The sequence below is a fragment of the Mariprofundus micogutta genome, from assembly GCF_001895085.1.
Classification (GTDB): Bacteria; Pseudomonadota; Zetaproteobacteria; order Mariprofundales; family Mariprofundaceae; genus Mariprofundus; species Mariprofundus micogutta.
In genome coordinates this window covers 1-57,671 of sequence record NZ_BDFD01000009.1, presented here as the reverse complement: position 1 = coordinate 57,671, position 57,671 = coordinate 1, and the positions used below count along the sequence as shown (strand labels likewise).

Here is a 57,671-nt window from a genome sequence, read left to right as displayed (position 1 = left end):
AAGTCCAAAGACAAGCATGCTGCACTGGAGGCATTTACTACGGGTCAGTGCACAATCCTTGTATCCACGACCGTTGTAGAGGTGGGAGTGAATGTTCCTGAAGCACGCCTGATCGTAATTGAGGCCGCACAAGCTTACGGACTGGCACAACTGCATCAGCTCAGAGGCCGCGTAGGGCGCTCATCGGATCAGGGATATTGCATGCTGGTTGCCGGACCTGAAACATCTGAAGGCTCGATGGCACGTCTGAAGCAGATGGTAAATACTCATGATGGTCTTGAACTGGCTGAAGCAGATCTGGCCATGCGTGGTGGCGGTGATGCTGTCGGCACACGTCAGCATGGCGATGCGGGCTTCAGGTTATTGAATATGTCTGAGGATGCCGGTTTGATTCGCCAGTGGTTCGAAAACCTGCCTGAGTTCACGCCATCCGAAGATATGCAGCGCTTCTGGCGCCCGTTCGCAGAATCCACAGATTAGCGCATGTTTTCTTTTACTCTTTATCAATAATGAGAGGCCCGTCACATTAAATGTTGGCAGTATTTTGTATACTGAGGGCAAGGTATTTACCCTCGATGCAGGAGGTCTGATATGCAAAATGAACGTCGCAATGGTGATCGATACTGTTTTCATCTGGATCTGCAGCCGAAGGGGGAGTTAACTCTGTTTGTTGATGGACGAATACTTTCTGTGTGGAAGCTGGTGGATATCTCACCCTTTGGCACAGGACTTTCCATACATGAATCCCTGGATGCTGGCAGCAATGTTAGTTTGCAGTATCTGGATGATAATGGAGAAATTCAGGTGTCTGGCACAGTAGCCTGGAGTGATTTGGAGAACAGCCAGGAAGAAGGTGAAGGATACAGGGTTGGCATCCAGTTTTCCCGTAAAACAATGAGTCTGAACGTGGCGATTTTCAAAGCCGTAACAGATTTTCCTACTGACTATCATCGCTGTGCCGCATGAACAGCAGGACTACCAGGATAGTCTTAATGCTCTGATATAGAGAGTCTTTGTTCTGTCTTCAGCAAATGCAGCTTTCTATTTGTAATGAAATAAAGCCCCGTTCGACTTATGATCCGATTCGAGAGCAGAACGGGAGAATGACTGCATGCATGCAACACTGCCATTATTAAAAGAGTCCAATTTTCCAGCGATTAATCGTGGGCGGTTGGATACTTTGCAGGTCAATCTGGGTTATCTGTGTAATCAGACCTGTCTGCACTGCCATGTGAATGCAGGACCTCGCCGAAAAGAAATAATGTCTGAGGAGACAGTACAATCTGTCATTGATTTTCTGGCTGCACAAAAGATAAAAACGCTCGACCTTACCGGTGGTGCGCCGGAGATGAATCCATATTTTCGCCATCTGGTTGAACAGGCGAGAGCACTCGGTGTGCGTGTAATTGATCGCTGTAACCTGACTATTCTGGAAGAGGACGCTTATAGTGGTACGGCTGAGTTTCTGGCTGAACATCAGGTTGAGGTAGTTGCCTCATTGCCCTGTTACCTGAGCGACAATGTTGATGCCCAGCGCGGAGAGGGTGTTTTTGATGCGAGCATCAAAGCGCTCAAGCGACTGAATGATATTGGCTACGGTGTTGAGGGTTCGGGGCTGACTCTGACTCTGGTATATAATCCGCAGGGAGCCAGCTTGCCGCCATCCCAATTCGAGCTGGAAGCAGCCTATAAACGCGAGCTGCATATCCGCTATGGTATAGTATTCAATCAGTTGTTTACCATTACGAATATGCCTATTCAAAGATTTGGCAGCACTCTGATTTCTCGTGGTGAATTCGCCAGTTATATGCAGTTGCTTAAAGAAGCTTATAGCGAAGATAATCTTCCCGGTGTGATGTGTCGCAGCCTGATTAGTGTCGACTGGAAGGGCTTTGTGTATGACTGTGATTTCAATCAGATGCTGGATCTTCCAATGCTTGAAAATAGTGGACAACGCATGCATCTCTCCGGATTGATGCAGCAGAATATTACAGGTAGACCGATTGTGGTGATGGATCATTGTTATGGCTGTACAGCCGGACAGGGTTCCAGCTGTGGTGGTGCTCTTGAACAGGAATAAAAGGGGATAATAGATGAGTGTGAAAGCCGATAACGTGCGCCAGCACGTGCGTAAATCTTATGCGGAAGTGGCAGAGGCCAGCAATGATGGTGATTGTTGCGGAGTGGAATCCAGTTGCTGCGGGGTATCTGATGATGCAGCAATCAATACGCTGATCTCCACGCGTCTGGGATACTCTGAAGATGATCTGCAAAAGGTTCCCGAAGGTGCGGATATGGGATTGGGGTGTGGTAACCCGCGCGCCATTGCCAGTCTAAAACCGGGTGAAGTGGTTGTTGATCTCGGAACAGGCGGTGGATTTGATGCGTTTCTGGCTGCCCATGAGGTTACTCAGAGCGGTCACGTTATTGGAATCGACATGACCCCTACGATGTTATCTAAAGCGCGACACAATGCCGAGAAAGGGCAGTTCACCAATGTGGAGTTCCGCCTTGGTGAGATTGAACATTTGCCTGTGGCTGATAATACAGCCGATATCATTATCTCGAATTGCGTGATTAATCTCTCACCACATAAAGAACTGGTCTTTTACGATGCCTTCAGGGTGCTGAAACCCGGGGGTCGTCTGGCTGTTTCCGATGTGGTTGCTACTGCCGTGATGCCTGATGAGATGAAAAATGATCCAATGCTGCATGCCGGATGCATGGCTGGTGCATCCATGATTGATGAGCTGGAAGTGATGATGGCAGAAGCTGGCTTTGAACAGATTCGTATTGTACCAAAAGATGAGTCTCGCGAATTCATTCGTGACTGGGCACCGGGCCGTGGAGTGGAGGACTACGTGGTTTCCGCATATATCGAAGCGGTTAAACCCGGGGGTTGCTGTTCTACAACGACCTGCTGTTGAGTGTTTATGACCTTCGATCCGTTGGCGGTGTAATAATCTGTTTTTTTGAACGACCTACCGGACACTATGACCCAAAAGGGCAAAAGAGGAGATATAGATATGAAGCAGATAAACAGTTTGGCTATTGCGATTCTATTGGCGATGGGCCTGTCAGCCGCACCGGCATTTGCCGGTTCTCATGGGGCGAATCCATGCAATCCATGTGCAATGAAACATAATCCCTGTGCCAAGCACAATCCATGTGACATGAAAAATCATAACCCTTGTGACTCGAAAAGCAAAAATCCGTGTGAAATGAAAAGCCATAACCCATGTAATCCATGCGCGATGAAGAAAGGGCATTGATATATTAACTAACAGATAGTTCTCATTGCAGATAACAAGCCCGGTATGTGAATGCATGCCGGGTTTTTTGCTTTTACTGTAAGAAGTTGTCGATATGCACGACATAAACACATCAGTTCAGATATGGCTGTGTTGAATGACTGGAGGAGAAATATGAATAAACCAATGACCTTGTTGATAGCCCTGGTTATGAGTGCCGGCATGATGAGCAGTGCATCATTTGCAGGAAGCCATAATCCATGTAACCCGTGTGCTATGAAAAACCCGTGCAGTATGAATCCATGTAGTAAAAATCCATGTGCAATGAAGAAATCGGTAAACCCTTGTGGCATGAATCCATGCGCTATGAAAAAACCTGCGAATCCGTGTGCAAAGAATCCATGTGGTATGACATCCAACCCGTGCGCTATGAATCCATGTGCGGCAAACAAGACCACACCTATTCGTAAACCTGCATTCAAGAGCTTCAAAGAGGCTGTGACGCTGGGTAAAAAGATGTGGAGTGATGAGTCTCTCGGTACTTCGGGAATGGCATGTTTGTCATGCCATTCAGATCATGAGTTGTTGAATCTGGGCAAAAACCAGAACTACCCGCACTTTGTGAAGATGGTCGGAGATGTGGTAACGCTGGATCAAATGATCAATTACTGCATGGTGAATCCGATGAAGGGTAAGCAATTTGAACAGAATTCGAAGGAACTCACTGCGATGGCAGCCTATTTCCGTGCATACCGCATGGAATACTTGCAGGCGCATCGCAAATAAACCGAATCGCTGAATAATGAACAGGGCGGCCCATGGACGGGCCGCCTTTTTTGATAAAGAATGAGATATGGCAGACAGTATATGAAACGGCAGATTTGGATGGCAGTGGGTGTGATTGTGACGGGTATGATGCTAGCCGGTGCATCTGTTGATCCTGGTTTGCCGGTTGGATATTGGGATAACCCGCAGGCAAAAGAAGTAATAATGCCACATGACTGGTCGGAGCTTGAAACTGACCTGCGTCCTGAATCCTGTGCTCAGTGCCATAGTGAACAGTTTGATAGCTGGAAGAAGAGTCTACACGCTAAAGCCTATTCTCCGGGTCTGGTTGGGCAGTTCCCGGGTATGGGACATGAAGAAGCTAACAGTTGTTTACAGTGTCATGCACCTCTGAAGGAACAGCTGTATACAAGTCCCGAGGCGATGCAGAGGTCGGTATCACTTCGATTGAAACATGAAGAAGGGTTTTCAAAAGATGCGGATATGGATGCACCTGCTTTGCCGCTTACTCACTCAGGTGTCAGCTGTGCGGTTTGCCATGTACGTGGCATGCAACGTTTTGGCCCGCCGCCAAAAAACAGTGGTGCAATCGGAAAGGTGAAAGGACCAGTGCATGGTGGATTTACTGCAACGAAGGCTTTTGAGAGCTCACAATTCTGCGCCTCATGTCACCAGTTTCCGCAGTCGATGGCTATTAATGGAAAACCTCTGGAAAACACTGTAACTGAATGGAAAAAAAGTTCTTTTGAAAAGAAAGGTGTTACCTGCCAGCAGTGTCACATGCCAGACCGTAAACATGAGTTTCGAGGTATTCATGATCCTGAAATGGTGGCTAAAGGTTTAAGGTTCAAGCTCGTTCAGGATAAAAAAAGTGCAGCTTTGACGATGACTTCAATATGGATAGGTCACGCGTTTCCAACCTATGTGACTCCCAAAGTCATCGTGTTAGCAGATGCTCTGGATGGTAGAGGTATATCACTGCGACAGTGGCAGTGGGAAATTATACGCGAGATTGAATATGATAACGGTTGGCAGGAGAAGCGGGACACCCGTTTGATGCCGGGTGAAAGTAGAGAGTTCATGGTGTCGAAGATACCATCCCGTACCACTTCAATTCGATATCGCGTGCTGGTGGAGCCGGATCATTTTTACAAGGGCACTTACTCGGATCTGTTAAGTAGGGAAATGACCCCTGAAGCGAGGGCTCATATTCAGAAGGCCGGCAAACTGGCTGCAGCTAACGATTATGTGCTGTTTGAACAATCACTGAGTCGCAGTAGCTCAATGTTTCAGTGATCCTCTATATTTAGACAGCAGGTTAAAGATACTGATCCGCATAGCAAATTAATCAGGTCTATGTAGCCTGCCACCTGTGACTGTCCGAATTGCTGCTATCCGAGTACTTGATCAGGTTTTTTCCTCCCATGTGAAGGCGGGCAGCGCCATGGCTGTAGCCGAATGCGAAGAAAAGGATAGGCGGCTGCTGCATGAACTTGTTTACGGTGTATTGCGTCATTTTTTTGCTCTGGAAGCTGATTTCTCCCGTTTCTGCAAAACCAAACCCGATGCCATAGCGCATTGCGCACTATTACTAGGCACTTACCAGCTTCGTCATATGCGTATTCCAACCCATGCCGCAGTATCTGAAACAGTTGCGGCTATGGGTAGAATGGAACCCAAAGCCAAAGGTTTTGTGAATGCTGTTTTACGTCGCGTTACAGAAAATGAAGCACCAAAAAAACTCAAGCCACATCAAAGGGTTGAGCTTCCCAAATGGATCTATGCGAGTTGGCGTGATGCCTTTGGTGCAGAGATAGTGCAGGGATTTTCTGAAGTATTAAAGCAGCCACCGGCACTTTGTCTGGCAGTGTTTGAAAATCGCTCTGAATGGATAGATCAGGTGCAAAAGATGGGCATTGAAGCAGAGCCGGGAACCCTGTCGCCTTATGCCGTTCTGCTGCCATCAGGGACAGATGTGGCATCACTACCGGGTTTCGCAGAAGGGAACTTTACAGTTATGGATCAAGCCGCTCAGGCTGCGGTGATGGCACTGAATGTAAGCAAACAAGATGCTCTGATCGTTGATATTTGTGCAGCTCCGGGCGGCAAAACCGCTTTGCTGAGTAAACGCTATCCCCAAGCCAGAGTTATAGCAGTGGAGTTGAACGAGAAACGATTGCCGCGCTTGAGTGAAAATCTGGAGCGTATGCGTTGCGACAATGTAAGCGTGATTAGGGCTGATGCCGGCATTCTTCCCTTATTATCAAACAGGGTGGATGCAGTGATGTTGGATGCTCCATGTTCTGCATCGGGCATATTACGTAGACATCCGGATGCAAAGTTTTTGCATGATCGGGATGAGGTGATGAAACTTGCAGCTATTCAACTTGAGTTGTTGAGTGAGGCAAAACGTATTGTTAAAGCTGATGCTGAGTTGGTTTATGCCGTATGTTCCATTCATGAGCAGGAAAATGAAGACGTGCTTAATAACAGCGAAGTCTTATCCAAAACGCGGCTGTTTCCATCATCCAGCCATGACGGTTTTTTCTTTGCCACGGTCAAGGCTGATGATGGGCAGTTCGCTATAGAAAAAGGATCTGTTCAGTGAGCGACAACGAATTTTCCCTTATTGATAAGCATTTCAAGGGCAAGGGAGGGCATAGCCATCCTTTCACCCGTCTGGCCATTGGCGATGATGCTTCAGTTCATGGTTTGAAAGATGGTATGGAATTGGTGGTCAGTACAGACAGCTCAGTAGAGAATGTGCACTGGCCGCATGATATGTCGCTTGATTTGGCAGCAGACCGCTCAGTCTGTGCAGCCCTTTCCGATCTGGCTGCGATGGGCGCTGAAGCTATTGCAGTATGGGTCAACGTGATGGCAAAAGACAAGCATGCCGTGAAAGCCATGGCTAAAGGTGTAAGCCGTTCTCTGAGGCGATATAACGTTGAACTGGTCGGTGGTGATACCTGCAGATCTGCGACCAATGCTCTGAGTGTGACAGTCGCCGGGCAATTGCCTGCAGGAACGGCCATGTGCCGGAACACAGCTCTGGCGGATGATAATGTCTGGCTGGCTGGCAGAGTCGGTTTTCACGCACTCGGTTTAAAACAGTGGATGAGCGGTGATAAACACGGTGAATTTGTTCACCACATCAATGAGATTACGCCGCGACTGGCTGCAGGTGTTCATCTGAGAGAGATGGGGGTTCGATGTTGTCTCGATGTCAGTGACGGGCTGCTTCAGGATGCCAGACATCTGGCTGATGCTTCAGGGGTTGGCATGGATATCGAGGTGACTCAGGTGCCGGAATGGTTGCACCTTTGTCATCAGGTTGCCGGATGTGAGCCTGCATTCGAGGCCGTGGTGCATGGCGGCGAAGATTATGCACTGCTGTTTACAGCCCCGGCGTCCATGGTGATTCCGAATGCGCTGGCTGTGAAGATTGGCACTTGCCGCGCCGGGACCGGCGTGCATCTTTATCGGGACGGTGTGTTATGCAGTGTGAAAAAACAGGGATATCTGCATTTTGAGTAATCGTGGCTGGCATTTCTGGCTGGCTGCAGGCCTTGGCAGTGGCTGGTTACCCAAGGCACCGGGCACGTGGGGCTCATTAGCTGCACTGCTGCCAGCCTGGCTGTTGATTGAACTGGTCGACATAAGCGGGCTGTTCATAGCTTCTTTGCTGCTGCTGGCCTTTGGCTGCTGGATTTGTGCCGTAGTATTGAAACAGATTCAGGATAAAGATCCCGGCTGGATTGTTATTGATGAGTGGGTAGGGTTGTGGATAAACATGGCACTGTTGGCCATTGTTCTCGGTACAGCTCCAATGGTATATCTGTTGGCATTTATATCCTTTCGTCTGTTCGATATTCTCAAACCCTGGCCCATCTCGTTTGTGGAACTATTGGGGCCGCCATGGTGGTCAATCATGGCTGATGATGTGGCAGCCGGAATAATCGGGGCAGGGGTAGTGCTGGCTGCAGCTGCAATGCTTGGTTTTGTCTGATGGTTGGCTTGCAATGGTAAAATCAGCCCAGTGGATTATCTCAGAAGCTGGATTACTTAGCCTGAATGCAGCAGGTATCACAACTGGCTGGTTGAAAGCCTGGTTATTGTCTGCAGGGGCAGAATCTGTCGCTGTCCATTTAATAGAGTCAGGTGGTTGGCAACAAGAAAAAGCAGTATGGCGTCTGTTTTTTGCTGAGGAGTCCGAACTAATTCAGGCCGCTCGCTCGCTTGGCTTGCAGGTAGATAACAGTGAGATGGCTGAGACAGGTCAGTTTGATGCAAGTCACCTGTTATTTGAAAACCCGCATCGCATTTGCTGGACCTATCGGTCTGGTGAGCGTGCGATATTGTTTCTTTCTCCCGGCGATATCGCTTATCAGCGTCACTCCTATCTTTCTCAACTCAATCAGGGCGACTTCCTGCCGTTACATGTTATGGCAGGAACTGATGGTGCTCTCATGCTTGAACCCGGACTAAGTGCCTGGATAGGAAATGAGGCCACGAATTCAGCAACCATATTAAATGATCAAGGTTTGCTGATCGAAGAGCAGGTCATAGAAACAGTGCGACAGCTGGGGATGGGAATCCGCACAGTAGAGTCATGTACGGCTGGTGGCATTGCAGCTCGATTGTGTCGTATGCCCGGCGCATCCGATGTCGTGGATCGCAGTTGGGTGACTTATAGCAATGCAGCCAAAATGGATGAGGTACATGTAAGCCCGGTACTGATTACCGAATATGGTGCAGTCAGCCGGGAAGTCGTTACTGCTATGGCAGAAGGTGGAGGTGATGAAAAAAATATCTGCATTGCAGTTTCCGGCATTGCCGGTCCTGCTGGAGGCAATGCCGACAAACCCGTTGGTACAGTCTGGGTTGCAGTATCGCTACCGGATTCTGACACTGTGACCCGTTGTCTGAACTTGACGGGTGCCCGTCATGAAATTCAGGCGAAAACGGTTGTTTATGCACTGGCCTTATTACTTGAGGCTCTGAATTAACTGTGTGAACAATCAGCGGCTTAGCCGCTGATCGTTCACGAATTAAAAGACCTGTCGTTGGCCCTTTGATTCTGAACGTGACTCAATCAGCAAAGGGGATCCATAGGTGATCGGACCGAACATGGTATCGATAGTGGGACGGATTTTCAGGGCTACACCCTGTGGCATCATTCCATCCTCAGCAGCGAAGGCAAGAGCCAGGTCCAACATATCCAGGGCAGATTTTTCATCAAAAAATTCAAACATGTTCAAGCTGAGGTTGAGTGGGATATCCTGTGATTCTCCTGCGGCCATTTGGATATTCTTCTCCATACTGCCGCTGATGGTATCCCGACCATCGAGTACAAGTGTCCAGTCCATGCGGATCAGTCTTGCCGCTACCTGGTTGGCCAACGGATTTTCCGATTTCAGATGCAGAGTGAGATCCAGTGGCAGGCTCTGACGCGAAACGGCCATGCTGGCACGAGCGATTTGAAACATATTCAGTTCATCAAGTGTGTCGATCTCCATCAGGTTTATGCCGGCAAGCTGAACAGCAGAAACACGGTCCAGTGAAAATTTTACTTTCGATAGCTCGGTCGGGGTAATCATCGTTGCGCAAGCACTCAGAAATAAAACTGCGGTTAAAGCTGTCGCGCGGGAAAACAGATTGAATTTGCTCATGGGGAGAGCCTCCTCAGGATAATGCTGGCTCAAGTGTAAAGCATAAGAAGTATGATGCTGTGTTATATATTACATCCCTAGGTGTAACTATTTACCATTTAGTAAAGCCTCTGCACGGGCAAGATCTTCGGGCGTGTCTACACCGATACAGTGGAAATCACCCACTGTAACTGCAATATCATAACCATGATGCAATACGCGTAACTGCTCCAACTGTTCAGTCTCCTCAGCTTCACAAGCATCCATCGATGCATAAATCAGCAGGAACTCTTTGCGATACGCGTAGAGTCCGACATGCTGTAAAGCAGCGGCTGAACCTGAACGAGGGTAGGGGATAGCGGCGCGACTGAAATACATGGCGCGGCCTCTGGCATTACAGACCAGTTTCACCACATTGGGTTCAAACAGGTCTGATTCATTTCTAAGCGGGTGCGCCAGTGTTGCCATGGGCAGGTAGGCATCATCATTAAATGGCTCTACGACAGCGCGAATGGCAGCTGGATCAATCAGTGGTTCATCACCCTGCACATTTACCACAACATCGCAGGCGATTTCACGTACTGCTTCGGCGAGACGGTTGCTGCCATTGGGATGGTCGGGCCTGGTCATACAAGCTATGACCCCACAATCACGGGCGACTTTGGCAATGCGTTCATCATCGGTAGCAACAAATACAGGCCCGAGATCAGCAGCCAGTGATTTTTCTATCACATGCTGAATCATCGGTTTACCTGCAAGTTCAGCCAGTGGTTTGCCGGGGAAGCGGGTGGAGCCCATGCGGGCCGGAATGCCAATAGCTATCTTCATGATATTTGATATTGATGGACGCAGATGGACACTGAAATCAACTGGAATGGATGTGTTGAATTTATACTTTCAAGAGATTCTGCATCTGCGATAATCTGCGTGGACAAGGCGAAGTGCGTTTGCGCAAGAGAGGCTTCCCCAGAGCATCTGTGTCTAAAAAACATTAGTGCGCCTCGATCTCAGACCAGCTGGCTGTGGCAGTACCGACTTTTCCGACCACAACGCCTGCTGCTTGATTGGCAAGTTTTACAGCGGTCAGTGCATCATCACCTCTTGCCAGACAGGCCGTGAATACTGCAATCACTGTATCACCAGCACCGGTTACATCGAAGACATCGCGTGCCGCTGTCGGGATATGATGACTTTGCTGTCCATCATACAGGGTCATGCCCCGTTCAGAACGGGTAAGCAGAACATACTGGAGGTTAAGCTTAGCATGCAGGGTTTGGGCAATCAGTTCAGCATGTTCATCATCATTGATGGCCTCCAGACCTGCCATGGCAGCAGCTTCCATCAGATTGGGCGTAATGACTGTTGCACCGGCATAGGCATCGGTGTGTTCCGGTTTCGGATCTACCGCGATAATGCTGCCTTGCATCTGCTCAATTAGCTGGCGGATAAAATCTGGCGTTAATACACCTTTACCATAATCAGAGAGGATTGTGGCACTAGATTGTGGCAGCAGATCTTCCAGACTCGCCATAATGGCTTCGTGGCTTTCCTGTCTTGCTGCCTGAGTCCATTCCCGATCATAGCGCACGACCTGTTGATGACGGGCAATAATGCGGGTTTTGATAGCGGTAGGGCGATCATTTGTTTTGGTGATGACCCCGCTGTTATCCGAGTTTAACTCGGCAAGACGGTTTTTCACCCATTCACCCGGTTCATCGTTGCCAACAATACCGAACATAGCGGAGCCAGTGTCAAGCGCATGCAGATTACGCACAACATTGGATGAGCCGCCGAGCCTTCGATCGATTTCATTGACGGAAACGACCGGAACTGGGGCTTCAGGAGAGATACGTGAAACATCTCCCCAAATAAATTCATCTACAATGATGTCGCCAATAACCAGAATCATATTCCTTTATCCCCTCACTATGGTTGCCAATAGAGATAAGTATGGTGCCCCTGTAGCCGCCAATGTTTTACCAGTTTACCCAGCTTTGGGTCTTCCATCTCGCTCAATACATAAACCCGTCGTTCTTTGCCGTCATACCAGCGAAGATACTGATCATGCGGTGTGCGAACATTGATATAGCAACCAATACTCAAACCCGTGGAAACATCATTCATGGTACGTAGCGTTTTGCCATCCGTAATCTGCATAATATCTTCAACAACTGCCTGAATGTCACGCTCCGGCCTCCAGTCCTTGATATAGGGGAGAGCAGCAAAGCTGTATGGGACTTTAATGAGAATAACTATGGCGATGATCTTGAGTACCAGTGCTGAACGTTTGAAGTTCAACTGCAGGGTCAGTCCGGTAAGGACTAATGCCAGCAGTCCATAGAAGGGTATCAGGTAGCGGGGGGTGCCTGCGGCAGATAACCAGAAGGGGAGCAGGCAGATCAACAGGATATAGAGAATGGTTACGAGTTCCGAACTCATTACAAAACGCTGTTTATCTTTCAGATAGAGCCAGATCAGGATCAGGGTGACGGGAAATGCACGGCCAAGGAACAGTAGCGGATAACTGAGCCAGTGGCTGACATATTTTAATAGTTCATAACCTAGGAAGTTGCGCATGGCATCGCCGATGGCAATGCTGGTATTGGCACCACCATCCAGAATCAGATTTTGATAAATCCAGGGTAGTGTGAAACTGATAAGTACGGGTAGTACAAAAAATGGTTTAAGCAGAAGATCCCAGCTCCGGTATCGCCATAACAGGACGAGACCGGCAGAGATATACATGACGTAACAACTGATGTTTTTGGTCAGGAAAGCCAGAGAAATCAACAGCAGTGAAATAAGTAACCATTTCACCTGTCTTTCTTCAATCGCAATCCAGAGACTGGAGATCGCAGCAAAAATAAAGAAACCGAACGTTGCATCGGCATATCCCAGCCATCCGTACCAGAATGAGATTTCACCCATAGTGAGATAGATCAAAGCCCCCAGCCATGGTGCATTCACTTGTTTTGGAAACATGCGGCGGGCCATGAAAAATACGACTGCAGCAGAACCTAAGGATGCCGACACTGAAACGATGCGGGTTGCGATCTCGAGATGTTGCCAGCCGATAAGCTGAGCAACGCCGATAATCAGCCAGTTGTACAGCGCTGTTTTAGGCCATGCAAGACCGAAAACCGATTGGTGCCACCAGTGTTTATCAACAAATATTTCGTACGAGCCTAGTGCGTAATAACTTTCCTCGGCGACATATTGCATGATGGGCAGTGGAAGAAACAAAACAATTGCTGCCAGAAAAGTGAGAGTTTTTAATGACTGTGTTGTCATGATGAGCTGCCACAGAATGATTCTGAACTAATACCTTTCAACCAGTTGTAGTATTCTCTCATTCCCTCAGAAAGGTTAACGTTTGGTGTCCAGTTGAGTTCTTTTTTTGCCTTCTCAATATCCAGAACAACTTTAGGAATATCAAATGCTCTGCGCTTTTCTAGATGAATTCTTAATCTTGAACCATGGATACTTTCAAGCGTATTGATGATTTCTTGAATAGAGTGGCCTGTACCACTGCCAATATTGAATATACCAGAAATATCGCCTTCAACTGCCTTAACACAAGCATTTGCCAGGTCTTTGACTGGCAGGAAATCACGTACTTCTTGTCCGGTTCCCCATAATGTAAGGCACTCTCCTTGAACGGTTTTAGCAGTAAAGTTTGCAATGACACCTTGATTATCTGAAAAGCTTTGACGAGGTCCATAAGGGTTTGAAGGCCTTAAGATTGTTGTTTGGAAGCCATAAAGTTGAGCATACATGTTCAGATAATGTTCCATAGCGATTTTTACTACAGCATAAGAGCAATTCGGATTTAGAGGATGATTCTCAGATATAGGAATAGTATTGGGGATACCATATACGGTACCTCCTGAAGAAAGGAATAGTATCTTTCTTTTGTTATTTTCCCTCATGCATTCGAGCAATTGGATCATACCTGTCAGATTATTGTCGACATCTTCTTGAGGGTTTGAATTGGATGTAGCTGGAGTCGTTGAACTGGCTGTATGGATGATATAATCGGCTGATTTAACTGCTTGCTGAACGTGTTTAATTGAGAGGATGCTGTCATGAAAATACTTTACGCCTTTCAGCGGAGGACGAAATTTCTCACTGCCACGGTCAAGCACGCTGACTTCATGATTGGATGCTATAAATGCATCAACAATATGAGAGCCTATAAAACCACATCCCCCGATAACCAGAACATTCATTTTATGAACCTTAATAGCATTGAGATCAATTAAAACTATTGATGTTCACTAGCATCGCTAGTGGCACTTTGTTCTGCTTCATTTTTGCAGTTCATAATCAAATAGGTATATGGAACCCGTAATAAATCGTGGCGGAGAGTAGATGTTATATTGCTGAAGTGTGTCGAGGCCAGTTGGCAGTATCCATTTTCATTGCGCACATCCTGACCACGATCATGTTCAATCAGCCAACGGGCAATGGCTGATTGTTCCGGGCAAAAACAGGGATCAACTGTAATGACTGAACCATTGTGATCCAGAGCCTCGACGGCCAGATCAAATAACATGGCTGTTTCCGGGTCATCCAGATGATGCAACACACCGAATGCCAGCACCACATCAAATTTACCCAGATGGTTCAGATGTGCACTGTTGACCAGTTCGGAAAAAAACTCACCTCTATTTCCGAAACGTTGTCTGGCCTGTTCAATATATTGCATGGATGCATCGAAACCGACGTAATGTATATCCTCGGGCAGAAACTCGAGAATTTCCGCCGTTCCACAGCCGATATCGAGTATTCTTAAGCCTTTCTTGTTAGGGAAATATTCACTGGTAAGGATTCTTCTGGCTTTTCTGACACCCAGAAAGTTTTGTGTGAAATTGTACATGGCTGGATGCGAGAGAATGCTGCGAATACCGCTTGTTATCTGTGCCATATCAACTAGTCCTTTTGTTCCGGAAGACAGGATATTTCAAATATCATCGGCGTGGAAAGGCTGGCGGGGATGTTACGTACAAGCTGTTTAAATGGAGTTTTCATCATGATTTGTGCCACATAGACAATTAACCCCTTATGTCTTTCTTTAAACACCGGATCATCATCGACTCGTTTGAATGCTTTGTATAGCAGACCTTTTTCAAATCCATAGCAAAGTTTTCTTTCTTTGCAGAATTTTCTTACATTGAAGCAGGTGATGAAATTCAGAGAATTCCAGATATCGGTATCTGAGGTTTCAGGAAGAAACAGCCGCTGACTCAATGCGCGGAAGTGACGAAATACCGGAATACCATAATGAGGCTCATAGGGGATGGTATAGTTGGGGCATGAATGCACCATTTTTCCATTTTCGCTCAACACACTGGCCATGGCGTGAATTGCAGATTGCCAGTCGGGGATATGTTCCATGACGTTATTACTGAAAATGAGATCAAATGAACCGTATTTCTCCCGAGTTAATTCCTGTGCCGGGACAGTCAGCACTTCGAGTTGAAGTGTGGAGAAATGTTCTCGAATGGCATCTTTTGTTTGATCAAAAATGCCGTAACCACCGAGTGCCGGTTCCAGTGCAATAATAGGATAACCCTGCTGTTTGAGGAAAAGGCTCAACAGGCAGAGTCCAGCACCGACCTCCAGAATTCGTTCGGCGCTATCCAACCGCTCAATCACCAGATCAAGCGAAACCAGACTTTCGTTGGCATAAGTATCCAGCAGCGAAGAAATTTCACCGGCAGGTTTTCCTGTGCTGGCAGCAACTTGCTGAGCAATGGCGTCAAATGGAATCAGATCCAGAAATTCAAGCAGTTCGGATTTTAAAGTATTGATGTCTGTGTTCATGAATGTATGAGCAGGATAGACCTTTGCCGTTTAAAAAGATGCACAGAGACTATCATGTCGGAGAGCATGAATTCAATGAAATGCACCATTCAAGCAACTTTATCGGGCATCATTTTTCCAGGTGAGGCCCGCAACTGTATATTGAGGTTTACCATTGAGTTTGAGATAGGTGCGACCGAGATATTCACCGATCATACCGATACATAATGTTTGTACTCCGCCGATAAACAGAATGGTGGCAATCAAAGAGGCCCACCCGGCTGGCATTTCAGGGTGCAGGATTTTCTGGATGAATATAATCGCTATCATGACAAGGCTGAGTAACGCCAGTGCAAACCCCATAAAAGATGCAAATCGAAGCGGGGAAACAGAGAAGCTGGTTGCCATTTTCATCCACAGCGAGATAGAGCTGAGCAGGCTGTAATTTCCTTCCCCCTCCAGCCGAGCCTGGTGTTCGATATCAATAGCCGTGATTGAGCGGGTTACATCCAGAATCAGACCATCCACATAGGCGTAAGGACCATCATATTTTATAACTTCTTCGACGACTTCTCTACGAATGGCCTTAAAGGAGGAGAGATACAGTCCTCGGGGTTTGCCAAGAAACTTGGTTGATGCCCAGTCATTAAACTGGCTGCCAAGTTTTTTCCATAGTGGATGTTTGCGGTTCTTATAACGTGTATAACAGACATCATAACCATCAGAAATAGCAGTGATCATTTTGCCTATAACTTCGGGAGGATGTTGTAAATCATCGTCCATAATGACCACGATATCACCGGACACATGATTTAATCCGGCCATGGTTGCATTATGCTGGCCGAAATTACGCCGCAGGTTGATGCCTTTCACATACTCATGTTCATTGGCCAGCTTAGATATTACTTCCCAGCTATTATCCGGGCTGCAGTCATTGACCAGAATCAGTTCAAAGTGATCTGCAAGTTTTTCATCTGTCATGGATTTTAGTACAGCATCAACAAGCTTGGGCAGAATCGGTTCACTGCGGTATACCGGAACGACAATAGAGATCTGAATATCCGAAGAGGATTTTTGTGCCATCTCATGTTGAGTCAAATTCCACTCCTGTCAGGACTGTGTAATAAAAAGCCTCTACCCTCCATGCTCATGCTCACTGATATAGTATCGATCAAAAAACTGGGCAAAAGGGGGCTTATTTGTAGAGCTAAGCTTATCAAAAGCCTTATATATTACAGCAACAATTTTGAAGATGGCATAATGCGAATAGAAATAGCGTATTGATCTGATGCGGCATGCAGCTTTTTTCCTTAGTATCGCTGAATACGAAAGATTATGGTGAAGATAGCGAAGGTGATAGGCTGACATGATTCTTGATCGCTACATTTTACGTCTCTGGTTAGGCCCGTTTATGGGTGGCCTGATCCTTGTGATGGGCGTATTGCTGTTAGGACGGGCTCTGAAGTTGCTTGGAACAGTCAGCGATAGTGGTCAGGCCTGGGCCTTGATTGCTGAACTCCTGGTGTTAACCATGCCTTACTTTTTACTGCTAACGGTACCCATGGCATTTTTCCTTTCCATGCAGAATACGATCAGTGCCCTGCAGCAAAACAGCGAGATGGATGCATTACGTGCTTCCGGTATCTCTTATACGCGTATTTTTCGTAGTTTTTTCGGATTGGTGATAGCCCTGTGGCTGGCACTGACATACACATCCATGGTGCTGTTGCCTCAGGGGCAGCTCGGTTTTAATAATATTCTGACAAAAATATATGCTATGAAGGGAGTGATTACTTTTTCACCACAGCGATTTACCCAGGGTTTTGATGGCGTCACTGTTTATGTCGATGGTGAAGATGAACAGGGTACATATCATGGCGTCATTCTGGAGGATCATCGTGATGGTGTATCTGTAATCTATACGGCTGAATCCGCCCGTTTTGTCATGATTGGCAACTATCTGGAGTTAAAAATGCAGCGAGGGGTCAGGCTTGAAGGTCAGGCAGATGATCAGCGTATGCTTACTTTTGATGATTATGTTGTATCCATACCTGTCTCAGATGGCAATTGGCAGAAACGGGTATCGTCTGAACATGTGACGATGATGACCGTTGTTGAGCTATGGCAGGCAATGAACAAGTCCGGCAAGGCGGATGCGGTTGCCGAATGGAATCGTCGTATTTTACTGCCGACTACGGTGCTTGTGCTGTTTTTCTTTGCTCTGCCACTGTCCATTACGCAGAAACGATCAGGCAAGGCTGGTTCTCTGATTGCTGGTATCGCATTGCTGGTTGTTATCTATAATGTTCAGCTGATGTTACACAGGCAGGTGAGTCAGGGGGCTTTCCCGGGCTGGACGATGTGGGCATCCCAGATAGCCATGATGTGGCTGGGTATTTTCTCATGGAAAAGAGCTGAGCAGGGACATATGCCTAAAGTCTTTTCCCGTGTGGGAGACTGGCTGTATTGGTTGCATCAGGCTATCCAGCATAGAGTTGCTCATCGCTGGGAGAAAAAGAGCTAAAGCTTTATAGAAGCATAAATATCAAGGTATTCACAGGCTACATCTTTCCAGCTGTGCTTATAGAGAGGTGGAGCCGTCGCACGATTCAAAAACTCGTTGCACGCAGTGGCCCATTTTTCAGTTGCAGCATGCTCATCCAGTACAAGCCCCTGAAGCGCGTTGATTTCACTGGCTGCACCGCACTGGTCGGATACAATAACCGGCACCTGCGTAGCCAAAGCTTCTGTAATAACCATGCCGAACGGTTCCCGTCGGGCCGGGTGCAGTAGCAGGTCCACCTGGGGTAAAATTTCACGTGAGTCGGCAAGTCCCAGCAGACGATAACCACCGTGCCAATTTTTGAACAGATGCGATATATTTTCGGGCTCCGGGCCGAGTACCCACAGTTCGCAGTCAGGGCGTTGTTTTCGTAGTTGTTCAACAATGGCCACTGTCCGATCCAGCCCTTTGCGTTTCCACTCTTTGCCAATGAAACAGATAATGCCGCCATTGGCGGGTATTTTACGCTCAGAACGCAGTTCTCCTGCTTCCACGCCTGGCACAACCGGACGGGTCAGGCGCTGTTGTGTTTCCGGATAAGCATTGAGTAACTCTTGCGCTATGAGTTCTGAATTTGGTGAGACTTTTTGAACCTGTGGAGCACACAGTTCACGCTCTTCCAGCCAGAGGTTTGCATAGACGCGCAGAGAAATCCTTTTCCACCAACCGGACTGACGAATGCGCGCAAAAGGAGGGCCGTGAAAGGTGGTGATATGGTGTTCGCCTGTCGTTTCGTGACTATGAATGATTGTATTGAGTTGAGGATGTTCATTGATCCAGGCAGTGACCTTGCGGGAAAAGAGCAGGGCGGATAACCAGCGCGGTTTTCGTATTCCTTGTCCAAGCCGGTGTACCAGGATATTTTCAGGTGGTTGTACATGGCAACACTCGCAAAGCACATGCACATTTGCGCCCAGTTCTGCCTGAGCTTTAGTCACTTCAAGTACATAGCGTTCCATGCCACCCACCGGCCCGTATTGGCGAACAATGTGCAGTATCTTCATGCGAGGGCCTGATTAACCCCGATCTTTGTTTTGTAATTCGTAGGCTTTGGCAAATTTCAGATAGGTGGTCAGCGTTGAAGTCATGCTGTGCGTCAGTCCCGCAATACCATCGAGAAAACCCAATCTGAGAATGTAACCGCGCAGAAAACGCCAGAAAGAACGCAAAAACAGCTGGTCAAATCTCACCCGCTTGCCGGATTCTACAATGATCTTTGCCTGCAGATCTGTATAACCATTGATCTTCTCGATGTACTCTGCGAGCGATTCTACAGTTCTGTGACGAATGCTTCCCTCAAGTTTATCTGTTGGGCCGTTGATTTCGATATGTTCATGAATCGGGCGTGTATTCCAGTTGCCAGCCTGACGATTAAACAGACGAATATGCGGATCAGGGTAGGCTTCACCATGTCGTAACCAGCGTCCCATGAGGAAGTGTTCAAAGTTGCATTCAAATGCAACTATGGATTCCGGCAAATCTAAAAATGTATTTCTGATGCTGTCAGCTAACTTGTCGGTGACATATTCATCAGCATCGAGATTGAGAATCCAGTCATGTTTTGCCTGACTTGTGGCAAATTGTTTTTGTGCACCATAACCAGGCCAGTCATGATGAATCACACGTGCACCATTTGCTTCGGCAATTTCAAGCGTTCTGTCTGTGCTGCCGGAATCGATCACTACAATGTCATCTGCCCATTGAACACTTCTCAGACACTCCCCAATGCGTTTTTCCTCATTGCAGGCAACGATCGTGATACTGATCGGGGTTTTGTCCGGCTTATTCATTCAGGCAGGAGAATCAGAAACGGGCCAAGAATCAGTGCATCAAGTTTCGCATCAAGAAAGGCGCGAATGGCATCTGATGCTGTGCAGACAATCGGTTCCTCATGCATATTGAAGCTGGTATTGATGACGCTGGCAATGCCGGTTAGTGCATGATATTCGTGGAGAATGTCGTAATAACCTTCATTATCTTCACGCAGGATGACTTGAGGCCGGGCTGTCTGATCCACATGCACCGCTGCAGGAATATTCTTTTTAGCAATATCCGCAGCATCATAGGTGAGGGTCATAAATCGTGCGGCCTTGTGCTCAGGTTTCCAGGCCGGGAAATAGTCTGTGCAGTAATCTTCCAGGATCACGGGTGCAAATGGCATGAATTCAGTGCGCTGGAATTTTTTATTCAGCCAGTCGTTAATCTCGGGATCCGAGCAGGGGGCCATCACGGTCCGGTTGCCGAGTGCGCGCGGGCCGTACTCCATGCCGCCACAGGCACGTGCGACCACTTTGCCATTTGCTAATAGTTCGGCTGCAGTTTTGGCCATATTCACAGGCCGCTGATAGCTAATACCTGCCTCTTTCAGTGCCTGCTCAGCACTGTCTTCAGTAATTGCAGTGCCGAGATAGATATTATTCATGAATATGGGCAGTTTGCCGGGGTTCAGATCCGCGTAAGCCTGCAAAGCCGCGCCAGCTGCAAGACCACCATCACCCATGTTGGGGTGAATGTAGATATTGTCGATGCCGGGCAACTCAAGAATATATTGATTCAACTTCACATTGGCGAAAATACCACCTGCAAGAGCCAGGTGAGACACGCCTAACTCAGTGGCATATGCCTCGACCTTATCGCAGACCAGTTTTTCCGTGAAATGTTGCAAGCCGGCCGCGATGTCTTCTTTGCTCAATCCTTCGGTCAGTTCCGCAATACTGTTCTGTGCCATATCACCATGCTGTCTCAGTGTACATTTGGCCAGTTTGGCATGCAGCAGATGATCCCAGTCATCCGGATTCGCCAGTTCCATTAAACGGCTATAGAGGGGCTCAGGTTTACCGAATGCAGCCAGTCCCAACACCTTACCTTCGTGGCGGGTTGCCTTGAAACCGAGGAAGATGGTGAAAGCGGAGTAGAGCAGAGCCAGACTGTTGAGCGCATGCAGATGTTCCACATGTTGCATCTTGCCATGTTCACCGATCCAGACCGAACCCCAGGAAAAGTCACCGGATCCATCCAGCGAAATTACCCCGACTTTTTCATCTTTGAAGGGTGATGAGAAATAGGCAGAGGCGGCATGCGCCTGATGATGTTCAACAACCGTTGCAGGTTTTTTACTGAATGCTTCGGGCATCTTAGGGCGCGAACGTAACAAGCGTGTATAACGGTTCAGTTGCTGTTTGCGGTAAAACTTTCGGATATCTCCGTCTTCTTTAGCAAGTTCGGCAATATGTTCATACAATCGGTCCAGTGCAGGACGCTGATCCCCATGGTCCAAGCCAGCCAGTGCAACATGATCAATCTCATCAGCTGATATGCCAGTAATCTTGAGCACTTCATTGATGGCGGTATGCGGATAGCTGTTATCCAGTTTGACGCGAGAGAGTCGTTCCTCTTCAATGGCTGCAATCACTTCACCATCCCTGAGCAATGCAGCGGATGTGTTGTGGTGGGCGATGTCGTTGATGCCAAGTATGATCATGCTTTATCCTCTGCCTGAGTAAGGGGGCTCACTTCAGCTTAATCCTTGATTGCTTCCAGTTCGAAATAGACGCTGGAGGCAGGAAATATCCACGATAGACGACGTTCGAACTGCCATGAAAATGCATTGGCAACCAGACTGATGCCAAGTGCAGTAGTCAGATCATCAAAAAAGATTTTGCTATCAGTAAGTTTGTAACGGCAGTCGTAAAATTCCCATTCATGCGAATCTTCACAGAAATAGTCAAAGGAACCGCGTGAAAAGAAGTGGCAGTGCTGCCAGTGCCGGTAAGCCTCAACACTTGAGAAGTGCGGGGTATTGATAATTAGTTTCCCACCCGGTTTCAGCAGACGATAAAATTCTTCCATGATTTTGGGAAGATCCTGGAAATGTTCCAGAAAATGAAAACACCAGATCATATCAAAGCTGTTCTCTTCAAACGGGTAGGGGAACTTTAGCAGGTCATAGGTGACATCTGCCTGAAGTTCTGACGGCATATAGGAGCGTACATTGTAATCAAGTCCTGTCGCACCTTTGAACTTTACGCATCCACAGGCGACATCCAGCACCTTTTTTCCGGCATATTCAGCCTCAAAACGGGCTTTCCGCTTTAGCGGGTGGTCAAATAATCGTGCCATTGCAGTTCAATCCTCGGTTAAGATTAGTTACAAAGTGTTTAATTTCGCTGGCGAATGTTACCAGCAACTGCGCCAAAGGCCCAATGCGGTAATTTGACCAGCCAGCGTTAATCGCAGGCAGTCCCTGCTTGTTTAAAGGTATTGTATTTCTACCGTATTGTCCCGTTTTGAGCTTGCACAGCAGGATTTGACCGATAGGAGGTTAGACGGGCAAAGATGCGTCCGAATTTGATTTTGGCCATAACCTTGATTGGGATATGGCGCCCATCATCAGTCATCCAGATGGTCATTTCCCCTTTATTGGTGAAGATGCCGGCTGTTTTGAGTTTTGGTTTAACAATGATGCAACTGACTTTTTCGCCCCAGGGTGCTTTTATCACCTCTTTTTTTTCAGAGACGTTTACTTCGATTTCATAACGCTTCCGCGAATCAAAGACAGGGATATTTACGGTTTTCCCAGCTTCCAGATTCAGGCCTCGCACTGCCAGGAATGCATCAATAACACTTAGATGGCCTGCCGGCACATCGAAATGCTCTGTGACCTGGTTCTGAGTATGGGTCACTTGATCTTTTTGCCAGAGAAATTCGGTACGTTTTTTTGCCGAGTATTTGCGCTCCTGCAGATTGGCATCAAACAGTGTGCTCTGCATGCGACCATTTACACATACTCCCTCAGCCGTAATGTAATCACGTACTTTTCTGAAAATATCCAGGGCCTTGTTGGTCTTCGCTATAGTTTTGACCTGCCAGCCATTTGGCGCAGGGTGAATATCCATGCTGGCTGAGCCTGCATTAATAAACTCCCAGTCAACGTTAAAGCTCAAATGTTCGCCAATATAAGGCATGCATGGTTTTTGAATCTCAGGCGCTACTTCCGTGGCAGGAGCGGCAACAGAGGTCTGCACCGGGACCTCTATTGGAGCTTCATTGGCCGGTTCAGAAACATCATCGGCAACAGCCGGTGCAGGCAGCCAGAGAGCAACCAGCATCAGTCCGATAATATGAAGTGGTTTCACCAAGTGTCGTACACAAACATGCCCAGCAAGGCCATGGCAATTACGCCAGCAAGCAGACCAGCAGCATGTTTCCACTCTCTGTGCTGACTCACCAGAGCCCAACTGAATGAGCCGTCGAAAACCTTGGAGCTCCAGCGAGGTAGCAGGGCGGGGGTAGCTTTCATAAAATCGCTGTATGTATCGCCGAACTGTTCGGTGAGATATTTCTCTTCATTTTTCCATGTTGGCATGTAGACGATGAAAAATGAGATGGTGACTATGATAAAGGCAAGCATGCTGTCACCCACGATGCAGAAACCACTAGCGATGATCAGGTGGCCGAGATAGAGCGGATGACGACACATCGCATAGGGGCCGGTTTGTGTTACTTCGGCCATTTTGTGGATATGGCCGGATGCCCAGATACGCAGTGTTTCTCCGAGAACAATAACGGCTAGTCCAAGCAGCCAACTGGTTTGGGTAGGCTTGGCAAACACGATGATGGCCAGAGCCATCAATATGCTTGCCGGAATGCGGGCGCGCAGAAAAACCTTACGAAGGGGATGGCCGGAAATGGGTTCAGAGCTCATGTAATATCCTTAAAATGGATTCGGCTGAAATGGCATTCATGCAAACAAAGTTGTCGCATGTTCGTTTGAAACAGGGCCCGCAATCCGGATTCGATTCGATCTGCCAATGTTTCGCTCCATCTGTACTGCCGTTTCTTACACTTAACGGAGCCGAATTCCAAGAAGCGGATGGGCCCCAGAATGTGATGGTTGGTCGATTCAGAGCAGCTGCCAGATGTAGCAGGCCTGTATCAGCGCCAACCACCGCACGTGCGCCTCCGATAAGTGAGCACAATGCTGACATATTCAGGCGTTCGGGCAAGGCGTAGCCATTACACTTCCCGGCAAAGCTTTTCGCCTGTGCAGCTTCTGTTTCATTTCCCCAGCTGAATAGCGGCAGAAGATCCTTGTCCGCCAGGCCTCTGGCAATAGTCAGCCACGTCTCTTCAGGCAGTTTTTTGGTTGCCCAGCCACCTGCTGCATGCAGAATAACATATTGCCTCTCCTGCAAACCAAGCTTGCCAAGCAGATTCTTATCAGATGTACAGTGACTTTCTGACAGTCTGATTTGTGGCTGACGATAGGAGAGAGGGTTTTCCGGCTGATTGAAGTCAGCGATGAACGGGGCAGTTGCAATGCGACGATATTGTTGCACTACATGTCTGTCCTGATCATGAAAACGAACGTTTCTGGTTAACAGGGCTGCCGGTTTTTCACGCACAAACCGTTTGTCGAAGGCATACACTGGTGAGCCGCAGGCGCGTGCTAATACTGCGGATTTCATCAGACCCTGAAGATCTAATACTGCGTCGAACTCTTTGCGGCGTAGTTTTTTGATTGCTGCCCAGGCTGATTGCAGGGGTTGGTCACCTTTCAGGGCAACCTGATGCACCTGCACGCGAGCAGGGAAAATATCTGTGACGAATCCGTAGCGGCTATCCACCAGCCAGTGGACTTCTTCAACCAGTGGATGATTCAGAACGTCATCAAGGGCAGGGAGCGCATGAATAATATCACCAAATGCTGAAAGTTTTACGATCAGTATTTTCATTTCAATGCTTATTATTTCAACATGGAAAGGCAGGCATCAAGCAACATTTGAGAAGTGATGTTTGTCATGCATGGATGCCCTGCAACAGTACATTCCCTTTTCAGGCAGGGACTGCATTCGGCGGGTTGATAAATAATTTTTACAGCAGGCCCACTGGGTGCAGTGCGAGAAGGGTCGGTTGCGCCAAACGGAGTTACTGTCGGGATGGCAAGTCCTGCTGCGATATGCATAAGACCGGAATCATTGCATAACATCATCTTGCAGGCCGAAATCAGCTGCAGCGCCTGAGCCAGTGAGGTGGTGCCAGCGGCATTCCAGTGTGGTCCACGAAGGTCCTGCAGAATCAAGTCCCCGACCTGTTTGTCTTCTTTCATACCCAGAATGAGAAGTTGCCAGCCAGATTCCACAAGGCCGTAAGCAATCTCGGCATATTGTTCTGCTGGATAACATTTGGCACCACCAAACTGGGCACCGGGAGCAAGGCAGATCACCCGTTCCGGATTTAGCCCATGCTGTTGCATTAGTGTGCGGCCTGCCTCTTTATCACCATCCGGAGTGGAGAGGCAGACTTCAGTGTCGGCTGTTGTGAATTTCATCTGCCCGGCAATATCGAGATAAGAGAGGCGATGGTGTTCATGTTTAAGGCTGATGCGGTGAGGCAATGCCCGATCCAGCAACAACTTGCGCCATTGCCCCTGGTAGCCAATGATCTCTTTCACCCCGGCTTTTTTACATTGCCAGGCAGAGCGAAAGCTGTTCGGGAAAACATAAGCTGTATCTGCAGCAGGAATCGTTGCTTCATACTGGGCACCCGGGATATTCAGGTAGGGCAGCAGATCACTTAACCAGCTACGCCCACAGACTGTGATATGCTCAGATCCCAGTTGATTGCGATAGTGATTGGCAATCGCAGCCATGGCTGGTTGTGCCATGACCACATCACCGATCCAGTTCGGTGGCATGAGTAGCAGATGCGGTGCTTTATTCATAGATCACTTTTTGCCACTGCTTTCTTTCTTTGTGGCGTACATACAAAAAGTCTTTGTTCACGTTTAAAAAATGGCAGCCAGAGTATTTGTTTCTTGAGCTTCTGTTCACTGTTGATGTAGAAGTGTCTTTCCAGTGTTTTTCGGATGCCTTTTAAGGAGTAGTAATAGGGGCGAGGGCTTCTTGTAATACGTGGCAGGAATCTAAGCAGCCAGTAGTGCAGCCTTGCTTCCAGGGCGCTGTGCGTGCGCATTTCAACAATAAAAATCCCGCCGGGTTTTAGCAGACGCTCAACTTCATTGACAATCAATTCAGGATTCATCGAAAATGAAAGTGTATTCAGGCAGATCACGATGTCGTAACTGTTTGACTCTTTGTTGATGCGTTCTGCATTACAGGCCAGTTGTTCTCCATCTTCTGGCAGTTCCCCGGGAAACATGCGTCTGAAATCATCAATCAAAGGATCAAGATAAGTTTTGTGCTTATGTGGCAAGGAGTGGCTGATACATACAGGTCCACAACCAATCTCAAGAATGCTGCTATCAGCAGAATACTGTTTTGTATGCTGAGTCAACAGAGGCAGCATGCTCATTTCCATTTCTGCCCGTTCGAGTTTCAGGTTCTTTTTTGACCACTGAAACAGGGTACTCTTTTGCGATGCCTGCCAGAGAAAGCGTGATACCGGCTTATGCCTACTCATGCCTGTTCCTGTTCATCCAAATAGAGCCAGCGGCGATGAATCCATAACCACAGTTCTGGACGTTCATGAACATTCGCTGCAAACGACTCGCAAATCGTTTGCATGCTTGCAACATCATCCTGTTTTTTTCCATCTGAAGAAGCAGGTAGTTCAATTTTCCAAAAACGTAGTTTGAAGCGAAAGGATGTTCCGATTCGGTCAAGGCTTACGCCAAGCAGTGGAGTATTATATTTATTGGCAAAGGTGGCCGGTAGCGTAGTGGTATTGGCCATATGTCCAAGGAATGGAACCGGTGTTCCATTGGAAAGGTGTTGATCAACCATGACACAGATAGTGTGCCCGTTTTTCAAAGCACGGGGAAGCCAGCGCAAGCCTTCAAACCTGGATTGAAGATGGGCTCCAAAACGGGTTCGTGATAGTTTGATGAATTGATCTGCCGGAGCTTGTCTAAGTGGGCGATAGATAATGTCACATTCGTAACCCAGCATGGAGAAGCATAGTGCCCCCAACTCCCAGTTACTGTGATGCATGGCGGTCATGATTACACCGTGACCTTGCTCAACAGCACTCTTGTACAAGGCTTCGTCTTCTAACTCAATGCGTGATAGCAGGTATGCTTTTGAGCGCATAAATACATGTGGCATCTCGAACATTGTACGCCCGAGTTCAGCGAATGATTCGTGGGCAATACGGATTTTCCATGCATCATCTTTTTCAGGGTAGACGCGATCAAGGTTGCGCAGGGCAATATTTCTGTGGCGACGGTTCATGATATAAATGAACCGGCCAAGCCCGGCACCGCAAGCGCCAAGCAAGCGCACCGGTAGCAACTGCACCAGAAAAAAGAGGGTTTTAATCAGGATGGACAAGGAGGTAAGCCCGGAAAGCCAGAAATCAGCTACTTAGTACTTTTGCCTCATCGATCAGCATGACCGGAATATCATCACGGATTGGGAACTCTAGTTTGCAGGCATCGCAAACCAGTCCATTTTTGGAGTCATTATAATGGATATCCCCCTTACATTTAGGGCATGCAAGAATTTCCATCAAAGCTTTATCCAACATAGTAATCTCCATGGTCACAGCTGTTATCTGATATGAAAGGGGTGATACTAACGAAAATGCGGCCCAAAAACAGGCCGCATGATCAATTCATGACTTTTTATTCTGTGATTTATTCGTCGCCGAGCATGCCAAACATGGCCAGTAGATGCTGGAACAACAGGAATACGTCCAGATACAGTGTCAGAGCTGCTGAGATATACTCGTCATTCGGATAATCGCGCAGAATACTGGATGTATCATACAGGATGAAGGCGGAGAATAGCAGGACACCAACGCCGGAGAGCGTCAGTGCCAGTGCAGGTGACTCAAAGAAAAAGTAGTTGGACAGACCCAGTACGATCATGGCAATCAGCCCGGTCCATACAAAACCCTTGAGGAATGAGAAATCACGCTTGGAGATGAAGGTGTAAGCAGTCAGAGCTGTGAAGGCAACAGCTGTGGTCATAAATGCCTGCACTACAAGTGTAGGTGATTTGGCTGAGACTGCAGTAACCAGTGGTGCAATCGCCATGCCGGTAATAGCACCGAAACCAATCAAGGCTACAAAATTAAGGCCTTTAACATGGCGTACAGCCTGAACTGCAAAGATGCCTCCAATCATAATGAACAGCATCATCCATGGATGTTCATACGGGAATGCCAGGCCCATCGACATATAAGCGCCGATGCTGCCGGATGCGATGCACATTGCCAGCATGCCATAGGTCTTGCCGAGGAATGAGATGCGAGCGTCAGCCAGATGGGCTGAAGATGTCATTGTTGCTGGATTCATATGTGTAACCTCCAAAATCAGATCGTAATGTAAGGGTGTGAGATATCAGGTCAAGCGAAGCGAGCTTGCATCATGGCACGTGTTTATCGTGGGTAATTACTTCCACATCAATAATGTCAGAGCCGGAGCTGCTGTTATGACGGGCCTGGTGCGGGGATTGAATCTGTTGCGTGGGCAGTCTGCCAATCATAAAACGGCGAAAGGGCGGGAATAACAGCAGGAAACCGATACTGTCGGTGATAAAGCCCGGCGTGAATAGCAAAATGCCGGATAACGCGATCATCAGCCCATGCAGGCCATGATCGAGAGGAGCTTCTCCATGCGCCATACGCTTTTGTGCATCCACCAGTGTGGATAGACCCTGATAGCGAATCAGAAAGCCGCCGAGGGCAGCAGTAAGCAGGCAGAGCGCGATCGTGGATAGGCCGCCAATGCCACTACCAACTTCTATAAGAACCCAGAGTTCAAGTAGTGGGATAGTAATAAATAGTAGAAATACAATTCTTAGCATAATGCTATGTATAGGGTTGAAAGATCATGAATTCAAGGTCTGTTTGGATCAGCAATAGATTTCTGATTATCAGCTTGCGTAGTCAAAATCTTTTAGCGATATGTAAAAGAATGCGCCCGTGTAAAGTGTAATAAAAAGTCCGGCAAACATGAACAGGTATCCCATCGTCATTTCTCCTCAGACAGTCACATTATTGTGAAGTCATGGCTGTGATCATGGTTGCTGCAGGTTGTGCTTTGGTGAGGAACGACTTAATACTATTTAATGAACTGTCTTCACGAGGCTGAGGACTACTTTGATTTATCAGCATATTCCAAATGTGCTCCGTGTTTGATGTACAAGTCGGTCAGTTCGCGAGTCATGGAGCCATAAAAGGCAAAATAGTACGGGTAATCCCAATCAGCATCTTTGATGTTCGGGTCTGCACCGGCTTCAAGCAGTATGCGTATCGTATCGATATTTTTTTCGGTAAGATGAAGAGGGGTGGATGATCTGTCATTTTGTGCATTCAGATCTGCACCGTTCTCGATGAGGAAATGCATGATGGCGATATGAGCCTGTTTTGTGGCATGATGTAAAGCTGTATTTTTATTTGCATCGACAGTATTAATGTCTGCCCCAAGCTTGAGCAGGTGTCTTAAAGATTCTTCGTCGCAACGTGCAGCAGCATCAAGCCAGGCTTTGTTATGGTCAGTTAAATTATCACTTTGCACAGCAACCTCCAATACATCTAAGCATAGATCTTGTGGCTCAGGATTCAAGGATTGGGGCTTGTCCTGTTCAGTGTTAGCTAAACGACACCCTGAGACTTCAGATACTCTTCATAAGTGCCGTGATAATCCACAATGCCTTCAGGTGTCAGTTCAATAATGCGTGTAGCAATGGAGGAGATCAATTCCCGGTCGTGGGAAACAAAGATCAGCGTTCCCGGATAAGCTGCCAGAGCTGTGTTCAGAGATTCGATAAATTCCATGTCCATATGGTTGGTAGGTTCATCCAGCAGCATCACATTGGGATTCTCGAACATGAACTTGCCAAACAGCATGCGTCCCTGTTCACCGCCTGAAAGTGCTTTAACCGATTTGTTGATGTCATTCTGGCTGAATAGCATACGTCCCAGATTGCCACGAACTTCCTGCTCCCCATGTTCTTTTCTTTTCCACTGTGCCATCCAGTCAAAAAGATTCAAATCCTCAGCAAAATCTGCCGAATGATCTTGAGCATAATAGCCCAGTTTTACGTTTTCTGACCATTTGATAATGCCGGAGGTTGGTTTCAGATCGCCGGCCAGACAGCGTAATAGCGTGGTTTTTCCAATGCCGTTGGGGCCGATTACGGCAATTCGTTCACCGACAGGTACCATCAAATCAAAGTTTTCAAACAAAGGTAAGCTGTCAAATGATTTGCTCAGACTTTTGAGTTCAAGCGCAATACGGTAAAGCTTTTTATCCTGTACAAAGCGCATGAACGGGCTCATACGGCTTGAAGCTTTCACTTCATCAAGTTTGATCTTATCCAGCTTTTTGGCACGTGACTGCGCCTGAGTCGCTTTGGATGCATTGGCGGAAAAACGACGAACAAATGCCTCAAGTTCCTGGATCTCTTCTGCTTTTTTGGCATTAGAAGTTAATAACTGCTCCTGAACCAGGGCTGCAGCTGCCGAATATTCATCGTAATTGCCCGGATAAATACGCAGTTCTCCATAATCCATGTCGGCCATATGGGTGCAGACACTGTTCAGGAAATGGCGATCATGTGAAATAATGATCATTGTACTCTTGCGCTCGTTAATCACACCTTCCAGCCAGCGAATGGCGTTGAGGTCCAGATTATTGGTTGGCTCATCTAGCAGAATGATTTCCGGATCACCAAACAGTGCCTGAGCCAGCAGTACGCGAAGTTTTGAGCCAGGAGCAATGGATTTCATCAGATTATAATGGTCTTCCACCGGAATACCCATCTCTATCAGCAATTCGCCAGCATTGGATTCCGCACTGTATCCGTCGAGTTCGGCAAATTGTCCTTCCAGATCACCGGCGCGCATGCCGTCTTCTTCGGACATTTCAGGCAGAGCATAAATAGCGTCGCGTTCCTGTTTGATCGTCCACAGGGCTTCATAACCCATCATCACGGTATCAAGCACGGTAAACTCTTCAAATGCAAAATGATCCTGACGCAATTTACCAAGTCGCTCATGCTGGTCGATACTTACATTGCCGGATGTCGGTACCAGATCACCACCGAGAATTTTCATGAATGTGGATTTACCGCAACCATTCGCGCCAATCAGGCCATAGCGGTTACCATCTCCGAATTTAACCGAGATGTTTTCAAACAGGGGATAGTCCCCGAATTGCATGGTAATACCTGATGTAGAAATCAATTACAGTTCCGTGGTGCAGTAGATTAACCATGTTTGAGCATGGTCTGAATTGCTGCGCAGCATAATGCTGAGCATGATATATACAAGCAGCTTTGACTGTGGGGGGTGTGATTGTTGCAGCTGGATTCGACCAGCTTGAATTGCCTCGCGTAAACAGAGAGCTATCATTTGTACATCACATGGAAAAGAGGTGTGTTCTGCAAAATAGTATAAATTGTAACATTCGACTGGCCACCCTTGAAGATGTGGAGGCTATTATTGAAATTGGCCGTAGTACTTTTGCCAGGGCGTATGGCGCCATTGTCCTGCCCAGTGATATGGAATCATATTTAGCGAAGGTGTTTGATTCTGAGCTTATTCGCTCAGAGATTCTCAGTTTGAGTGTCAGTTATTATCTGACCGAGAGTGAATCGAACATCTTGGCTTATGCAAAGCTCGTGGAGACTTCAAAGCCGGAATATCTGGTTGATGCGAATGTGGCTGAACTGGTTCGGTTGTATGTTGTTCCTGAAGTTTATGGCAAAGGCATCGGTCGACTGTTGCTCAATACAGTCAGGCAGGAGGTGATCGCATCCGGTTATTCAGGCTGGTGGTTGCGCGTTTGGGAGAAGAATGAAGGAGCGATTCGATTCTACGAACGAAATAACTTCCGAAGGGTAGGCCGTGAACCTTATCTGATCGGTGTGACCGCGAACCCTGTCGTATTAATGTTTGAAAGTTTCGAGTGAGTCGTTCCCGTGTCGGATTACTTTTGCAGCAATGCCAGTGCAGAAAAAGCTGCAACACCTGAGCGCATGGACGATTCATCAATATCAAAGCATGGATGGTGAAGAGGGTACCTGGTTTCAGGACCGCCGCCGGTGCCAAGCCTGAACAGGCAACCTGGAGTGTCGCGCAAAAACTCGGCAAAATCTTCACCGCCCATGGAAGCTTCCTCAATATCAATAAGCAGAGTGTCCGGCATAATTTCTTTAAACACATCACGGGCTTGATTTAAGAGCTTCGGATCATTGCTTAAAACAGGTGTGGCCTGCCTGAGGTTGAATTTTGCGCTGGCACCCCATGCTTCAGCGGTTTGACGAATGATCCGATCCATGACTAAGCGGATCTCTTCGTGTGCTTCAGGGTGCAGGCTGCGGAAAGTGCCGGAAAATGAGATTTGATCGGGGATAACGTTACCAGCATGTCCCCCGTGAATCTGACCAATGGTGAGCACTGCCGGGTGAAGCGGGTTGACGCGACGTCCGACAATCTGGTGCAGGGCCTGAATGACCTGAGTGGCGACCAGAACTACATCGATGCATTCGTGAGGACGCGCGGCATGACCGCCTCGGCCAAGAATCTCCACATCAAACATATCGGCAGCGGCACACATCGGACCATCTCTAAGGCCAATAGAACCTGCAGGCAGATAGGGGTAAACATGCATGGCATAAATCTGTTCAGGCCTGATATCTCCGAACACATTGTCTCTCAACATGGCGGATGCGCCTTCGCAAGTTTCCTCGGCAGGCTGAAAAACAAAAGCGATATTATGATTCAGATGTTCCTGTTGGGCATGCAACAGATGTATGACTCCAAGCATGACTGCGGTATGGACATCATGACCGCAAGTATGCGATTTATTAGATACTCTGGAGGCATATGGGCGTTGCTTTCCATCCTGAATGGGCAGTGCATCCATATCAGCACGAAACGCGATCCAGGGCTTGTCCTCATCAATTTTCAGTGTGCTAAGCAAGCCAAAACCACCAATGCCTTCATGCACTTCCATGCCCAGTTTTTTACAGGCTTGAGCAACCATTTGTGCGGTATTCTTTTCTTCTCCCGAAAGTTCCGGGTGCTGATGCAGATGCCGACGCATATTCACTACCTCAGGCATCACGGATTCAACAGCAGCTGCAAGTTGTTCTTCAGTTATCCGCATTTCACCACCCATCCAGTTCACGCATGGCTCGTACCATGGCTGAAAAGTCATCAGTTGTATTGTACAACTCGCGCTGTGAATCAGCGCCACCACCATTTGTGCGCCAGTATGATATCTGCCTGGCAACCAGTTGTAGTTCATTGTCATCGATGCCGTAGGCAGCCAGTTGATCCAGTCGTTTTTCCAGCCAGTCGAGCACAGGGATCAGTTCTTCGCTGAACGGATCGATAATGGTTCCCCGTATACCGTAGCGGCAGGCTCGCCAGCGGTTCTCACGAATCAGCGAAGGATGAACTTTCAGAGGCTCTTCATGCCCGATTGCGGCCATGGCTTCAGCTCTGGCATAAGCAACATAGGCCGCGGTATCGTCAAAGCTTGCTGGCATGTCACCAATACGGATTTCAAGCGTGCCAAAGTCGGGGTGAGGGCGCATTTCCCACCATATATCACGCACCGAACCGATGCTGCCTGTAGCCATAAGCCGTTGTGTACAATGTTCGAAGTCCTGCCAGTCGGCAAAATAAAATGGCATGCCACCCTGACTCAGGCCTTCAAAGATCTTGATGCGACTGGCAGCCAGCCCGGTTTTTTCACCGTGCCAGAATGGGGAATTGGCAGAGATGGCCAGAAATACCGGCATGATCGGCAGCAGATGGTTCATGACTTTGATACAGTTATCTCCATCAGGCATACCGATATGTGTGTGAATGCCGCAGATATTAAAACGCCTGGCTACCCATTGCAGCCGTTTAAGCAGTTGGTAATAACGGGGGTCATCACTGACTTCCTGGTCACGCCAGTGAGAAACAGGATGAGTGCCGGAAGAGAGCAGGGCACCGTTCTGGTTTTGTAATACGACATCGACCTGTTTATACAGATCGAGTAATTCCTGCATGGCTGAGTTTGTAGACGTATGAATTTCAGTGTTGATTTCAACTATCGAGGTGAACAGTTCCGGCTTGATGCGCGGTGTGTCTCCAATGACAGAAAACACATAAGGGGCAAGCGGAGCCTGTTGCCCTGAATCTGCATCCACACACATCCATTCCATCTCCACACCCAGCGTGCCGGGAGTAGAACTATTGAAAGGAATGCTGTTCGCTGTGTCAGACATCACAGCTGAGTATAGCGCTGATGGCTTGAATGATGAAGTCGAAGATGCAGGTGCGAATCATGGTAGTTGTGAAGTGCCGTTGCTTTGGTACATTGCGTCAGTTCCGATTGTCCAAAGACGTTTTCAGGTCTCATTCAATATTAAAGGATTATACAATCAATGTGGTTTAAAAACATACACTTCTACAAATTTGAAGATGAATTCAAGCTGGATGCGCAGAAATTGCACGTGGTTCTGGCAACGCGTAAATCCCGCGCTTGTGGTCAGATGGAAATGGCTGCTCAGGGCTGGACTGAACCATTGGGTCATAATGGCCAGATGCTGGTGCATCAGACCGATGGTAATCTTATGCTCTGTCTCAGGCGCGAGGATAAGGTGCTGCCTGCATCTCTGGTAAAAGAGCAGGTGGAACTGCAGGTCATGCAGATTGAACAGGAAGCAGGGCGTCTGGTTGGTCGTAAAGAGCGCAGTGATATCAAGGATTCGGTGCTGCAGGAATTAATGCCCAGAGCGCTGGTTAAAACCAGTCTTACCTATGCGGCTATTTTGCCGAAACAGGGCTGGTTCATCGTCAATGCAGCCAGCGCAAAAAAAGCCGAAGAATTGATCGAATATCTGCGTAAAACTTTGGGCACCTTTAATGTGGTTCTGCCTTCCACCGATGATTCTCTGGAAGCAGCCATGACAGAATGGCTGGTTAATGATCATAGCCTTCCATCAGCTTTCACACTGGAAGATGCCTGTGAAATGCGTTCCAGTAATGAAAATCAGGGGGTGATCCGCTGTGCTCATGTGGAGATTGCATCTGATGATGTGCGGGCGCATGTCAGAAATGGTTATAGAGTGAAAAAGCTGGCCATGAACTGGCAGGAGCGCTTGTCATTTGTACTAAACGAGGACCTTTCCATTAAACGCATGCGCTTTGATTCAGCTATTCTTGATGAGGCAGGTGAAGCCGGTGATGATGAGGTCACTCGTTTCGATGCTGATTTTGCCATTATGGCAGCAGAGTTGGCGGAATTTATTCCTCAACTGCTCGCTGTGGTGAAAGCAAAAGGATAGACTTTAGCCCATGGCAGTGTACGCGGTTGGTGATATTCAGGGCTGTTATAACTCCCTGAAGAAACTTCTCAAAAAAGTAAAATTTGATGCATCCAGTGACACACTCTGGTGCGTGGGTGATCTCGTTAATCGTGGGCCGGATTCCCTGAAAACTCTGCGCTTTCTCAAGAGTCTCGGTGATTCATGCATCTGTGTGCTGGGAAATCATGATTTGCATTTGCTGGAGCTTGCTGCTGGTGGGCTGAAATATCGACGTGACTCACTCGAAGATGTTCTTGATGCCGAAGATTGCGATGAATTGATCCAATGGCTGCGGTTTCGCCCGATTCTGTATCATGATGAAACAATGCAGTGGACCATGGTACATGCCGGCCTGCATCCGAACTGGTCGCTGAAAAAAGCCAGGAAGCGGGCACGCAAGATCGAAGCGCAGTTGCAGGGCAACGAATGGAAAGAGTTTTGCCGCCAGCTACATCATGTGAAATTCCCGATTCGCGAACCGAAAAAAGCGGATCCAACAAGATTACTGTTTGCTACGGCTGTATTCACTCGTACGCGTTACTGTACCAGTGACGGTTTGTTTAACTGGGATGTGCGTACCGGCGAAAGCAGCAATTATCGCGACAGGGCTTGGTATGCACACAAAAGAGCAAAGTGGCATAAACAGACGCATGTGGTTTATGGACACTGGGCAGCTAAAGGTCTGGTCAAAGACCAGGCACACGTATTGGGGCTGGATACCGGCTGTGTGTGGGGTAATAGAATGACTCTGGCGAAACTAAAAAAGTGTGGTGGTTTCAAAATTGTCGCACAGGTCAAATAACTGATCAATCCTCATTCTTTAGATGGGGTATAATGAAACTGCTCATCTGCAAATATTCGCAGGCATCCCTTGCCTGATTTTTTTGCCTCATACAGCGCTTCATCAGCTTTTTTCAATAAGGTTTCAGCGTGAGCAGTCTCGCCGGACTGCGTAACAAGACCGATGGAGACGCTGGTTTTGATTTCAGGGGCATTCACAAGATCAAAGTTGGCAACCTTTTCGAGAATACGCATGCCGATCCTTTCCAGACAGGAGCCCTGCATGGCATCATCAGATGGAAGCAGGATGACAAATTCATCTCCGCCATAGCGGGCACACAGGTCGTAGTCCCTGATGCAGCTTTCGATACTTGTAGCTATATGCTTTAGCACCAGATCGCCGGTTTGGTGGCCATAGGTATCATTGATCTGTTTGAAATCATCCAGATCGATAAAACCACAGGTCAATGTGCCGTTTTTCATGCGTTTGATTCGGCTGACTTCCTGATGCAGCTGCATATCAAATTTACGACGATTGAACACGCCGGTTAATGCATCGAAGATGGCCATCTCCTCAAGCTGCTGAAAGTGATCCAGTGTTTTGAAAGTCATATTAAGATGAACTGATGCCATCTTCAGGGTTGTTTTCTGCTCTTTGCTCAGTGGGGCCTGGATATCAAACAGCAGTACGCCTGACAGGCGAGTGTCCTGCCACAGAGGTAATGCAACATTGTAGCAGTTTTCGATGGCCTGACATTTAATCTGAATCGAAGGTTTAAAAAGCTTATAACGTTCCTTTTGGGATAATCTGCTACAGGCATCGAGGATGATGCCATTGCAGGACTGACATGACTCGATTTCAGAACAATCGGGGGCATTCTCACCGATAGCACCAACGCATTGAGGGGCTTTGCTTTGTTTATCAAAGATCAGAGCTAATCCACTTATCGCATGAACATGGCTATGGATATCAGCAAAAGATCGGCTGGTGATATCATGAATAGGCGGGCGACTTTCCAGTTGCAGGGTGATTTCCAGCATACAGTCCAACAGACTTAATCGGGAGTTCTGTGTTTCGATTGTACGCTCGCTTCGCAGTTCCTGATTGGCCATATCAAATAGCAGCTTGGCTGATTTGGCAGAAATCAATTCTACCTGATGTTCTCTTTTAAAGGCTATCAGTTTGCTACGTAGTGAAGCGTCACCGGTTACGTCGATGATGATATCGCCTCTGAATGATTCCAGTTCTGCAGAGCTGTCGGTCGAGGTGTTGACGCCCAGTTCATGTGCAAGTTGAAATGCGGGTGCATCCTCTGAGATGTCGATAATGGAATGAATACTTACATGTTCAGATTGGCTCAAGACCTCCAGCATCGCCAGACCGCCGAGTCCTGCACCGAAGATCAGGACATCGAGGTTTTTTGTAACTTTGGCAACGCTTGCCAGCGACTCTGCCAGTACCTGCAAATCTTTTGCAGGGTGGGTGGTGTTCATTCAGCCTCCGAATTCTGCTGTGATTGGAGCGTGGTCAGAATACCAATGATCGGTAAAAACATCAATTCTTTTAATGGTATTGGCGATTGCGGGAGTGCAAATATGATAATCAATGCGCCAGCCGACATTATTGGCACGAGCCTGGCCCCGATTCGACCACCAGCTGTACTGCTCTTTTTCAGGATACAGTATGCGAAAGGGGTCGACGAAACCGGCAGAGAGCCACTGGCTCATCCAGGTACGTTCTTCCGGCAGGAAGCCGGAATTCTTCTGGTTACCGCGCCAGTTTTTCAGATCGATATTCTGATGTGCGATATTCATATCCCCACATACAATTAACTCGCGCCCTTCATTCTTCAATCGCTGCATCAGTGGCAGGAACTGCTCAAGGAATACCATCTTGCCAGCCTGACGGTCGGGTGAACTGGAGCCGGATGGAAAATAGGCTGAGATGACGGACTGGTTACCGAAATCTGCCATGATAAAACGCCCCTCAGCATCAAAGCGCGACCAGTCAGTTTCAGGGTCGATCGAAGCCAGTCCAATATGTACAGCATCGGGTTTGTTGCATGAATAAAGTGCCACGCCGGAATAACCTGGTTTCTCGGCAAAATGATAATGCCGATAGTAGCGCTCAGGTAAAGACTCTGGTGGTAGTTGGTGCTCGTGCGCTTTTAATTCCTGCAAGCAGAGGAAGTCTGCATCCTGATCGTTAAACCAGTCCCAGAAACCTTTGCGTGAGGCTGCCCGGATACCGTTGAGATTAGCGGTGATTATTTTCATCACTCAATTATGCATGGTCATTCTTCAAGTGCAAAAGTAGTAAGGACTATCCGGCATTTGCAACTGAACAGGTCGGACCTAGAGTCGCCTGATGACCAATAATGATATTCTGCGCCGTGTCCGTTATGCCTTCGATTTTAACGATTCTAAAATGATTGCACTATTCGGGTTGGCAGACTTTCCGGTAACACGTGAGCAGACCAGTGCATGGTTAAAGAAAGATGATGATCCTGCACGGCAGGAACTCACTGATCGGGAACTGGCTCTGTTTCTTAATGGTCTGATTATCGATAAACGCGGTAGACGGGACGGGCCACAACCCGAACCTGAACAACGTTTGAATAATAATATCATCTTCAGGAAGCTGAGAATTGCACTGAATCTGAAAGACGATGATATTCTTGAGATTCTTGCACTGGATGAGCGACGGATGAGTAAGCATGAATTGAGTGCTTTCTTCCGCAAACCCGGCCACAACCATTATCGTGCCTGCATGGATCAGGTGCTGCGTAATTTTATAAAAGGCCTGCAAATCAAATATCGTGGTGAGAAAAAATCAGTAGCCGCAAAGGTGAAAACAAGGAACGTAGAATCCGCAGTATCGAAACCTTCAGTGTCAAAAGAAACTGCGTCCAAACCCGCATTTCAGTGGAAGCGGAAAAAAGATTAAACAAGCAGTTGCAGGGCGGCGCATATCTTTTACATAGTCAGGGCACTAGCATCCGGCTATCACCACTCTTGAACAACACCGTTTAACCACAGGATATTATGAGCAACACAGCCTTTTCATCTCTCAAGATACATGCCGACCTTTTAAAGAACCTCACTTCACTGGGGTATGAACATATGACGCCGATTCAGGCAAGGAGTCTGCCGGATATTCTGGCCGGCAAGGATGTGATTGCTCAGGGTAAAACCGGCTCAGGAAAAACCGCTGCATTCGGCCTCGGTCTGCTGCAAAAGCTGGATGTGAAAGTTCATGCTGTGCAATCGCTGGTGCTTTGCCCGACCCGTGAGCTTGCAGATCAGGTAGCCAAGGAAATTCGTCGTCTGGCGCGCTCGGTATCCAATATTAAGGTGCTGACATTATGCGGGGGCATGCCGTTCGGGCCTCAGGTGGGGTCGCTGGAGCACGGTGCGCACATTGTTGTCGGCACACCCGGTCGTATCGAAGATCATCTGAGTCGTGGGACGATGAGACTCAACCGGGTGAATACACTGGTGCTGGATGAAGCTGATCGCATGCTTGAGATGGGTTTCCAGGCCTCACTGGATAATATTGTTAATCAGATTCCCAAGTGGCGCCAGACACTGCTGTTCAGTGCGACATTTCCGGATCAGATCAAGTCCATTTCCAGGCGCATTATGCTTAAGCCTGTGATGGTGCAGGTGGAATCGACTCATGACAGCACAACGATTTCACAGCATTTTTATAAAGTTGATAGTCCGAAGCAATGTATGACTGCGCTGCATCTCCTGTTAGCCGAGCATCAACCCGAATCCAGCGTGGTCTTCTGTAATACCAAGAAGGAAACCTGGGAGATTACTGAGGACCTGAGACGTCTTGGTTTCAGCGCCATGGCTCTGAATGGTGATCTCGAACAGCGCGAGCGTGATCAGGTCATGGTGCGCTTTACCAATAAAAGTATCTCTATCCTTGTGGCTACCGATGTTGCAGCGCGTGGTCTGGATGTTGATGCATTGGATGCAGTGTTCAATTTCCAGTTTCCGCATGAACCTGAAACCTATCTGCACCGCATAGGTCGCACAGGCCGTGCCGGCAGCAAGGGCGCTTCCTTCACGCTGCATAATGGAAATGAATACAAGTTGGCTCTGTTCGGCGACTACCTGAACACAAGCATCGAGAGTGAGCCGTTGCCCCCTCAAAGTGTGCTTGATAAACCCGTCTTTAAAGCGGCCATGGCAACCTTGCAGATCGGTGGCGGTAAAAAGCAGAAGCTTCGTCCCGGTGACATTCTCGGAGCCCTGACAGGTGAGGGTGGCATCACCGGCAAACAGGTGGGGAAAATCCATATCCTCGATAACTGGGCTTATGTGGCTGTTGGTTGTGATGTGGTTAAAGCTGCCCTGAAAAAACTGGAAACAGGCAAACTTAAAGGCCGCACTTTCCGTGTCCGCCTGATTACTACAGCCTGAGATTAATGGCTTTGGTGCTCTTATCATTTGACAAATCGGGTATAACCGAGTAAAACAGTGGGGTAAAGCGCTCGTCAAACTGAATGTTGCTTAGGCAACACTGGGGGGAGACGATGGAAAGTGGCCACACTGAGCGAGAAATTATTTCGTGAAGCCCATAGCTTGGCATAAAAGCCTGAGGATGCGTCTGCTTTTGCCGCTTGTCGGCATTCTATCCCTGACTTTTATCATTACCTCGGTCATCCTGATTCGAGAGCAGGGTGAACTGATTACGGACCAGGCGCGTTCTGAAGCGGATAATCTGGCAAACTCCATGCTTTCCAGTCTGAAGACTCTGATGACTGCCGGAGATGCGCTCTATGTGCATGACTGGCTCAAACGAATTCGAAGTCATCCCGATATGCAGCGTATCGGGATTCTCCGTCGTGACGGCAATGATGCGTTTCAGGATCTGCGCACTATCAATCAGGTCAATGCTTATATTGGAGAGAATCGCTTTATGCGTGAGCCTTTGCCATTACATCGGCAGGATGATCTGCCTGCCAGTTCGGTTGAGCAGGCTGCATCAGGTCAGACGGTAACGCTTGAGCAGGGTAGCAATATGACATTTCTCTTGCCGATCAAAAGGGACGCACAGTGTGCAAGTTGCCATGGTTACGATGCTTCGCCTGTCCGGGGAATTCTAAGGCTCACACTTTCCACAGAAAAAACAGCGTTGGGACTGCAGCAGACTGCATTGACCGTGAGTCTTATCGCTGCCGGTGCCATGCTGATGCTGTCCTGGCTCAGCTATATGATTATCCGTAACCGTATCCTTGCACCGATTGATCAGATGACGCAGGCCACTGCGGATATCACAGCAGGTAATCTTGATGCCCGCGTTGATACCCGTGACGGGGATGAGATTGCTGCTCTGGGTCATTCGTTTAATGATATGACCGAGAGTCTCGAACAAACCACGGTTTCAAAGTGTTATGTGGATCAGATCATCTATTCACTTGGGGATATGCTGTTTGTGACCGATGATGACGGCATCATTATCATGATCAATCCGGCTGTTTCCCTAACGCTCGGATTCGAGTCTTCCGAACTGGTGGGTAAACAGGTTACAGAAATTGTATTGGGTGGTTTGATGACGCCACAAGAAGCTGAAAGCCTTGAGGCCGGTTCAGCCATCAATAGCATTGATCGGCAGATACTCAACAAAGCCGGTGAAAAAATCCCTGTTCTGATCAGCGTATCAATGCTGGAGCCCAGTAAAAACAAGCATCAGCTTATTTATGCCGCGCATGACATTACACGTCAAAAGGTTGCTGAACGGCAGATGCAGTTGGCAGCCAAAGTGATGGATACGGTATCCAATGGCATTATCGTTTCCGATGCAGAGCATCGTATTCTTATGGTGAACCCTGCCTTCACTGCAATTACTGGTTATGAAGCCGAGGATGTGATCGGGCGCAAGCCCGGCATGTTGCAGTCCGATGAGCACGATGAAGACTTTTATCAGCAGTTGCGGGATAAAGTGATGAGCCTCGGCTACTGGGAGGGTGAAATCTGGAACAGGCGCAAGAATGGTGAAGTTTACCCACAATGGTTAACCATCAGTAGTATGCGGGATGACACAGGGGCTATTACGCATTGCGTAAGCACCTTTCTCGATATCAGTGAAGAAAAGCGTATTCATCATGAGCTTGAATATCTGGCTAATCACGATTCACTCACAAATCTTCCCAATCGCAAACTGTTTATTGATCGCATTGAGCATGCCTTGCCCATGGCCAAGCGGGCAAAACATACGGTTGCACTGCTTTTTGTCGATATCGACGGGTTTAAACCGGTGAATGATATGCATGGACATGCTGTGGGCGATAGCTTGCTTAAAGCCATTGCTGTTCGTTTGCGCGAATGTGTACGCGAATCGGATACCGTAGCCAGGATTGGTGGCGATGAATTCACCATCCTGATGGAAGGTGTGGATGATATCTCACACGTGATGCCGATTGCGGAAAAAGTGCTCAATTCCATGAAACGTCCATTTGATGTCGATGAGGTCCATTGCCGGATTGGAGCCAGTATCGGTATCAGTCTCTATCCTGAACATGCTGATAATCTTAATGATCTGGTGAAAAGAGCGGACGGGGCGATGTATCAAGCCAAAAAGTTAGGACGCAACCGTGTCTGCGTTTACCGGCCAGATGCAGATGATGATAAGGATTATATGATATAACTCATTCATTTAAATCAGAACGGGTTTATTTTCCGGCATCTGTATGATGGAGTTGATGGTAGACAAACTTCTTTACGGAGGAATGATGCATAATCGAATCTTTGCAGTATTGCTGGTGGCATTTTTTATGTCCGCTTGTACTCAGGAACAGCAAAATAAAATCAGCCGCGTTGTGCAGAACTATACTGGTACGGATGGAGTGCTGGAAATTTATGCTGGCGAGAAGCTGGTGAAGCGATTTATCAAAATTGATAAACTGTCCACGGCTATCAGCACGAGCGATGATACACCACGCCCTTATCGCTTCGGTTACGGTATTCTGGATGCAAACTTTAATATGAGGGCTGATGCCGGTGAAAAGAAGGTCTACTTTGAATTCAGTGATTATTCGACCAGTTATATATTCTACGGTCATCCATAGATTCTGAGGATAAAAACATGAATGAACACGGCAAGATCAATTACGTTGAATTTCCTGCAACTAACCTTGAAGCCACGAAAGCTTTTTTTTCTGCTGCATTCGGCTGGTCATTTGTGGATTATGGACCAGAATATACGGCGTTTTCAGACCAAGGGCTGGATGGTGGCTTCTTCAAGTCGGATTTGACGGCTTCAACAGTAAATGGCAGCGCGCTGATCGTTTTCTACAGCAAAGCACTAGAGCAGACTCAAACCAGCATTGAGCGTGCCGGTGGTGTTATCATCAAGCCGATTTTTGCTTTTCCTGGCGGACGTCGCTTTCATTTTACTGATCCGAATGGCAATGAGTATGCAGTCTGGTCAGACACTGAGCTATAACTGCATCCAGGGTTCAGCCTGTACCTGACGCAGGTACACCGGTTTTATTATTCACTCATTGAGGAATTCTCATTGTCGGAGTATCTTCCCCGCGTTGAAAAAAACCGCAGGGCTACAGTTCATCTCTTCTCGAAATTAGCCTAAGAAAAGGAAGCGAAATCATGGCAAGAAAGTTTAACTTCAGTGCAGGTCCGGCAATGTTGCCGACAGCAGTAATCGAGCGCGCACAAGCCGAAATGCTGGATTGGAATGGCTCAGGCATGTCCACTATGGAAATGAGTCATCGTGGCAAAGAGTACATGTCCATTGCTACAAAAGCTGAGCAGGATCTGCGCGATGTAATGGCCATTCCTGACAACTACAAAGTGCTTTTCCTTCAGGGGGGAGCTTCTTCCCAGTTCGCTGCAATCCCGCTGAACCTGCTGGGTGATAAAACCAGTGCCGATTATCTAAATACCGGCATGTGGTCCAAAAAGGCGATTGCCGAAGCCAAACGTTACTGCACCGTGAACATCGTTGCTGACACTTCGGATAATGGTTTTACCACTGTGCCAACGCAGGCAGAGCTGAATCTGAATCCTGATGCGGCTTATGTGCATTATACGCCTAATGAAACTATCGGCGGTGTTGAGTTTGATTATATTCCTGAAACCAACGGTGTTCCACTGATCGCTGATATGTCTTCCACGATTCTTTCGCGCCCGATTGATGTGTCCAAATTCGGCATGATCTATGCCGGAGCACAGAAGAATATCGGTCCTGCAGGCCTCACCATTGTAATTATCCGTGATGATCTGTTGGGTAATGCATCAGCGAATACGCCGACCATGTTCAATTACGCGACTCATGCGGATAATGATTCGATGTATAACACTCCAGCGACCTATGCATGGTATATGGCTGGTCTCGTGTTTGAATGGATCAAAGAGCAGGGCGGTCTGGAAGCCATAGCTGTAGTTAACAAGCGCAAAGCTGACAAGCTCTATGCTGTTATCGATAGCAGCGACTTTTATGGCTCGCCAGTGGCTAAAAATGGCCGTTCATGGATGAACGTACCATTCACTTTGGCTGATGCTGATCTGGATGCCGCGTTTTTGAAGAGTGCAGCAGAAAACGGACTGATTACCCTGAAGGGTCATCGCTCTGTTGGAGGTATGCGCGCCAGCATCTACAACGCCATGCCGGAAGAGGGTGTGGATGCACTGGTTGCATTTATGAAGGAATTTGAAAGCAGCCAAGCCTGACAACCAAGCTGCTCGATCAATCAAAGTCCTCTGCCGATCTTTTGAATATTGGCAGGGGGCTTTTTTTTGGTTTATCGCGCATTAGCGGGAGCCATGCCTGAAGAAAACTTTTGATCCCTGTTAAATAGATACATTCAATAGTTACTACTCTGCTAAAGCTGAGCATTCCCCTTTCTTTAGCGGTAAAGACAAATCTACAGGAGAGTAGATTTGGACGAGCTTTAGCTCGCCCGAAGGGTGAGAGCCATGCAAGGCTCGAATCAAAAAGGGTTCGCCCCATTGAACGATAAATACGCAGGGAGAAGCAGATTGCCGGGCAGTTTTCTTTGCTTCGTTTCTTTTCTGGAAAAGTTGGAACAAACAATTCCGTCATAATAGCAAGAGAGAAACGCCTTCAGTTCTTATTTACAAAGACTGTTTCCCGGACTTTCGTGATGAACCTTTTTTTCAGTGTGTGGATGCCATTGTTAACTCATTCATTAGCGTTGCCTGTATTTAATTGTGAACTCACTAATCTTTTTGCAAAAGATGACCGATTTGTTGTATGGTCGCAGTTGAATACCATGCATCACATCAAGCCCTGTTATTTTCTCCGTAATGCATGTGTAGAGTAGTGCCTTCAGCTTCCCGTTTGTTCTGATCGGCGGGGTTTCGGCATACCAGATTCAAAGCAAAGGACATATTTAAGATGAGTGCAGATTACGATATCGATTCGATTAAAGACCTCGATGGGATTTCTCATATCCAGTTGCGGCCGAATATGTATACCGATACGGGCACGGAACTTGGCTGCCATCATATTGCACAGGAAGTGCTGGATAACTGTGGCGATGAGGCGATTGGCGGATACTGCTCAAAGATCATCGTAGAGCTGGAATCAGAGAATGTTGTAAGCATTTCAGATAACGGGCGCGGTATTCCTGTGAAAGCAAATCAGGATGGCATATCCGGCGTTGAGCTGGTGCTTACCAAGGACAAGGCCGGTGGCAAGTTCGATCATAATGCCTATAAGGTATCCGGTGGTCTGCACGGAGTCGGTATCACCGTCACCAATGCGCTTTCATCATGGCTGGAAGCGACTGTGAAACGTGATGGGGGAGAGTGGTTTATTCGCCTTGAAAACGGGCGCACAGTCGAGAAGATCAAACAGATTGGAACATGTGGTCCTCGTACGCATGGCACAAAGATCAGGTTCTCGCCCAATCCGAAATATTATGAACGCGCCAAGTTCCGCGTGCAGCAGTTGCGCCAGCAGGCGATGGACAAAGCAATCCTGATTCCGGGGCTGGAGGTGGTGTTCAAAGCGCCCGGTCTGGAAGATGAGACTTTCTGCTTCAAGAATGGCCTTTCCGAATTTATGACTTCGCGCATGGAAGAGTCTCCGATGTTCGAATTCTCCGGTCAGCTTGGGGATATGGAGAAGGTGCATTGGTTCTTTGCATCCTTTGCTGAAACCACCCCGATCTATACCAGATCCTATGTGAATACTGTACCAACTCCTCGCGGTGGTACGCATGAAAAAGGTTTTGAGTCGGGTCTGCTCAAGGCTGTGCGCGAATACATCGACATGCGTCCTGAGTTGAAAAAACTGCTCGGCAAAAAGACCCGCATCGCTGCATCTGATATCATGACCAACAGCCAGCTCGGGCTTTCGGTGTACATTCAGGATATATCCTTTGAAGGGCAGACGAAACAGAAACTGACCTCTTCCGAAGCCACCAAGTTTGTCGGTGGAGTGATTAATGATTCTGCGGCCCTTTGGCTCAATCGTGATGCGGAAATTTCTGATAGTTGGATGAAGCTCATTATTGAGCGTGCAACTACGCGTACGGCAGCAGAAAGCGGTAAAACCAAAAAGGTGGATCGCAAGTCTTTTACAGGCAGAACGCCGTTGCCGGGCAAGCTTCTGGATTGCCGTAGCAATGATATTGAAGATACAGAACTCTACCTTGTGGAGGGTGATTCTGCGGGCGGTTCTGCCAAGCAGGCCAATGACCGCGATCTGCAGGCGATCTTCCCGTTAAAAGGTAAAATACTGAACTGTGAAGGTGTCACATCGACCGATGCAGCCAACAGTGAAGCTGTAGCCGATCTAATCACTGCAATTGGCACAGGCATTGGTGAAAACTGTGATATTGAGAGAAGACGTTACGGCAAAATTGTGGTGATGACCGATGCGGATATTGACGGCAGTCATATCCAGACTCTGCTGTTCACCTTCTTCTGGCGGCAGATGCGACCAATGGTAGAGGCAGGGCGTGTATTTATCGTTCAGCCGCCACTATACGGGGTCACCATAGGTAAGCAGAAACACTATGCTCAGGATGAAGAAGAGCTCGATGGCCTGAGAGCCATGGCTCTGGCAGAGAAAAAGAAGATTGAATACATCCGCTTCAAAGGTCTTGGTGAGATGAATCCGCCGGAATTGAAAGAGACCTGTATGGATTTTGAAAACCGCGTGCTGGTACAGGTGAGCCCTGAGGATGCGCAGCGTATGGATGCGCTCGTTACAAAGCTGATGGGCGATGATGCAGGCCAGCGCCGTGATCTGCTGATGGGCAAAGAGATCGAGGAAGCCAGGTTTCTGAATATTCCGGACGATCAATTATTCGATGACCCGAGCGATGTGACCGATGACCTTGATGATCTGGAGCCTCGCTTTACACCCTATGAATCAGGCAATAACGCCATCGCTCCATTTGAAACAGTGTTCCGCGAACTCTACCGCAGCTACGGCCTTAAAGTGGTGGGTGATCGCGCCATTCCCGATGTGCGGGATGGATTAAAACCTGTTCATCGTCGCATTCTCTATGCGATGGAGAAGCTGCAGCTCAGATCAAACACCAAAACCAAGAAATCGGCACGTGTGGTTGGTGATGTGATCGGTAAATATCATCCACACGGTGATTCGGCTGTGTACGGGGCTATGGTGCGTATGGCTCAGCCCTGGGCAATGCGTTATCCGCTGGTGGACGGTCAGGGCAACTTCGGTTCCATTGATGGCGATTCAGCCGCTGCCATGCGTTATACCGAAGCAAGAATTACACCGATTGCTGAAGCGATGCTCAGCAGTGATTTGAAAGATGGTATCACGCCTTATCAGCCCAACTATGATGATCAGGACAAGGAGCCGATGCTGCTGCCTGCACCATTCCCGTGGATTCTGATGAACTCAAGTACAGGCAATCCGGCCGTAGGCTTTAAGACTGAAATACCATCGCATAACCTCTCTGAACTGCTGGGGGCATGTATTGCGCTGTGCAAACGCAGAAGCAGAACCGGGGCGGGGGCATCGAACAGGGACTTTGCGCTGGTTCGCAAGCATATCACTGCACCGGACTTTCCCGGTGGCGGTATTATCACCAGCAGCGAAGATGAGCTGGAGAAGATGTATGCCAGTGGTTACGGTAAAATGCTGCTGCGCAGTAAATGGCATAAGGAAGATATTGGCAAAGGCATGTGGCAAATCATTGTCACGGAGCTTCCCTACGGTATTGAAAAGTCACCGCTGCTGATCGAAATGGGCGCACGTATTTCAGACAAGACGATTGCCGAATCACGCCAGTTGCCGATGATTTCAGATTTACGAGATGAATCGTCTGCGGAAGGCATCCGTATTGTTATCGAGCCGAAATCAAGAAACCTTGATGCAGAACAGATCATGTTACATCTCTTCTCGGCCACTAATCTGCAGGTCACCATCCAGTATGCCACTTATGCGCTGGAGAAATGGATGGATGCCCCGAATGGGGATCGCTATCGCCTGCCAAGCCTATTTTCGCTGGATGATATGCTCAACTCCTTCCTCGATAACAGGGAAGGAATCGTGATGAGAAGGGCAGAGGTACGTTTGGCCGAGATCAATAAACGCACCAATATCCTTGAAGGGTTGTTTGTTGTTTATCCGAATGTCATGGAGATTGTTCAGACGATCTATGACAACGACAAACCAAAACCTATCCTGATGCAGAAATACGGCTTTAATGAAGAACAGGTCATTGCCATCCTTGAGTTGCGCCTCGCACAGTTGCGTAAACTCGATGAAATGAAGCTGATGAATGAGCATGCAAAACTGCTGCAGGAAAAAGCGGAGCTGGAGCTGATTGTTGATGATCATGCTCACCGCTGGAAACATATCACCGGTGAACTGAAAGATGCGCTGGCCAGATTCGGTGATGAGAGACGAACAGTGGTGGATGCCAGTGTAGCGAAAGCGCGCACCATGAGTAAGCAGCAGACAGTTGCTCGTGAGCCGATCACTGCAATTCTCTCCAGGCAGGGCTGGCTGAAGGGCATGCGCAGCAGCAATGTTGACCTGAAGGGACTTAAATTCAGGGAAGGGGACAGACTACTCGATGCAGCAGCAGGTCATACCACGGACATGCTGGTACTGATCGGACGCAAAGGGCGCGCCTTCAGCATGCTCGCCGCAGACCTGGCAGGCGGGCGCGGAAACGGGGAACCGATTTCAAAATCTTTCGTGTTCAGTATCAATGAGGCACCCACAAGAATGGTGATGATCAGGGACGACTCTGAATATCTCGTCGTAACCACGGCAGGGCATGCATTCCGGGCTATGGGTGAATCCATGCTTTCGGCAAACAAGAAAGGCAAAGCCTTTATCAACTTCCCGAGCGGTTCGAAGTTGCTCTGCATCCGCGAGATCAATCCGGCACATGATGCATTCGCTTTCATTGATTCCGACGGGCGCATGGGAGTCATTGCAAAAGATGAGTTTCCTCTGATCGCTAAAGGCAAGGGAGTCACTGCAATCACGATGAAGAAGGGCTCCAAAGGTTTGCGCGATGCTGCACCTGTGACTATCAAGGACGGCGTAAGGGTGGGTACGGAGAAGCGTGCAACGAGCATCGATGAGGATGAGTTAAAAGAGGTTTATCTCATCCCCAGGGCCAAAGCGCCAAGGGGACTGCCAATGGCAGCCGTCAATGGAGTGGTGGTTTAACAAGATCAGGGATCAGCCTGAGTTACTCGACAAATTTAAAGCCCTCTGCTGATTCTTTGTTCATTGGCAGAGGGCCTGTTGTTCATTCAATTTGAGTTTGAAAAACCTTTTTTCTAGCCTGATGTTCTCAACGCTATATACTGTGCTTCGCAAAAATATTGTTTATTGTGTTTTTAGGCTGATTTAGTAGATCCTTGATTGATCTTAATGTTAACACTTTTAAATACATGTTATGCACAAATTAAATATATTAAGGATGTAAATAATGGCAACAGGTACTGTTAAGTGGTTCAATGATACTAAAGGATTCGGCTTCATCTCTCAGGATGATGGTGGCGATGATGTGTTCGTACATTTCTCTTCAATTCAGGGTGATGGTTTCAAATCTCTGGCTGAAGGTCAGAGCGTTGAATTTGATGTAGAAGATGGAGCAAAAGGCCCGCAGGCTTCTAACGTTTACGCTAAATAAGGTAACGTAGTTCTTTTTTAAACACCCCGCCGATAAGCGGGGTGTTTTTTTATGGGTGTCGGATAGCCGAGGTCAGTATGGCTGATTCAGTACTGTTCACTCTGCCAGTCTCGGATGAGTTCGATGTAGACGGATTCATCTTTCAGTTTTTCAGGATCAGGAACGAATACATTCATGTTAGATGAATTCAGGTGATCCAGCCATCCGGCCAGAAACTGTTTATAGATCTCATTCATCATGGTCTCTTTAGCGGCAGCTTTCGGGCCTATATATTCATCACCGGAGGTGATCTCTGCGCGCACGGCAATGTCCAGATTGGTGATAATGGAAACCTTGCTGGTATCGAGTGCAGCGAAGTGCCCTGCAACATTCAGATATATCAGCCACGGTGTGCCCGACTTGTGCGCTGCAAAACACTGAATCATCTGCTCTTTTGCAGGCACCGGCGCTGAAGATTCACGGTGCAGAACGGCATGGGCAAAAATGCCACGCATAAGAAAGTCGAATGTACCTGCTTTCTGCTGCGGGATTAAGCCATGTTGCTTGTCTTTTTTCATGCGACGACCTGCCCAGTCTTCAGCACTCTTTTTGTCTGTAATACGCGCATCGCCATCTTTTAGCGTTTCAGCATAGATGCATTCACGCCAGCCATCATTTTCAAGCAAACGCCATGCTTTGGCCCCGCTTGGAGATAGGGCATCAATGGAAAAGCTGACTTTCATGTTGCACTGTTCTGAGTTATAGGTGTGATTTCAGGAAAACCTGTCTGTGGGTTGATATGCAGACAGATTTCACCACGCAACAAGCGTATCAAATCGTGGCCAACCAACTCATATCGCCAGCCGTGCAGGCATGCCAGTTCAGGTGTGTCGCCTTTGCAGCGATAACCCCATGAGGCCAGCTCGGAGAGATCGGATTTGTTGGCCAGAATAGCCGAGGCGATTTCGCCTTCTTCAGCTTTCAGGCGTACCAGTGTGTCGAGCATTTCCAGTCGCAGGTCGGTGCCGCGGGTATTGTGGCGACGAGGCGCCATTTTAGGCCATGTGTCTTCAGAGGCCTCGATACCTTTCTGCCATGCCGCGGTGACTTCAGCGCCGAAACGTTTAATAAATCCATCGTTGATGCCGCGCATGCGCTGCATTGTTTCCCTGCTTAAGGTGTCACGCCGCGCAATTTCAACAAGTGGTTCGTCAGCCATCATGCGGCGACGTGGAATATTCCGGCTTTTGGCACCGCGTTCTCGCCATGCTGCAAGCTCTCTCAGCGCTGACAGGTGTTTGCCTTTTAATTTGCTTCCACCTTTTACACGCCAGAATATTTCCGATTCATCATTATCATAAGTGTTTTTGTCACTGAGTCGGGTTTGCTCTTCCTGCAGCCACGAGGTGCGTCCTGTTGCTTCAAGACGCTCCTGAAGATGCTGGAAAACCGGCATCAGCCAGATGACATCATCGGCAGCATAGGTCAGCTGCTTGGGCGTGAGGGGTCTTGCTTTCCAGTCGGTGAAAGATTCTCCCTTGGGTAGTAACTTCTTGGTGACACGCTGAACCAGATTGCCGAATCCAACCTGTTGCCCGTAACCGAGCAGGGCTGCAGCCACCTGGGTGTCGAACAAGGGCAAAGGCATGTTGCCGGATTCCTTGAGAATGATTTCCACATCCTGATGTGCGGCATGGAATACCTTGAGGATATCAGGGTTGCCCATGAGATCCCATACAGGTTTCAGGTCAGGCAGTTTGATAGGGTCGATGATCCAGCACTGACCATTGCCGTATATCTGCAACAGGGCAAATTCAGGGTAGTAGGTGGATTCACGATGAAACTCGGTATCCACGCAGAGGACCTTGCATGCGGCCATGGCCTCTGCTGCTTTTTCTAATTCGGACTGCTTATCGATAAATATGAATGAGTTATTCGGCATGACGGCATACTAGCAATGCGGAGGCATCATGACAGCAAGCTATTCATGGGTGTGAAGGAGATAAACAGGAATGTCACAGATGGGCTGGATAGTTTCCTGCTGCATACAGTCGAAACATGGTAAGAATATTAATCCGGGAATCTATGCTGAGATAGCGTATACTGTGTCAAATATAGTGAGCCACTCTTGAATGTCCGATAAATGAACATCGGGTGTGTCCGCCAGTGAAGTCATAAACACAGCTACACATATTCTCAGGTCAGGCATGGCCGGCAAGGAGAGAGAGATGGCATATTCAAAAGACCTGCTCATATTACGAGATGGTCAGGCTGTTGCAGGCAAGGTTCTAAAGAATGAATTTAAAATAAAAACGTCATTTGGGGATGTGACTGTAAATAAAGAAAAAATCGCCCATCTATACCTTAAACAGCCAGATGGCACAGGATTCCCGGCTACAGATGAACTGAGAACAATAAACGGCGATGATATAAAAGGTCAGTTAGTAAAAACGCTGACAATTTCATTTGTGCTGGCTGCGAACAATCAGACGGAACGAATACATCGGGACAAAATTCATTCAATCGTGATTTTTGATGCACTGGATGCTGATACTGAAGGCTACCCAAAACTAAGTTGACCCATACAGTACTGGCTATAGAGTGCCCACGCACTCCGTTGTCGGTGTGACAATCCTTCTTTCGGAGTGATCATTATTATGGCTAAGGTTTGGATTGCAGACAAAATGTCCTCACGCGCGATTGAGGTGTTCAAAAGTCGCGGCGTTGAAGTGGATTACAAACCGGGCCTCTCAGATGAAGAAAAGCTGGCCATTGCCGGTGATTACGATGCCATTGCTGTACGATCTTCGACAACATTAAAGGGTGCACTGCTGGATGCAGCCAAGCGCGTAAAGGTCATTGGCCGCGCCGGTATCGGTGTTGATAATGTTGATGTGCAGGGCTGTTCGCGCCGCGGTATCGTGGTGATGAATACACCATTCGGCAACACCATTACAACAGCTGAATTGGCGGTATCTCATATTGTCGCAGCCGCACGTATGATTCCACAGGCTTCCGCATCGACCAGAGCCGGAAAGTGGGAAAAGTCCCGTTTTATGGGCATGGAATTAACAGGTAAAAAAGCCGGTGTTATCGGTGCCGGTAATATCGGTGCGATCGTTTGCGATCGTTTGAAAGGCCTGCACATGTCCGTGTTTGTCTATGATCCGTTTATTTCTGATGAACGTGCATCGGCCATGGGTGTGACCAAGGTGGAAACAGTAGCCGAACTGGCAGAAACCGTTGATATCCTGACCATTCATGTACCTTTGCTGGATGTGACGCGTGGCTTGATTAATGCTGACATTATCGCCCGTATGAAAAAGGGCTCCATCCTCGTTAACTGCGCCCGCGGCGGCATTGTTGATGAGGATGCGCTTTATGATGCATGTAAATCCGGACATTTGCGTGCCGCAGCTCTCGATGTGTTTGAGAACGAACCGGCACGTGAGAATAAATTATTTGAGCTGGATAATGTCAGTTTCACACCACATATCGGTGCTTCAACGGATGAGGCTCAGGAAAATGTGGCTGTACAGGTCGCGGAACAGATGTCCGACTATCTGCTCTCCGGTACCGTTTCCAATGCGGTGAATGTGCCATCGCTCTCAGAAGAGGAGCAGCGTCTGCTCTCTCCTTATATGTTGCTGGCTGAGCGTATGGGCAGCTTTATGGGGCAGACTATGAAGCCGGGTTATAGCAAGGTGAATGTCTGTTTTGAAGGCAAGGCGGCGGGTATTAATCGCAAGCCGCTCATCAATGCGATGCTACAAGGACTGTTATCTCAGAGTATGGAAGAGGTTAACGCGGTGAATGCAGGTATGCTGGCCAAGGATCGCGGCATTGAGTTGATGGAATCAGCCTGTGAAAACTCCGAACATTTTGCAACGCTGATCAGACTCGAGGTTGAAGGTGATGAAGGTCAGCGTTGCGTATCAGGTACGCTGTTTGATGAGGCACGGCCGCGTTTTGTCAGTTTTGATACCTGTGAGGTTGAAATTGCGCCTGCAGGCAATCTTATTTACTTCCAGAATGAGGACAAACCGGGTGTGATTGCGTCAATCAGTAGCGTGCTGGCTGAAGCAGGCATTAATATCGGTGATTTCAGACTGGGTCGTCGGGAAAATACTGGCAGTGCTGTTGCGCTGATTCAGGTAGATTCCTCTCCAGGAGAAAACATTCTGACCAAAATGAGTGAATTACAGCATGTTCAGGCGGTTCGTTTTGCCGAACTGGGGAGTATCTGATGCCTTCGCATAAACCGATAATTGGCCTGGATGATGCCATCGGCTCACGTGCGAAAGCACTTAGGACCATGCAGGGCAAGTTACTCGATCTGTTTGATGAGTCCGGCTATGAAGAGGTGATTCCACCGATGCTGGAACGTCCGGATGCATTGAAATCAGGTGCAGGCCGTTTTCTGGCTGACCAGACTGTTGTGTTTTCTGACCCTGCCGGTGCAGGGACGCTGGCGATTCGTTCTGACATGACACCACAGATTGCGCGTATTGCTGCTACACGTTTACAGGGCGAAGAGGTCTTGAAACTCTGTTATTCCGGTACAGTAATGTTGGCCCGTCCTGATCAACGTGGTGGTTCTCGCCAGCAGTGGCAGACCGGCGTGGAATGTCTGGGCGTAGCAGGGGCTGCCGGCGATATTGAAGTCATGCATCTGGCAGCACGGACCATGCAGGCTGCAGGTTTTAATAAACCAGTATTGCAGGTGGGCCATATAGGGCTGCTGAAAGCACTGGTGAAAGGTTGCACTGCACCGCTGGAAACCTGGACAGCACTGTTGTCGCGTCGTTCACCTGATGATCTGACAGAAGTGATGAATGGTGAGAATATGCCGGAAGCTGCCAGGCAGGCGCTGCTTGATCTTGCTACCGGAAATAGTGGTAAACAGTGGATTGAAAATCATATCGGCGCTATCAATGATGATTTCGATGCTGCTGCAAGCGAATTACTTTCGCTGGTCAATGAAGTCGGTGGCAAGATGGAAGGCAGCGTATCTGTCTATGCTGATGCCGCAATCATGCCGCGTTTTCTTTACCACAGTGCTATTCTGTTCGCAGGATTTGCAGAGGGTGTGGCGCATGCAGTTCTGCATGGTGGTCGTTATGACGCTATGATGAAAGCACATGGACGTGACATGCCGGCTACAGGTTTTTCCTGTGATTTATGGGCATTGATAGACACAGTTTGATTTGAAGGTTCACCACAGAGGACGCTGATGTCACTGAGGAAAGACGGGCTTGCAGGATGGGTTTGAATCAGACTGTTCTGCTTTGCAGACGATATGATTCGTATGTTTTTTCTTCGTGATCTTCGTGATCTTCGTGGTTTTAATAGTTGGGGATTGATATGACAAACACAGTTGCAATTGGAATCCAGTGGGGTGATGAAGGAAAGGGTAAGATCGTTGATCTTATGGCCCCCGATATGGATGTGGTCGCTCGTTTTCAGGGTGGTCCGAATGCAGGCCATACGCTTGTACTGGGTGATAAAAAGACTGTATTGAATCATATCCCGTCCGGTATCCTGCATGATGATACACTCTGCCTGATTGGTAACGGTACGGTGGTTGATCCGTTCCGTCTGGTTGAAGAGATGGACATGCTGCTTGAAGCGGGTATTCCTGTTGCCGATCGCCTGAAGATCTCTGACCGCTGTCAGCTGATTCTGCCATATCACCGCGATCTTGATGCAGCGCGAGAAGCGGCCAAAGGTAAAGGCAAAATCGGTACAACCGGTAAAGGCATCGGGCCTTGTTATGAAGATAAAACCGCCCGCCGCGGCATCCGTCTGATTGATCTGACCTCGGATGATCTGGATGCACGCATTGATGCAAATATCGAATACGTCAACTTTATGCTGACCCAGTATCTGAATGCAGAGCCTGTGAATCGCGCCGATGTGGATGAAGCACTGGAGCTGGCCAAGGCACGTCTATTGCCACTGGCTGCAGATGTGCCGTTGATACTGCAGAAACGCATCAAAGCCGGAGACAAGATTCTCTACGAAGGCGCACAGGGCTCCATGCTTGATGTTGATCATGGTACATATCCGTTTGTAACCTCATCCAATACCGTTGCCGGTGCAGCACTTGCCGGTCTGGGTGTCGGCCCGGGGCAGGTGGATGCCGTACTGGGTATCTGTAAAGCTTATACGACTCGTGTGGGTGCCGGTCCTTTCCCGACTGAATTGTATAATGCTGATGGCATGTGTGATGAGAAAAACTCAGGTAAACATATGGCAGAAAAAGGTCATGAGTTCGGAGCCACCACGGGCCGTCCGCGTCGTACCGGCTGGTTTGATGGTCCGGTTGTTCAGCATGCCGTTCGCATCAATGGTGTAACCGGCCTGGCAATCACCAAGCTGGATGTTCTTGATGGTCTTGAAGAAGTAAAATTGTGCGTGGGTTATGAACTGAATGGGGAGCGTCTGGAGTCCATCCCAGCATGTTGTTCCCAGCTTGAAGTCGTGACGCCGATTTATGAAACGCTTCCGGGCTGGTGTGAAAACACCTTTGGTGCAACCTCAATGGATCAGTTGCCAGCCAATGCCGTAGCTCTGCTCAAACGAATCGAAGAGGTATGTGACTGCAAAGTAACCATGCTCTCAACCGGTCCGGATCGTAACCACATCATTCATCTGTAACAAAATAGTCGACGGGTGAGGGGTGTAGAAAGACTTACTGCTCCTCACCTAGATGGCTGCTTTCAGCCAACAATGGACACTCAAATGCGAATGCTGCTTTCTAGGCGATTAAATCAGCTTAAAACTAATAGTATATTTTTCACCATCAATTTCTGTGACCCTTCCTATAAGATGATCTAGAACTCGAAATGATTTTTTCACAGTGCTTGCATTGTTGCCATTTTGAATCTCATTAACTTCTTTAGTTACCACAAGAATTAAACGAACATTTTGATTTGTTTTATAGGCATTTGAAACATTAGTACGAAATTCATTGTTCCCTGGCCCTGACCACCGATCAAAAAAATCCTCAAACACCAATTTATCTTTTATGTTTTTATCTATGTGATGCTCCCAAAGGCTTATGACCAATTCATCATCTTCATTAATTGCACACACTGACCACTGCACATTCTTAAGTTTCGCACTGTATTTCCCAAAAGCATCAGCAAACGAAATGTTCGACATTTTCACACCCCAGATACATGCATCTATTTATTCGCCCTCTTGATGAGGGTATACCGCTGTTGGTTAGCCAATAACTAATAACATCATATATTTCCCCTACCTGCCCATGCACCTGATAGGAGGAGAAATGAAAAATTTCTTTTATATAATTTCACTGCTGTCCGGTTAAGCATTGAGCAGTGCCATCTGGCGAGGATTCACGGTCGGTTTTCGCTTTGGAGGCGGTGAGCTTCCTCCCAGCAATTCGGCGATATTCCTTCGCTGCATGAGGTTGACCG

57 protein-coding genes and 1 pseudogene (1 of these 58 running past the window's edge) are annotated in these 57,671 nt (G+C 48.0%); 27 read left to right on the top strand and 31 right to left on the bottom strand.

What is annotated here, in order from left to right:
* The 11 genes from MMIC_RS06420 to MMIC_RS06370 form a co-directional block, all read left to right on the top strand.
* Window positions 1-480, top strand: partial view of an ATP-dependent DNA helicase RecG gene (locus tag MMIC_RS06420; protein WP_083530475.1) — the 3' portion only. The gene continues 1,539 nt to the left of window position 1, outside the view; 480 of the gene's 2,019 nt are visible here — the last part of the coding sequence; its start codon lies beyond the left edge, outside the window; it ends in the stop codon at window positions 478-480.
* 111 nt (window positions 481-591) lie between these two features.
* Window positions 592-966 carry a PilZ domain-containing protein gene (locus MMIC_RS06415; protein ID WP_072659640.1) on the top strand — a complete coding sequence of 125 codons (375 nt, stop codon included), beginning with the start codon at window positions 592-594 and terminating at the stop codon, window positions 964-966.
* Between the two features lie 145 nt (window positions 967-1,111).
* Window positions 1,112-2,080, top strand: coding sequence for an arsenosugar biosynthesis radical SAM (seleno)protein ArsS (arsS, locus tag MMIC_RS06410; protein ID WP_072659639.1), 969 nt, complete (start codon window positions 1,112-1,114; stop codon window positions 2,078-2,080).
* A gap of 13 nt (window positions 2,081-2,093) precedes the next feature.
* Window positions 2,094-2,927 carry an arsenite methyltransferase gene (locus MMIC_RS06405; protein WP_072659638.1) on the top strand — a complete coding sequence of 278 codons (834 nt, stop codon included), beginning with the start codon at window positions 2,094-2,096 and terminating at the stop codon, window positions 2,925-2,927.
* Between the two features lie 99 nt (window positions 2,928-3,026).
* Window positions 3,027-3,272: a hypothetical protein gene (locus tag MMIC_RS06400; RefSeq protein ID WP_227819396.1), complete on the top strand. Its 246-nt coding sequence runs from the start codon at window positions 3,027-3,029 to the stop codon at window positions 3,270-3,272.
* 153 nt (window positions 3,273-3,425) lie between these two features.
* Window positions 3,426-4,037, top strand: a complete 612-nt coding sequence (locus tag MMIC_RS12805; RefSeq protein WP_072659637.1) for a hypothetical protein — start codon at window positions 3,426-3,428, stop codon at window positions 4,035-4,037.
* Between the two features lie 81 nt (window positions 4,038-4,118).
* Window positions 4,119-5,333: a multiheme c-type cytochrome gene (locus MMIC_RS06390; RefSeq protein ID WP_072659636.1), complete on the top strand. Its 1,215-nt coding sequence runs from the start codon at window positions 4,119-4,121 to the stop codon at window positions 5,331-5,333.
* Window positions 5,334-5,409: 76 nt separating this feature from the next.
* Window positions 5,410-6,645 (top strand): transcription antitermination factor NusB, encoded by a 1,236-nt coding sequence (locus MMIC_RS06385; protein WP_072659635.1) that lies wholly within the window; start codon window positions 5,410-5,412, stop codon window positions 6,643-6,645.
* A complete protein-coding gene (gene thiL / locus MMIC_RS06380; protein ID WP_072659634.1) occupies window positions 6,642-7,574 on the top strand; it encodes a thiamine-phosphate kinase in 933 nt (310 codons plus the stop codon). Before MMIC_RS06385 ends, thiL begins: the two co-directional genes overlap by 4 nt.
* A complete protein-coding gene (locus tag MMIC_RS06375; RefSeq protein ID WP_083530474.1) occupies window positions 7,567-8,046 on the top strand; it encodes a phosphatidylglycerophosphatase A family protein in 480 nt (159 codons plus the stop codon). Before thiL ends, MMIC_RS06375 begins: the two co-directional genes overlap by 8 nt.
* A 13-nt stretch (window positions 8,047-8,059) precedes the next feature.
* Entirely contained in the window at window positions 8,060-9,046 is a 987-nt protein-coding gene (locus tag MMIC_RS06370; RefSeq protein WP_072659675.1) for a CinA family protein, read from the top strand.
* Window positions 9,047-9,088: 42 nt separating this feature from the next.
* Here the strand turns inward: MMIC_RS06370 and MMIC_RS06365 are convergent, their stop codons facing one another.
* The 8 genes from MMIC_RS06365 to MMIC_RS06330 form a co-directional block, all read right to left on the bottom strand.
* Complete coding sequence (locus tag MMIC_RS06365; RefSeq protein ID WP_072659632.1) at window positions 9,089-9,709, bottom strand: hypothetical protein; 621 nt, start codon at window positions 9,707-9,709, stop codon at window positions 9,089-9,091.
* Window positions 9,710-9,796: 87 nt separating this feature from the next.
* Window positions 9,797-10,516 carry a 3-deoxy-manno-octulosonate cytidylyltransferase gene (gene kdsB, locus MMIC_RS06360; protein ID WP_072659631.1) on the bottom strand — a complete coding sequence of 240 codons (720 nt, stop codon included), beginning with the start codon at window positions 10,514-10,516 and terminating at the stop codon, window positions 9,797-9,799.
* A 163-nt stretch (window positions 10,517-10,679) separates the two neighbouring features.
* Window positions 10,680-11,597: a D-glycero-beta-D-manno-heptose-7-phosphate kinase gene (gene rfaE1 / locus MMIC_RS06355; RefSeq protein ID WP_072659630.1), complete on the bottom strand. Its 918-nt coding sequence runs from the start codon at window positions 11,595-11,597 to the stop codon at window positions 10,680-10,682.
* A 17-nt stretch (window positions 11,598-11,614) separates the two neighbouring features.
* Entirely contained in the window at window positions 11,615-12,979 is a 1,365-nt protein-coding gene (locus MMIC_RS06350; RefSeq protein WP_072659629.1) for an ArnT family glycosyltransferase, read from the bottom strand.
* Window positions 12,976-13,917, bottom strand: coding sequence for an NAD-dependent epimerase/dehydratase family protein (locus MMIC_RS06345; RefSeq protein WP_072659628.1), 942 nt, complete (start codon window positions 13,915-13,917; stop codon window positions 12,976-12,978). Before MMIC_RS06345 ends, MMIC_RS06350 begins: the two co-directional genes overlap by 4 nt.
* 35 nt (window positions 13,918-13,952) lie before the next feature.
* Window positions 13,953-14,615, bottom strand: coding sequence for a class I SAM-dependent methyltransferase (locus MMIC_RS06340; RefSeq protein ID WP_072659627.1), 663 nt, complete (start codon window positions 14,613-14,615; stop codon window positions 13,953-13,955).
* A gap of 5 nt (window positions 14,616-14,620) precedes the next feature.
* Window positions 14,621-15,514: a class I SAM-dependent methyltransferase gene (locus MMIC_RS06335; protein WP_227819395.1), complete on the bottom strand. Its 894-nt coding sequence runs from the start codon at window positions 15,512-15,514 to the stop codon at window positions 14,621-14,623.
* Between the two features lie 99 nt (window positions 15,515-15,613).
* A complete protein-coding gene (locus tag MMIC_RS06330) occupies window positions 15,614-16,591 on the bottom strand; it encodes a glycosyltransferase family 2 protein (protein WP_227819394.1) in 978 nt (325 codons plus the stop codon).
* A 268-nt stretch (window positions 16,592-16,859) separates the two neighbouring features.
* Here MMIC_RS06330 and MMIC_RS06320 point away from each other — a divergent pair, with 268 nt between their 5' ends.
* Window positions 16,860-18,017 (top strand): LptF/LptG family permease, encoded by a 1,158-nt coding sequence (locus MMIC_RS06320; RefSeq protein ID WP_072659624.1) that lies wholly within the window; start codon window positions 16,860-16,862, stop codon window positions 18,015-18,017.
* Here MMIC_RS06320 and MMIC_RS06315 read toward each other — a convergent pair.
* The 15 genes from MMIC_RS06315 to MMIC_RS06245 form a co-directional block, all read right to left on the bottom strand.
* Window positions 18,014-19,060, bottom strand: a complete 1,047-nt coding sequence (locus MMIC_RS06315; RefSeq protein WP_072659623.1) for a glycosyltransferase family 4 protein — start codon at window positions 19,058-19,060, stop codon at window positions 18,014-18,016. The genes MMIC_RS06320 and MMIC_RS06315 overlap by 4 nt on opposite strands.
* Before the next feature lie 12 nt (window positions 19,061-19,072).
* On the bottom strand, window positions 19,073-19,846 hold the full coding sequence (locus MMIC_RS06310; protein ID WP_072659622.1) for a glycosyltransferase family 2 protein: 774 nt from the start codon (window positions 19,844-19,846) through the stop codon (window positions 19,073-19,075).
* Entirely contained in the window at window positions 19,843-21,537 is a 1,695-nt protein-coding gene (locus tag MMIC_RS06305; RefSeq protein ID WP_072659621.1) for a carbamoyltransferase family protein, read from the bottom strand. The genes MMIC_RS06310 and MMIC_RS06305 overlap by 4 nt, the downstream gene beginning before the upstream one ends.
* A 38-nt stretch (window positions 21,538-21,575) precedes the next feature.
* Window positions 21,576-22,175 carry a methyltransferase domain-containing protein gene (locus MMIC_RS06300; protein WP_072659620.1) on the bottom strand — a complete coding sequence of 200 codons (600 nt, stop codon included), beginning with the start codon at window positions 22,173-22,175 and terminating at the stop codon, window positions 21,576-21,578.
* Window positions 22,176-22,324: 149 nt separating this feature from the next.
* The gene (locus MMIC_RS06295; RefSeq protein WP_227819393.1) at window positions 22,325-23,191 is read right to left on the bottom strand and encodes a DUF3108 domain-containing protein; all 867 of its coding nucleotides are present in this window, start codon (window positions 23,189-23,191) and stop codon (window positions 22,325-22,327) included.
* A complete protein-coding gene (locus tag MMIC_RS06290; RefSeq protein ID WP_072659619.1) occupies window positions 23,188-23,760 on the bottom strand; it encodes a methyltransferase family protein in 573 nt (190 codons plus the stop codon). Before MMIC_RS06290 ends, MMIC_RS06295 begins: the two co-directional genes overlap by 4 nt.
* Window positions 23,750-24,790, bottom strand: a complete 1,041-nt coding sequence (gene waaC, locus MMIC_RS06285) for a lipopolysaccharide heptosyltransferase I (protein ID WP_072659618.1) — start codon at window positions 24,788-24,790, stop codon at window positions 23,750-23,752. The genes MMIC_RS06290 and waaC overlap by 11 nt, the downstream gene beginning before the upstream one ends.
* An 11-nt stretch (window positions 24,791-24,801) precedes the next feature.
* The gene (waaF, locus tag MMIC_RS06280) at window positions 24,802-25,779 is read right to left on the bottom strand and encodes a lipopolysaccharide heptosyltransferase II (protein WP_072659617.1); all 978 of its coding nucleotides are present in this window, start codon (window positions 25,777-25,779) and stop codon (window positions 24,802-24,804) included.
* Window positions 25,776-26,477 (bottom strand): class I SAM-dependent methyltransferase, encoded by a 702-nt coding sequence (locus MMIC_RS06275; RefSeq protein WP_072659616.1) that lies wholly within the window; start codon window positions 26,475-26,477, stop codon window positions 25,776-25,778. The genes waaF and MMIC_RS06275 overlap by 4 nt, the downstream gene beginning before the upstream one ends.
* Window positions 26,474-27,346 carry a lysophospholipid acyltransferase family protein gene (locus tag MMIC_RS06270; protein ID WP_072659615.1) on the bottom strand — a complete coding sequence of 291 codons (873 nt, stop codon included), beginning with the start codon at window positions 27,344-27,346 and terminating at the stop codon, window positions 26,474-26,476. Before MMIC_RS06270 ends, MMIC_RS06275 begins: the two co-directional genes overlap by 4 nt.
* A gap of 25 nt (window positions 27,347-27,371) precedes the next feature.
* Window positions 27,372-27,542 carry a Trm112 family protein gene (locus MMIC_RS06265; protein WP_072659614.1) on the bottom strand — a complete coding sequence of 57 codons (171 nt, stop codon included), beginning with the start codon at window positions 27,540-27,542 and terminating at the stop codon, window positions 27,372-27,374.
* Between the two features lie 109 nt (window positions 27,543-27,651).
* Window positions 27,652-28,314 (bottom strand): Bax inhibitor-1/YccA family protein, encoded by a 663-nt coding sequence (locus MMIC_RS06260; protein ID WP_072659613.1) that lies wholly within the window; start codon window positions 28,312-28,314, stop codon window positions 27,652-27,654.
* 70 nt (window positions 28,315-28,384) lie between these two features.
* Entirely contained in the window at window positions 28,385-28,825 is a 441-nt protein-coding gene (locus MMIC_RS06255; protein ID WP_072659612.1) for an FxsA family protein, read from the bottom strand.
* Between the two features lie 290 nt (window positions 28,826-29,115).
* Window positions 29,116-29,586, bottom strand: a complete 471-nt coding sequence (locus MMIC_RS06250) for an ankyrin repeat domain-containing protein (protein WP_227819392.1) — start codon at window positions 29,584-29,586, stop codon at window positions 29,116-29,118.
* A gap of 29 nt (window positions 29,587-29,615) precedes the next feature.
* Complete coding sequence (locus MMIC_RS06245) at window positions 29,616-31,208, bottom strand: ABC-F family ATPase (RefSeq protein WP_072659610.1); 1,593 nt, start codon at window positions 31,206-31,208, stop codon at window positions 29,616-29,618.
* A gap of 98 nt (window positions 31,209-31,306) precedes the next feature.
* On the opposite strand from MMIC_RS06245, the gene MMIC_RS06240 reads away from it, so the two are divergent.
* Complete coding sequence (locus MMIC_RS06240) at window positions 31,307-31,936, top strand: GNAT family N-acetyltransferase (protein WP_072659609.1); 630 nt, start codon at window positions 31,307-31,309, stop codon at window positions 31,934-31,936.
* Between the two features lie 17 nt (window positions 31,937-31,953).
* Here the strand turns inward: MMIC_RS06240 and MMIC_RS06235 are convergent, their stop codons facing one another.
* Window positions 31,954-33,186 (bottom strand): M20 metallopeptidase family protein, encoded by a 1,233-nt coding sequence (locus tag MMIC_RS06235; protein ID WP_227819391.1) that lies wholly within the window; start codon window positions 33,184-33,186, stop codon window positions 31,954-31,956.
* Entirely contained in the window at window positions 33,137-34,249 is a 1,113-nt protein-coding gene (locus tag MMIC_RS06230) for a carboxylate-amine ligase (RefSeq protein WP_072659608.1), read from the bottom strand. Before MMIC_RS06230 ends, MMIC_RS06235 begins: the two co-directional genes overlap by 50 nt.
* A 159-nt stretch (window positions 34,250-34,408) precedes the next feature.
* Between MMIC_RS06230 and MMIC_RS06225 the strand changes: the two genes are divergently transcribed.
* A complete protein-coding gene (locus MMIC_RS06225) occupies window positions 34,409-35,311 on the top strand; it encodes a recombination-associated protein RdgC (RefSeq protein ID WP_072659607.1) in 903 nt (300 codons plus the stop codon).
* A 10-nt stretch (window positions 35,312-35,321) separates the two neighbouring features.
* Window positions 35,322-36,134: a symmetrical bis(5'-nucleosyl)-tetraphosphatase gene (locus MMIC_RS06220; RefSeq protein ID WP_072659606.1), complete on the top strand. Its 813-nt coding sequence runs from the start codon at window positions 35,322-35,324 to the stop codon at window positions 36,132-36,134.
* Window positions 36,135-36,145: 11 nt separating this feature from the next.
* On the opposite strand, the gene MMIC_RS06215 is transcribed toward MMIC_RS06220, so the two are convergent.
* Both MMIC_RS06215 and MMIC_RS06210 read right to left on the bottom strand, forming a co-directional pair.
* On the bottom strand, window positions 36,146-37,606 hold the full coding sequence (locus tag MMIC_RS06215; RefSeq protein ID WP_072659605.1) for a GGDEF domain-containing protein: 1,461 nt from the start codon (window positions 37,604-37,606) through the stop codon (window positions 36,146-36,148).
* Window positions 37,607-38,389, bottom strand: a complete 783-nt coding sequence (locus tag MMIC_RS06210; RefSeq protein ID WP_072659604.1) for an exodeoxyribonuclease III — start codon at window positions 38,387-38,389, stop codon at window positions 37,607-37,609.
* A 91-nt stretch (window positions 38,390-38,480) separates the two neighbouring features.
* On the opposite strand from MMIC_RS06210, the pseudogene MMIC_RS06205 reads away from it, so the two are divergent.
* The 6 genes and pseudogenes from MMIC_RS06205 to serC all read left to right on the top strand — a co-directional run.
* Window positions 38,481-38,933 (top strand): annotated as a pseudogene (locus MMIC_RS06205) (YehS family protein); the annotation flags it as partial.
* A 224-nt stretch (window positions 38,934-39,157) separates the two neighbouring features.
* The gene (gene dbpA / locus MMIC_RS06200; RefSeq protein WP_072659603.1) at window positions 39,158-40,546 is read left to right on the top strand and encodes an ATP-dependent RNA helicase DbpA; all 1,389 of its coding nucleotides are present in this window, start codon (window positions 39,158-39,160) and stop codon (window positions 40,544-40,546) included.
* A gap of 181 nt (window positions 40,547-40,727) precedes the next feature.
* Entirely contained in the window at window positions 40,728-42,773 is a 2,046-nt protein-coding gene (locus MMIC_RS06195; RefSeq protein ID WP_072659602.1) for a diguanylate cyclase domain-containing protein, read from the top strand.
* Between the two features lie 82 nt (window positions 42,774-42,855).
* On the top strand, window positions 42,856-43,194 hold the full coding sequence (locus tag MMIC_RS06190; protein WP_072659671.1) for a hypothetical protein: 339 nt from the start codon (window positions 42,856-42,858) through the stop codon (window positions 43,192-43,194).
* 17 nt (window positions 43,195-43,211) lie between these two features.
* Window positions 43,212-43,571: a VOC family protein gene (locus MMIC_RS06185; protein ID WP_072659601.1), complete on the top strand. Its 360-nt coding sequence runs from the start codon at window positions 43,212-43,214 to the stop codon at window positions 43,569-43,571.
* Between the two features lie 161 nt (window positions 43,572-43,732).
* A complete protein-coding gene (serC, locus tag MMIC_RS06180; protein ID WP_072659600.1) occupies window positions 43,733-44,815 on the top strand; it encodes a 3-phosphoserine/phosphohydroxythreonine transaminase in 1,083 nt (360 codons plus the stop codon).
* A 16-nt stretch (window positions 44,816-44,831) separates the two neighbouring features.
* Here the strand turns inward: serC and MMIC_RS12570 are convergent, their stop codons facing one another.
* Window positions 44,832-45,188: a hypothetical protein gene (locus MMIC_RS12570; RefSeq protein WP_143144891.1), complete on the bottom strand. Its 357-nt coding sequence runs from the start codon at window positions 45,186-45,188 to the stop codon at window positions 44,832-44,834.
* A 315-nt stretch (window positions 45,189-45,503) separates the two neighbouring features.
* On the opposite strand from MMIC_RS12570, the gene parC reads away from it, so the two are divergent.
* Both parC and cspE read left to right on the top strand, forming a co-directional pair.
* Complete coding sequence (gene parC / locus MMIC_RS06175; RefSeq protein ID WP_072659599.1) at window positions 45,504-49,778, top strand: DNA topoisomerase IV subunit A; 4,275 nt, start codon at window positions 45,504-45,506, stop codon at window positions 49,776-49,778.
* Between the two features lie 265 nt (window positions 49,779-50,043).
* Complete coding sequence (gene cspE, locus MMIC_RS06170) at window positions 50,044-50,247, top strand: transcription antiterminator/RNA stability regulator CspE (RefSeq protein WP_072659598.1); 204 nt, start codon at window positions 50,044-50,046, stop codon at window positions 50,245-50,247.
* An 86-nt stretch (window positions 50,248-50,333) separates the two neighbouring features.
* Here cspE and MMIC_RS06165 read toward each other — a convergent pair whose 3' ends face one another.
* A complete protein-coding gene (locus MMIC_RS06165; protein WP_072659597.1) occupies window positions 50,334-50,969 on the bottom strand; it encodes a hypothetical protein in 636 nt (211 codons plus the stop codon).
* Window positions 50,966-52,168: a ribonuclease D gene (gene rnd / locus MMIC_RS06160; RefSeq protein WP_072659596.1), complete on the bottom strand. Its 1,203-nt coding sequence runs from the start codon at window positions 52,166-52,168 to the stop codon at window positions 50,966-50,968. Before rnd ends, MMIC_RS06165 begins: the two co-directional genes overlap by 4 nt.
* 286 nt (window positions 52,169-52,454) lie before the next feature.
* On the opposite strand from rnd, the gene MMIC_RS06155 reads away from it, so the two are divergent.
* The 4 genes from MMIC_RS06155 to MMIC_RS06140 all read left to right on the top strand — a co-directional run bounded on the left by MMIC_RS06155 (window position 52,455) and on the right by MMIC_RS06140 (window position 56,886).
* The gene (locus MMIC_RS06155) at window positions 52,455-52,805 is read left to right on the top strand and encodes a hypothetical protein (RefSeq protein WP_143144890.1); all 351 of its coding nucleotides are present in this window, start codon (window positions 52,455-52,457) and stop codon (window positions 52,803-52,805) included.
* Between the two features lie 78 nt (window positions 52,806-52,883).
* The gene (gene serA, locus MMIC_RS06150) at window positions 52,884-54,473 is read left to right on the top strand and encodes a phosphoglycerate dehydrogenase (RefSeq protein WP_072659594.1); all 1,590 of its coding nucleotides are present in this window, start codon (window positions 52,884-52,886) and stop codon (window positions 54,471-54,473) included.
* Window positions 54,473-55,432 (top strand): ATP phosphoribosyltransferase regulatory subunit, encoded by a 960-nt coding sequence (locus tag MMIC_RS06145; RefSeq protein ID WP_072659593.1) that lies wholly within the window; start codon window positions 54,473-54,475, stop codon window positions 55,430-55,432. The genes serA and MMIC_RS06145 overlap by 1 nt, the downstream gene beginning before the upstream one ends.
* Window positions 55,433-55,590: 158 nt before the next feature.
* Entirely contained in the window at window positions 55,591-56,886 is a 1,296-nt protein-coding gene (locus MMIC_RS06140; protein WP_072659592.1) for an adenylosuccinate synthase, read from the top strand.
* Between the two features lie 108 nt (window positions 56,887-56,994).
* Here the strand turns inward: MMIC_RS06140 and MMIC_RS06135 are convergent, their stop codons facing one another.
* Window positions 56,995-57,393, bottom strand: coding sequence for a hypothetical protein (locus MMIC_RS06135; protein WP_072659591.1), 399 nt, complete (start codon window positions 57,391-57,393; stop codon window positions 56,995-56,997).
* Window positions 57,394-57,671: the final 278 nt, after the last annotated feature.

Coding starts and splice junctions, on each gene's coding strand:
- MMIC_RS06255 (WP_072659612.1), bottom strand. CDS start 28,825: ATGCTAAGAATTGTATTTCTACTATTTATTACTATCCCACTACTTGAA.
- MMIC_RS06225 (WP_072659607.1), top strand. CDS start 34,409: ATGTGGTTTAAAAACATACACTTCTACAAATTTGAAGATGAATTCAAG.
- MMIC_RS06405 (WP_072659638.1), top strand. CDS start 2,094: ATGAGTGTGAAAGCCGATAACGTGCGCCAGCACGTGCGTAAATCTTAT.
- arsS (WP_072659639.1), top strand. CDS start 1,112: ATGCATGCAACACTGCCATTATTAAAAGAGTCCAATTTTCCAGCGATT.
- MMIC_RS06310 (WP_072659622.1), bottom strand. CDS start 19,846: ATGAATAAGCCGGACAAAACCCCGATCAGTATCACGATCGTTGCCTGC.
- MMIC_RS06365 (WP_072659632.1), bottom strand. CDS start 9,709: ATGAGCAAATTCAATCTGTTTTCCCGCGCGACAGCTTTAACCGCAGTT.
- MMIC_RS06320 (WP_072659624.1), top strand. CDS start 16,860: ATGATTCTTGATCGCTACATTTTACGTCTCTGGTTAGGCCCGTTTATG.
- MMIC_RS06350 (WP_072659629.1), bottom strand. CDS start 12,979: ATGACAACACAGTCATTAAAAACTCTCACTTTTCTGGCAGCAATTGTT.
- MMIC_RS06400 (WP_227819396.1), top strand. CDS start 3,027: ATGAAGCAGATAAACAGTTTGGCTATTGCGATTCTATTGGCGATGGGC.
- MMIC_RS06340 (WP_072659627.1), bottom strand. CDS start 14,615: ATGGCACAGATAACAAGCGGTATTCGCAGCATTCTCTCGCATCCAGCC.
- dbpA (WP_072659603.1), top strand. CDS start 39,158: ATGAGCAACACAGCCTTTTCATCTCTCAAGATACATGCCGACCTTTTA.
- MMIC_RS06135 (WP_072659591.1), bottom strand. CDS start 57,393: ATGTCGAACATTTCGTTTGCTGATGCTTTTGGGAAATACAGTGCGAAA.
- MMIC_RS12805 (WP_072659637.1), top strand. CDS start 3,426: ATGAATAAACCAATGACCTTGTTGATAGCCCTGGTTATGAGTGCCGGC.
- rnd (WP_072659596.1), bottom strand. CDS start 52,168: ATGCCGAATAACTCATTCATATTTATCGATAAGCAGTCCGAATTAGAA.
- MMIC_RS06190 (WP_072659671.1), top strand. CDS start 42,856: ATGATGCATAATCGAATCTTTGCAGTATTGCTGGTGGCATTTTTTATG.
- MMIC_RS06195 (WP_072659602.1), top strand. CDS start 40,728: ATGCGTCTGCTTTTGCCGCTTGTCGGCATTCTATCCCTGACTTTTATC.
- waaF (WP_072659617.1), bottom strand. CDS start 25,779: ATGAATAAAGCACCGCATCTGCTACTCATGCCACCGAACTGGATCGGT.
- cspE (WP_072659598.1), top strand. CDS start 50,044: ATGGCAACAGGTACTGTTAAGTGGTTCAATGATACTAAAGGATTCGGC.
- MMIC_RS06305 (WP_072659621.1), bottom strand. CDS start 21,537: ATGATCATACTTGGCATCAACGACATCGCCCACCACAACACATCCGCT.
- MMIC_RS06230 (WP_072659608.1), bottom strand. CDS start 34,249: ATGTCTGACACAGCGAACAGCATTCCTTTCAATAGTTCTACTCCCGGC.
- MMIC_RS06145 (WP_072659593.1), top strand. CDS start 54,473: ATGCCTTCGCATAAACCGATAATTGGCCTGGATGATGCCATCGGCTCA.
- MMIC_RS06155 (WP_143144890.1), top strand. CDS start 52,455: ATGGCATATTCAAAAGACCTGCTCATATTACGAGATGGTCAGGCTGTT.
- MMIC_RS06260 (WP_072659613.1), bottom strand. CDS start 28,314: ATGAATCCAGCAACAATGACATCTTCAGCCCATCTGGCTGACGCTCGC.
- waaC (WP_072659618.1), bottom strand. CDS start 24,790: ATGAAAATACTGATCGTAAAACTTTCAGCATTTGGTGATATTATTCAT.
- MMIC_RS06335 (WP_227819395.1), bottom strand. CDS start 15,514: ATGAACACAGACATCAATACTTTAAAATCCGAACTGCTTGAATTTCTG.
- MMIC_RS06275 (WP_072659616.1), bottom strand. CDS start 26,477: ATGAGTAGGCATAAGCCGGTATCACGCTTTCTCTGGCAGGCATCGCAA.
- MMIC_RS06185 (WP_072659601.1), top strand. CDS start 43,212: ATGAATGAACACGGCAAGATCAATTACGTTGAATTTCCTGCAACTAAC.
- MMIC_RS06370 (WP_072659675.1), top strand. CDS start 8,060: ATGGTAAAATCAGCCCAGTGGATTATCTCAGAAGCTGGATTACTTAGC.
- MMIC_RS06315 (WP_072659623.1), bottom strand. CDS start 19,060: ATGAAGATACTGCACATTGTTCGCCAATACGGGCCGGTGGGTGGCATG.
- serA (WP_072659594.1), top strand. CDS start 52,884: ATGGCTAAGGTTTGGATTGCAGACAAAATGTCCTCACGCGCGATTGAG.
- MMIC_RS06390 (WP_072659636.1), top strand. CDS start 4,119: ATGAAACGGCAGATTTGGATGGCAGTGGGTGTGATTGTGACGGGTATG.
- MMIC_RS06215 (WP_072659605.1), bottom strand. CDS start 37,606: ATGAACACCACCCACCCTGCAAAAGATTTGCAGGTACTGGCAGAGTCG.
- rfaE1 (WP_072659630.1), bottom strand. CDS start 11,597: ATGATTCTGGTTATTGGCGACATCATTGTAGATGAATTTATTTGGGGA.
- serC (WP_072659600.1), top strand. CDS start 43,733: ATGGCAAGAAAGTTTAACTTCAGTGCAGGTCCGGCAATGTTGCCGACA.
- MMIC_RS06165 (WP_072659597.1), bottom strand. CDS start 50,969: ATGAAAGTCAGCTTTTCCATTGATGCCCTATCTCCAAGCGGGGCCAAA.
- kdsB (WP_072659631.1), bottom strand. CDS start 10,516: ATGAAGATAGCTATTGGCATTCCGGCCCGCATGGGCTCCACCCGCTTC.
- MMIC_RS06265 (WP_072659614.1), bottom strand. CDS start 27,542: ATGTTGGATAAAGCTTTGATGGAAATTCTTGCATGCCCTAAATGTAAG.
- MMIC_RS06220 (WP_072659606.1), top strand. CDS start 35,322: ATGGCAGTGTACGCGGTTGGTGATATTCAGGGCTGTTATAACTCCCTG.
- MMIC_RS12570 (WP_143144891.1), bottom strand. CDS start 45,188: ATGACGGAATTGTTTGTTCCAACTTTTCCAGAAAAGAAACGAAGCAAA.
- MMIC_RS06140 (WP_072659592.1), top strand. CDS start 55,591: ATGACAAACACAGTTGCAATTGGAATCCAGTGGGGTGATGAAGGAAAG.
- MMIC_RS06290 (WP_072659619.1), bottom strand. CDS start 23,760: ATGAGCTCTGAACCCATTTCCGGCCATCCCCTTCGTAAGGTTTTTCTG.
- MMIC_RS06235 (WP_227819391.1), bottom strand. CDS start 33,186: ATGACTTTTCAGCCATGGTACGAGCCATGCGTGAACTGGATGGGTGGT.
- MMIC_RS06415 (WP_072659640.1), top strand. CDS start 592: ATGCAAAATGAACGTCGCAATGGTGATCGATACTGTTTTCATCTGGAT.
- MMIC_RS06210 (WP_072659604.1), bottom strand. CDS start 38,389: ATGAAAATAATCACCGCTAATCTCAACGGTATCCGGGCAGCCTCACGC.
- MMIC_RS06345 (WP_072659628.1), bottom strand. CDS start 13,917: ATGAATGTTCTGGTTATCGGGGGATGTGGTTTTATAGGCTCTCATATT.
- parC (WP_072659599.1), top strand. CDS start 45,504: ATGAGTGCAGATTACGATATCGATTCGATTAAAGACCTCGATGGGATT.
- MMIC_RS06300 (WP_072659620.1), bottom strand. CDS start 22,175: ATGGCACGATTATTTGACCACCCGCTAAAGCGGAAAGCCCGTTTTGAG.